Source organism: Mycobacterium sp. UM_Kg1 (assembly GCF_000972925.1).
Lineage (GTDB): Bacteria > Actinomycetota > Actinomycetes > Mycobacteriales > Mycobacteriaceae > Mycobacterium > Mycobacterium hiberniae.
Genome location: NZ_JRMK01000026.1, coordinates 1 through 42,191, shown reverse-complemented (window position 1 = coordinate 42,191; position 42,191 = coordinate 1). Strand labels below are relative to the sequence as shown.

45 protein-coding genes and 1 riboswitch are annotated in these 42,191 nt (G+C 67.7%); of the genes, 21 read left to right on the top strand and 24 right to left on the bottom strand.

The window, feature by feature from the left end:
• The 4 genes from LI92_RS06470 to metE all read left to right on the top strand — a co-directional run.
• Positions 1-622 (top strand): TetR/AcrR family transcriptional regulator (locus LI92_RS06470; RefSeq protein ID WP_046317245.1); only part of this gene is annotated, 622 nt, incomplete at its 5' end.
• A gap of 77 nt (positions 623-699) precedes the next feature.
• Positions 700-1,578: a mycofactocin-coupled SDR family oxidoreductase gene (locus LI92_RS06465; protein WP_046317234.1), complete on the top strand. Its 879-nt coding sequence runs from the start codon at positions 700-702 to the stop codon at positions 1,576-1,578.
• A 29-nt stretch (positions 1,579-1,607) separates the two neighbouring features.
• Positions 1,608-2,270 carry an SDR family oxidoreductase gene (locus tag LI92_RS06460; protein WP_046317232.1) on the top strand — a complete coding sequence of 221 codons (663 nt, stop codon included), beginning with the start codon at positions 1,608-1,610 and terminating at the stop codon, positions 2,268-2,270.
• A gap of 44 nt (positions 2,271-2,314) precedes the next feature.
• Positions 2,315-2,520, top strand: a riboswitch (cobalamin riboswitch).
• Positions 2,521-2,630: 110 nt separating this feature from the next.
• The gene (gene metE / locus LI92_RS06455) at positions 2,631-4,928 is read left to right on the top strand and encodes a 5-methyltetrahydropteroyltriglutamate--homocysteine S-methyltransferase (protein WP_502691403.1); all 2,298 of its coding nucleotides are present in this window, start codon (positions 2,631-2,633) and stop codon (positions 4,926-4,928) included.
• Positions 4,929-5,041: 113 nt separating this feature from the next.
• Here the strand turns inward: metE and LI92_RS06450 are convergent, their stop codons facing one another.
• From LI92_RS06450 to LI92_RS06440, 3 genes are read right to left on the bottom strand one after another with little or no spacing between them, the layout of a single operon-like run.
• On the bottom strand, positions 5,042-5,521 hold the full coding sequence (locus LI92_RS06450; RefSeq protein WP_046317228.1) for a hypothetical protein: 480 nt from the start codon (positions 5,519-5,521) through the stop codon (positions 5,042-5,044).
• A gap of 1 nt (position 5,522) precedes the next feature.
• Positions 5,523-5,873 carry a VOC family protein gene (locus tag LI92_RS06445; protein ID WP_046317226.1) on the bottom strand — a complete coding sequence of 117 codons (351 nt, stop codon included), beginning with the start codon at positions 5,871-5,873 and terminating at the stop codon, positions 5,523-5,525.
• 29 nt (positions 5,874-5,902) lie between these two features.
• Positions 5,903-6,709 (bottom strand): MerR family transcriptional regulator, encoded by an 807-nt coding sequence (locus tag LI92_RS06440; RefSeq protein WP_046317223.1) that lies wholly within the window; start codon positions 6,707-6,709, stop codon positions 5,903-5,905.
• Between the two features lie 64 nt (positions 6,710-6,773).
• Between LI92_RS06440 and LI92_RS06435 the strand changes: the two genes are divergently transcribed.
• Positions 6,774-7,655 carry a crotonase/enoyl-CoA hydratase family protein gene (locus tag LI92_RS06435; RefSeq protein ID WP_046317221.1) on the top strand — a complete coding sequence of 294 codons (882 nt, stop codon included), beginning with the start codon at positions 6,774-6,776 and terminating at the stop codon, positions 7,653-7,655.
• On the opposite strand, the gene LI92_RS06430 is transcribed toward LI92_RS06435, so the two are convergent.
• The 6 genes from LI92_RS06430 to prpD all read right to left on the bottom strand — a co-directional run bounded on the left by LI92_RS06430 (position 7,652) and on the right by prpD (position 14,615).
• Positions 7,652-8,479 (bottom strand): sterol desaturase family protein, encoded by an 828-nt coding sequence (locus LI92_RS06430; protein WP_046317220.1) that lies wholly within the window; start codon positions 8,477-8,479, stop codon positions 7,652-7,654. The two genes, LI92_RS06435 and LI92_RS06430, sit on opposite strands and share 4 nt — an antisense overlap.
• 4 nt (positions 8,480-8,483) lie before the next feature.
• Complete coding sequence (locus LI92_RS06425) at positions 8,484-9,200, bottom strand: FadR/GntR family transcriptional regulator (RefSeq protein ID WP_046317217.1); 717 nt, start codon at positions 9,198-9,200, stop codon at positions 8,484-8,486.
• A 59-nt stretch (positions 9,201-9,259) separates the two neighbouring features.
• A complete protein-coding gene (locus LI92_RS06420) occupies positions 9,260-10,993 on the bottom strand; it encodes a DUF3556 domain-containing protein (protein ID WP_046317215.1) in 1,734 nt (577 codons plus the stop codon).
• A gap of 78 nt (positions 10,994-11,071) precedes the next feature.
• Positions 11,072-12,202 carry a bifunctional 2-methylcitrate synthase/citrate synthase gene (locus LI92_RS06415; RefSeq protein ID WP_046317213.1) on the bottom strand — a complete coding sequence of 377 codons (1,131 nt, stop codon included), beginning with the start codon at positions 12,200-12,202 and terminating at the stop codon, positions 11,072-11,074.
• Positions 12,199-13,113 carry a methylisocitrate lyase gene (gene prpB / locus LI92_RS06410; RefSeq protein WP_046317211.1) on the bottom strand — a complete coding sequence of 305 codons (915 nt, stop codon included), beginning with the start codon at positions 13,111-13,113 and terminating at the stop codon, positions 12,199-12,201. The genes LI92_RS06415 and prpB overlap by 4 nt, the downstream gene beginning before the upstream one ends.
• The gene (gene prpD, locus LI92_RS06405; protein ID WP_046317209.1) at positions 13,110-14,615 is read right to left on the bottom strand and encodes a 2-methylcitrate dehydratase PrpD; all 1,506 of its coding nucleotides are present in this window, start codon (positions 14,613-14,615) and stop codon (positions 13,110-13,112) included. The genes prpB and prpD overlap by 4 nt, the downstream gene beginning before the upstream one ends.
• A 120-nt stretch (positions 14,616-14,735) precedes the next feature.
• Between prpD and LI92_RS06400 the strand changes: the two genes are divergently transcribed.
• Positions 14,736-16,172: a short-chain fatty acyl-CoA regulator family protein gene (locus LI92_RS06400; RefSeq protein ID WP_046317206.1), complete on the top strand. Its 1,437-nt coding sequence runs from the start codon at positions 14,736-14,738 to the stop codon at positions 16,170-16,172.
• On the opposite strand, the gene LI92_RS06395 is transcribed toward LI92_RS06400, so the two are convergent.
• From LI92_RS06395 to LI92_RS06385, 3 genes are read right to left on the bottom strand one after another with little or no spacing between them, the layout of a single operon-like run.
• Entirely contained in the window at positions 16,148-16,669 is a 522-nt protein-coding gene (locus LI92_RS06395) for a DoxX family protein (protein WP_046317204.1), read from the bottom strand. The two genes, LI92_RS06400 and LI92_RS06395, sit on opposite strands and share 25 nt — an antisense overlap.
• A 9-nt stretch (positions 16,670-16,678) precedes the next feature.
• Positions 16,679-17,902: a WS/DGAT/MGAT family O-acyltransferase gene (locus tag LI92_RS06390; RefSeq protein WP_046317243.1), complete on the bottom strand. Its 1,224-nt coding sequence runs from the start codon at positions 17,900-17,902 to the stop codon at positions 16,679-16,681.
• Between the two features lie 33 nt (positions 17,903-17,935).
• Entirely contained in the window at positions 17,936-18,829 is an 894-nt protein-coding gene (locus LI92_RS06385; RefSeq protein WP_046317201.1) for an alpha/beta fold hydrolase, read from the bottom strand.
• Between the two features lie 68 nt (positions 18,830-18,897).
• On the opposite strand from LI92_RS06385, the gene LI92_RS06380 reads away from it, so the two are divergent.
• Positions 18,898-19,752, top strand: coding sequence for an alpha/beta fold hydrolase (locus LI92_RS06380; RefSeq protein ID WP_046317199.1), 855 nt, complete (start codon positions 18,898-18,900; stop codon positions 19,750-19,752).
• Positions 19,749-20,570 (top strand): adenylate/guanylate cyclase domain-containing protein, encoded by an 822-nt coding sequence (locus tag LI92_RS06375; protein WP_046317197.1) that lies wholly within the window; start codon positions 19,749-19,751, stop codon positions 20,568-20,570. The genes LI92_RS06380 and LI92_RS06375 overlap by 4 nt, the downstream gene beginning before the upstream one ends.
• Before the next feature lie 16 nt (positions 20,571-20,586).
• Here the strand turns inward: LI92_RS06375 and LI92_RS22945 are convergent, their stop codons facing one another.
• Complete coding sequence (locus tag LI92_RS22945) at positions 20,587-20,748, bottom strand: hypothetical protein (protein WP_152665358.1); 162 nt, start codon at positions 20,746-20,748, stop codon at positions 20,587-20,589.
• 23 nt (positions 20,749-20,771) lie between these two features.
• Here LI92_RS22945 and LI92_RS06370 point away from each other — a divergent pair, with 23 nt between their 5' ends.
• On the top strand, positions 20,772-21,464 hold the full coding sequence (locus tag LI92_RS06370; RefSeq protein ID WP_046317241.1) for a hypothetical protein: 693 nt from the start codon (positions 20,772-20,774) through the stop codon (positions 21,462-21,464).
• A gap of 33 nt (positions 21,465-21,497) precedes the next feature.
• Here the strand turns inward: LI92_RS06370 and LI92_RS06365 are convergent, their stop codons facing one another.
• Together LI92_RS06365 and LI92_RS06360 are read right to left on the bottom strand one after the other, a co-directional pair.
• The gene (locus tag LI92_RS06365) at positions 21,498-21,821 is read right to left on the bottom strand and encodes a putative quinol monooxygenase (RefSeq protein WP_046317195.1); all 324 of its coding nucleotides are present in this window, start codon (positions 21,819-21,821) and stop codon (positions 21,498-21,500) included.
• Between the two features lie 5 nt (positions 21,822-21,826).
• The gene (locus tag LI92_RS06360; RefSeq protein WP_046317193.1) at positions 21,827-22,339 is read right to left on the bottom strand and encodes an OsmC family protein; all 513 of its coding nucleotides are present in this window, start codon (positions 22,337-22,339) and stop codon (positions 21,827-21,829) included.
• A gap of 102 nt (positions 22,340-22,441) precedes the next feature.
• On the opposite strand from LI92_RS06360, the gene LI92_RS06355 reads away from it, so the two are divergent.
• The 3 genes from LI92_RS06355 (at position 22,442) to arr (ending at position 23,816) form a co-directional block, all read left to right on the top strand.
• Positions 22,442-22,795 carry a hypothetical protein gene (locus LI92_RS06355; RefSeq protein ID WP_046317191.1) on the top strand — a complete coding sequence of 118 codons (354 nt, stop codon included), beginning with the start codon at positions 22,442-22,444 and terminating at the stop codon, positions 22,793-22,795.
• Between the two features lie 91 nt (positions 22,796-22,886).
• Entirely contained in the window at positions 22,887-23,267 is a 381-nt protein-coding gene (locus LI92_RS06350; protein WP_046317189.1) for a nuclear transport factor 2 family protein, read from the top strand.
• 138 nt (positions 23,268-23,405) lie between these two features.
• On the top strand, positions 23,406-23,816 hold the full coding sequence (arr, locus tag LI92_RS06345; protein WP_046317187.1) for an NAD(+)--rifampin ADP-ribosyltransferase: 411 nt from the start codon (positions 23,406-23,408) through the stop codon (positions 23,814-23,816).
• Between the two features lie 73 nt (positions 23,817-23,889).
• Here the strand turns inward: arr and LI92_RS06340 are convergent, their stop codons facing one another.
• From LI92_RS06340 to ychF, 3 genes are all read right to left on the bottom strand, one after another.
• Positions 23,890-24,297, bottom strand: a complete 408-nt coding sequence (locus LI92_RS06340; RefSeq protein ID WP_046317184.1) for a styrene oxide isomerase — start codon at positions 24,295-24,297, stop codon at positions 23,890-23,892.
• A gap of 59 nt (positions 24,298-24,356) precedes the next feature.
• Positions 24,357-25,364, bottom strand: coding sequence for an alpha/beta fold hydrolase (locus tag LI92_RS06335; RefSeq protein ID WP_046317181.1), 1,008 nt, complete (start codon positions 25,362-25,364; stop codon positions 24,357-24,359).
• Positions 25,365-25,625: 261 nt separating this feature from the next.
• Positions 25,626-26,699, bottom strand: a complete 1,074-nt coding sequence (gene ychF, locus LI92_RS06330) for a redox-regulated ATPase YchF (protein WP_046317178.1) — start codon at positions 26,697-26,699, stop codon at positions 25,626-25,628.
• Between the two features lie 71 nt (positions 26,700-26,770).
• Here ychF and LI92_RS22940 point away from each other — a divergent pair, with 71 nt between their 5' ends.
• Together LI92_RS22940 and LI92_RS06320 are read left to right on the top strand one after the other, a co-directional pair.
• Positions 26,771-27,925, top strand: a complete 1,155-nt coding sequence (locus tag LI92_RS22940) for a DUF6542 domain-containing protein (RefSeq protein WP_046317176.1) — start codon at positions 26,771-26,773, stop codon at positions 27,923-27,925.
• Between the two features lie 510 nt (positions 27,926-28,435).
• A complete protein-coding gene (locus LI92_RS06320; RefSeq protein ID WP_046317174.1) occupies positions 28,436-30,166 on the top strand; it encodes a SulP family inorganic anion transporter in 1,731 nt (576 codons plus the stop codon).
• Positions 30,167-30,200: 34 nt separating this feature from the next.
• On the opposite strand, the gene LI92_RS06315 is transcribed toward LI92_RS06320, so the two are convergent.
• Complete coding sequence (locus LI92_RS06315) at positions 30,201-31,217, bottom strand: 4-hydroxy-3-methylbut-2-enyl diphosphate reductase (protein ID WP_082109586.1); 1,017 nt, start codon at positions 31,215-31,217, stop codon at positions 30,201-30,203.
• A 96-nt stretch (positions 31,218-31,313) separates the two neighbouring features.
• Between LI92_RS06315 and LI92_RS06310 the strand changes: the two genes are divergently transcribed.
• The 5 genes from LI92_RS06310 to LI92_RS06290 all read left to right on the top strand — a co-directional run bounded on the left by LI92_RS06310 (position 31,314) and on the right by LI92_RS06290 (position 36,197).
• Positions 31,314-31,904 carry a lipid droplet-associated protein gene (locus LI92_RS06310; protein ID WP_046317172.1) on the top strand — a complete coding sequence of 197 codons (591 nt, stop codon included), beginning with the start codon at positions 31,314-31,316 and terminating at the stop codon, positions 31,902-31,904.
• The gene (gene xseA, locus LI92_RS06305) at positions 31,901-33,142 is read left to right on the top strand and encodes an exodeoxyribonuclease VII large subunit (protein WP_046317170.1); all 1,242 of its coding nucleotides are present in this window, start codon (positions 31,901-31,903) and stop codon (positions 33,140-33,142) included. Before LI92_RS06310 ends, xseA begins: the two co-directional genes overlap by 4 nt.
• Positions 33,132-33,371: an exodeoxyribonuclease VII small subunit gene (locus LI92_RS06300; protein ID WP_046317168.1), complete on the top strand. Its 240-nt coding sequence runs from the start codon at positions 33,132-33,134 to the stop codon at positions 33,369-33,371. The genes xseA and LI92_RS06300 overlap by 11 nt, the downstream gene beginning before the upstream one ends.
• A gap of 43 nt (positions 33,372-33,414) precedes the next feature.
• Positions 33,415-34,524: a 3-beta-hydroxysteroid dehydrogenase gene (locus tag LI92_RS06295; protein ID WP_046317166.1), complete on the top strand. Its 1,110-nt coding sequence runs from the start codon at positions 33,415-33,417 to the stop codon at positions 34,522-34,524.
• Between the two features lie 131 nt (positions 34,525-34,655).
• Entirely contained in the window at positions 34,656-36,197 is a 1,542-nt protein-coding gene (locus tag LI92_RS06290) for an adenylate/guanylate cyclase domain-containing protein (protein WP_046317165.1), read from the top strand.
• A gap of 56 nt (positions 36,198-36,253) precedes the next feature.
• Here the strand turns inward: LI92_RS06290 and LI92_RS23680 are convergent, their stop codons facing one another.
• Entirely contained in the window at positions 36,254-36,430 is a 177-nt protein-coding gene (locus LI92_RS23680; RefSeq protein ID WP_192829992.1) for a hypothetical protein, read from the bottom strand.
• Positions 36,431-36,693: 263 nt separating this feature from the next.
• Here LI92_RS23680 and LI92_RS06285 point away from each other — a divergent pair, with 263 nt between their 5' ends.
• The gene (locus LI92_RS06285; protein WP_152665357.1) at positions 36,694-37,164 is read left to right on the top strand and encodes a hypothetical protein; all 471 of its coding nucleotides are present in this window, start codon (positions 36,694-36,696) and stop codon (positions 37,162-37,164) included.
• Positions 37,151-37,642: a pyridoxamine 5'-phosphate oxidase family protein gene (locus tag LI92_RS21815; protein ID WP_052740722.1), complete on the top strand. Its 492-nt coding sequence runs from the start codon at positions 37,151-37,153 to the stop codon at positions 37,640-37,642. Before LI92_RS06285 ends, LI92_RS21815 begins: the two co-directional genes overlap by 14 nt.
• 32 nt (positions 37,643-37,674) lie before the next feature.
• On the opposite strand, the gene LI92_RS06275 is transcribed toward LI92_RS21815, so the two are convergent.
• The 4 genes from LI92_RS06275 to LI92_RS06260 form a co-directional block, all read right to left on the bottom strand.
• Positions 37,675-38,511, bottom strand: coding sequence for a phthiotriol/phenolphthiotriol dimycocerosates methyltransferase (locus tag LI92_RS06275; protein ID WP_046317162.1), 837 nt, complete (start codon positions 38,509-38,511; stop codon positions 37,675-37,677).
• Positions 38,512-38,525: 14 nt separating this feature from the next.
• A complete protein-coding gene (locus LI92_RS06270; RefSeq protein WP_192829991.1) occupies positions 38,526-40,001 on the bottom strand; it encodes a cytochrome P450 in 1,476 nt (491 codons plus the stop codon).
• Between the two features lie 5 nt (positions 40,002-40,006).
• A complete protein-coding gene (locus LI92_RS06265) occupies positions 40,007-40,945 on the bottom strand; it encodes an SDR family NAD(P)-dependent oxidoreductase (protein WP_046317157.1) in 939 nt (312 codons plus the stop codon).
• On the bottom strand, positions 40,927-42,191 hold a 1,265-nt coding region (locus tag LI92_RS06260), incomplete at its 5' end, for an MMPL family transporter (RefSeq protein WP_204368889.1). The genes LI92_RS06265 and LI92_RS06260, both read right to left, overlap by 19 nt.

The window sequence follows — 42,191 nt, the reverse complement described above, 5'->3', positions numbered from 1 at the left end:
GTCACCACCGACGCCACCGTTACCGCCCGACGACGATCCGGCGGACGGCAACGACAAGGCCGCGCATATCCGAGCGGTGGCGCGCGCTGAGTTCGGCAGCAAGGGCTACGAAGTCACCACGGTCCGCGACATCGCTTCGGCGGCGGGAATGGGCACCGGCACGGTCTACCGATTGATCGGCTCCAAGGACGAACTGCTGGCATCCATCATGGCGTCGTTCGGCGCCAAAGCCGGTGGTGGCTTTGCGGCCGTGCTGCGCGCCGACGCAACGCCCATCGAGAAGCTCGATGCCCTGAGCTGGATCAATATCAATGCCCTGGATCGGTTTCCGGACGAATGGAAGATCCAGCTCGCGTGGATGCGCTACTGTCCGCCGGACACCCCCAACCCCGGCCTGGCCTTCACCACGCGGCTGCGCCAGCTCAAATCCCTACTGTCCGAAGGGACCCGGTCGGGCGACATCCGCATCGAGACGCCGTCGATGGAGTTGTTGTCGCGGTGTGTGATGGATCTGCTGTGGATGCCGGAGAACATCGTGCGCGGCCAAGGGACCCGAGCCGCTCTGGAGCTGGCCCGCGACACCCTGATCCGGGGTGCCGCGCAGCGCGGTTCGGCCGCGTAACAACACCGCACGGCAGCTACCAAAGTTTTGTTCCGAAACCTATTGCTTAAGGTCAGGCCTTCGCATAGGTTCGGTCCATGTCTGGAAAGCTCAGCGGCAAAGTCGCATTCATCACTGGCGCTGCCCGGGGGCAGGGTCGTGCCCATGCCCTCGCCATGGCCAAAGAAGGCGCCGACATCATCGCCGTCGATATCTGCCGGCAGATCGAGTCGAATCCCTACCCGCTGGCCACCCCCGATGACCTGGCCGAGACCGAGCGGGCGGTCAAGGAGCTGGGTCGCCGGGTGGTCGCCCGGATCGCCGACGTTCGCGAGCGCCATGAGTTACGCGACGCGGTCGAGGCCGGGCTGGCCGATCTGGGCAGGCTCGACATCGTGGTCGCAAACGCAGGAATTCTGCCGATGGCGATGGGCAAGCCGGACCCCATGCAGTTCGTCGACGCCTCCGACGTGGACCTGCTCGGCGTGATGAACACCGTCGCGGTCGCGATCCCGCACCTGCCCGACGGTGCATCCGTCATCGTCACGGGTTCGACCGCGGGCATGATCCGCGGCACCACCGACAATCCGAACATGGGGCCCGGCGGCGCAGGTTACGGCTGGAGCAAGCGCATCGTGATGGAGTACGTCGACGAGATGTCTTTGCACTTGGCGCCCAGGATGATCCGGGTCAACGCCATTCACCCCACCAACTGCAACACCCACCTGTTGCAGAACGACGGCATGTACTCCATGTTCCGCCCGGATCTGACCGCCGCCGGCAAGAAGGCCACCCGCGAGGACGCCGAGCCGCTGTTCACGCTCTTCCAGGCGATGCCGATCCCCTACGTGGAGCCCGAGGACATGGCCAACCTCGGGGTGTTCCTGGCCAGCGATGACGCACGCTACATCACCGGCCAGCACATCCGCGTCGACGCCGGCTCCCTGCTCAAGTGGCCCAACGGTCCGGGCGGATAGACGCCGCCCTGCCGGGTAGCGTCGCTCCCATGGCTCGCATCGTGATCATCGGTGGCCACGGCAAGGTCGCCCTGCTGCTCGCCCGCATCCTGGCGCACGAGCCCGGCAACCAGGTCACTTCGGTGTTCCGCAACCCCGACCATGCCGACGAGGTCGCGGCGACCGGGGCGCACCCGGTGGTGGCCGACATCGAGCACCTCGACACCAACGCGCTGGCCGAGCTGCTGGCCGGTCACGACGCCGTGGTGTTCTCCGCGGGTGCGGGCGGGGGCAATCCGGCGCGGACTTACGCCGTGGACCGCGACGCCGCCATCCGCACCGTCGACGCCGCCGCCAAGGCCGGGGTGCGGCGGTTCATCATGGTGTCCTACTTCGGCGCCGGCCCCAACCACGGTGTTGCCGAACGCGACTCGTTCTTTCCCTATGCGCAGGCCAAAGCCGCCGCGGATGCTCACCTGCGCGCCAGCGACCTGGACTGGACGGTGCTGGGGCCGAGCCGGCTGACGCTCGAGGAGCCGACCGGCCGCATCGACGTGGGCCCCGGCACGGGCAAGGGTCAGGTGTCGCGCGGCAACGTCGCGTCAGCGATCGCGGCCTGTCTGGCCGACCCGTCGACCACCGGCCGCACCATCGAGTTCAACGACGGCCACACGCCGATCCCGCAGGCGCTCGCGGCCGGTCGAGCCGAGTAATCTCGGTCCTGCAACTGGTTTGCCGGCGGCGCCTCACGGCGGTGTCGGCATCGAGCGCACGGCGGTTTTCCGTCGGGCGCGAGAGGGAACCCGGTGAGAATCCGGGACTGTCCCGCAGCGGTATGCAGGAACGACCGCCGTCAACAGCACTGGTCAACGGGCTCGCCCACCGACTGGGAAGCGACGGCCATTAGGAGCACCTCGGTGCGTGCCTGCGAGTCCGAATACCTGCCTGTTGTGCTGGGCGCGCCGCGCCCAGCGGATCATCGCCCCGCGGAATGGGCGTCTGGTTTTGAGGGTTTTATTGCGTTAAATTGCATGGGACCGGATTGGCTGGACGACTGCCGGCGGTGATCCACCCTGCAATCGAAGGATCAACTCGTGAACGCTCAACCCTTTACCGCCACCGTTCTCGGCTCACCGCGCATCGGACCTCGACGCGAGCTCAAACGCGCCACCGAAAGCTACTGGGCCGGCCGGATCAACCAGGACGAGCTGCGCACCGTGGCCGCCGAACTGCGCCGCGACACCTGGGCTCAGCTGGCCGCCGCCGGTCTCGACTCGGTACCGGTGAACACGTTCTCCTACTACGACCAGATGCTCGACACCGCAGTACTTCTGGGCGCACTGCCGGCCCGGGTGGCCGGCGTGGCAGACGAGCTGGACCGCTATTTCGCCGCGGCCCGGGGCAACGCGGAGATCGCCCCGCTGGAGATGACGAAGTGGTTCGACACCAACTACCACTACCTCGTTCCCGAGATCGGTCCCGACACCACGTTCACACTCAACCCGGCCAAGGTCCTCGCCGAGCTCGCCGAGGCCCACGAGCAGGGCATCGGCGCAAACGCGGCCCGGCCGGTGATCATCGGTCCGGTCACCTTCCTGCTGCTGTCCAAGGCTGTCGACGGTGCGCCGGCGCCGATCTCCCGGCTGGACGAGCTGACCGAGGTCTACGCCGAGCTGCTGGGCGCGCTGGCCGACGCCGGGGCGCACTGGGTGCAGATCGACGAGCCGGTGCTGGTGACCGACATCTGCGCCGATGCGCCCTCGCTGGCCGAGCAGGTCTACAACCGGCTCGGTGGGCTGAGCAGGCGACCGGCGATCTTCGTGGCCACCTACTTCGGTGACCCCGGCGCCGGATTGCCTGCGCTGGCCCGCACCCCGGTGGAGGCCATCGGGGTGGACCTGGTCTACGGCCCGAGCACCGTGGCGCCGGTGCCAGAGCTGGCAGCCAAGACCCTGGTGGCCGGCATCGTCGACGGCCGCAACATCTGGCGCACCGACCTGCGTGCCGCGCTGGCCACCCTGGCGGCGCTGCAGGAAAGCGCGGCGGCCGTTGCGGTATCGACGTCGTGCTCGACGCTGCACGTGCCTTACTCGCTGGAGCCCGAGACCGGTTTGGACGACGCGCTGCGCAGCTGGCTGGCGTTCGGCGCGGAGAAGGTGACCGAGGTGGCCACCTTGGCGCGGGCGCTGCGCGACGGCCCGGAGGCCGTGGCCGGGGAGATCGCGGCGTCCGACGCCGCCGCCGCCTCCCGCACGTCCGACCCGCGCCTGAACAACGCGGCGCTGCGCGCGCAGATCGCCAAGTTCCGCGCAGCCGGCACCCGGCGCGGTTCGGCGCAGGCACGCCGCGCCGCCCAGGATGCGCGGCTGCACCTGCCGCCGCTGCCGACCACCACCATCGGCTCATTCCCGCAGACCGTCGAGATCCGCAAGGCCCGTGCGGCGTTGGCGGCCGGCGAGATCGACGACACCGAGTACATCGACCGGATGAAGGCCGAAGTCGCTGCCGTCATCGCATTGCAGGAGAAGCTCGGCCTCGATGTGCTGGTGCACGGCGAGCCGGAGCGCAACGACATGGTGCAGTACTTCGCCGAGCAGCTGGACGGGTTCTTCGCCACCAGCAACGGCTGGGTGCAGTCCTACGGCAGTCGCTGCGTGCGCCCGCCGGTGTTGTTCGGCGACGTCACCCGGCCCGAGCCGATGACGGTGCAGTGGGCGACCTACGCCCAGTCGCTGACCGACAAGCCGGTCAAGGGCATGCTCACCGGCCCGGTCACCATTCTGGCCTGGTCGTTCGTCCGCGATGACCAGCCGCTGGCCGACACCGCCTACCAGGTGGCCCTGGCGATCCGGGAGGAGACGGTCGATCTGGAGGCCGCCGGCATCGCGGTGATCCAGGTCGACGAGCCCGCCCTGCGCGAGCTGCTGCCGCTGCGCGACGCCGACAAAGCGGCCTACCTGGACTGGGCGGTCGGCGCGTTCCGGCTGGCGACCTCAGGGGTGTCGGATGCCACCCAGATCCACACCCACCTGTGCTACTCGGAGTTCGGTGAGGTGATCGGCGCGATCGCCGACCTGGACGCCGACGTCACCTCCATCGAGGCGGCGCGCTCGCACATGGAGGTACTCGACGACCTCAACGCGATCGGGTTCGCCAACGAGGTAGGCCCCGGGGTCTACGACATCCACTCGCCCCGGGTGCCCAGCGCCGATGAGATGGCGGTGTCGCTGCGTGAGGCACTGGGCGCCGTTCCGGCGCAGCGTCTGTGGGTGAACCCCGACTGCGGGTTGAAGACCCGCAAGCCCGACGAGGTGACCGCTTCCCTGGCCAACATGGTCGCCGCGGCCCAGCAGGTCCGGGCCGGGGTGTAGCGACAACTCACCGAGTGTGCGTCCAGGGCGGAATTCTCGCCTGTTTTTCGCCCTGGACGCACGCTCGGCGCACGGCTAACCCGCCAGGGGGTCGGTGTCGCCTGACGCCGGGTTCACCCGCGGCGGGCGCGGTACTCCTGCTTCAGCGCCCAGGTGCGCCCGTCATCGCTGCGTTCGTCGCGCCAGCGAAACGAGTCCGGGCCGATATCGCGGAAACTCCATCGGATGGCGGAACCGTCGGGCAGCGTGCCGTCCTGCACGATGCCGTCCGGGTCGGCCCTGCCCAGTTGGTGCAGCCGAAGTCCCAGTTGCGGTTCGGTCCACTGGATGTGCCAGGCGTTGATCGCCGGGTCGTAGACGCGCAGCGTCGTCCCGTGAAACAGGTCTTCGGCGTGCCAGACGTCCTGGACGGCCCGTCCGTCGAGCACCCAGTCCGCGACCATCCAACCCGGGACGTGGCGGGTGCCGTCGTCGCCGAACCAGGTGATGTCAAGATCCCAGCGGCCGCCCACCAGCCATCCGTACAGCGCCATCGCGCCGCGATGCTCGGTGACGGGCCCGGTGGCGACCAATGCGTCTGCCAGCATTGACATCTCAGGCCGCCACGATGTCGAACTCGTTGCCCTCGGGGTCCGCCAGAGTGCTCCACCGGTAGCCGTCGTCGGCGTGGTCGGCCAACCGGGCCGCGCCGAGTCCCAGGGCCCGCTCGACCGCAGCGGCCAGATCCGCCGCGACGAGGTCGACGTGCACCCGGTTCTTGACCTGCTTGGTTTCTGGCACCTGCACGAACGCCAGGTGCGGGGGCGTCTGCGCTGTGATGCCGATCGACGCGAACTCGGCGCTGGCGCCGTCGTCGAGCGGTCGGTCCAGCAGTTGCGACCAGAACCGCGCCAGCTTGTCGGCGTCGGCGCAGTCGAAGGTGACGGTGTGCAGCGTGATCTCCATGGGTGAACTCCTTGTCGTGTTGTGGCGGATCAGGATTTGGTGCGAAAGATCGGCCAGCACACCTCGGTGCGATGCGCGGCCTCGTCGTCGGTGTCGTAGCCGGACACCCGGTAGTACTCGCGGATCGGTCCGTCGACACCCAGTTCGCGTTCGGCGACGTGAGTGCCCAGCGCGGCATAGGTGCGGTCCAGCTCGCCGAACGCTCCCCGGTGCAAGGCGACCGCCAGTTCCGCCGCGGGAATCTTCAGTGTTCGCACCCGGCCCCGGGTCGTCGCGGCCCTCACCGGCCGAAACGCGATCACCTCTCCCCCGCCGGCTTCGAAGAACTCCGCGGAGTACAGCGCGGCGCGAACCCCGGGGGCGTCGTCGCCGACCGCGGCGTCGAGCTCGGTGAACGCCTGCGTCCACCAGTCATCGATGTCTGCCATCGCCACCTGATCGACGATTGCGGCGGCCGGCGTCGCCGGCACCGAGCGGTAGGCGACGTCGCAGGCGCTGCCGGGGTCTTCGAGCAGGGCCCGCAGCGACTCCACGCTGGCCTGTGTTTGCGCGAGGCGGTCTTGCAACCGTTGGAGGTGCGCCACGATGGCCCGGTTGCGGTCGGTGACCTGCTCGGCGCGGACCACTTCGGTCAACTCGTCGAGTGGCATGCCCAGGTCGCGCAGCCGGCGGATGACTTGGGCGATCGGTACCTGGTCCGGGCTGTAGTAGCGGTAGCCCGACGACGGATCCACCTGCACGGGCGCCAGCAGGCCGCGCTCGTGGTAGAGCCGCAACGCCTTGACGGTCAGATAGGTCATCCGGGAGAAGTCCCCGATGGGCAACAGGGTCGGCATGCTGTCAAGTGTCGAATCTCCCCCAGGGGCAGAGTCAACAGATCGGTGCAACTAGCCTCGGCTGATGGACTTCACCACGATCCGCCACGAGGTCGAAGACGGCATTCTCACCGTGTATCTGCACCGGCCGGACAACCTCAACGCGTTCACCGTCGAGATGGCCGACGAGTTGGAACGCACCTTCATCGACGTCAACGACAACGACGACGTCCGCGCGGTGATCGTCACCGGCTCCGGACGCGCGTTCTGCGCCGGCATGGACCTGTCCAGCTCGGGCAACGTGTTCGGTCTCGACGAGTCGAAGTCGCCGTCATTAGCCGACATGGCCGACCTCGACGATCCCGAATTGGTGCGGGTCCGCGACACCGGCGGCCGGGTGACGCTGGCGATCTATGGCTGCCGCAAACCGGTCATCGCCGCGGTCAACGGCGCGGCGGTCGGGATCGGCGCCACCATGATGCTGGCCATGGACGCCCGACTGTTCTCGACCAAGGCACGGTTCGGGCTGGTGTTCGGGAAACTGGGCATCACGCCCGAGGCCTGCTCAACCTGGTTCCTGCCGCGGATCGTCGGCGTGCCCACAGCTCTGGACCTGCTCTACCGCGCCGACATCCTCGACGCCGAGGCGGCGCGCGGCTGTGGGATCGCCCAGGCGATTCACCAACCGGAGACACTTCTGGCCGAGGCGCGAGCGCTGGCCGACACCTGGACCAAGGGCCGCTCGCCGGTCTCCTTCGCGCTGATCCGCCAGATGCTCTACCGCAACTCCGCCCAGCCCGATCCGGTGGAGGCGCACCGGGTGGACTCACTGGCGATGTTCTACACCAGCATCGGCGACGGCGCCGACGGCGTACGCGCCTTCCTGCAGAAGCGCGACCCGCACTTCAGTGCCCGGGCTTCGCAGATGCCGCCGTTCTACGACGAATGGGTCAAGCCCGGCAGTTAAGCAGCGTGCTGCCATCCCGGGCCGCGGAACAGGTGGCCCCACACCGCCCGCCAGCTGCGCGCCGCGCGGATGTCGCGCCAGATCGCGACGTACTCGTGGGTGGCCACTCGCACCGGGTTGAAGGTGTCGATGTTTTTGGTCAGCCCGTAGACCGCCGGCTCGTTCTCGGGTTCGAAGGTGCCGAACAGCCGGTCCCACACGATGAGGATTCCGCCGTAGTTCTTGTCGAGGTAGCTGGGGTTGGCGCCGTGGTGCACCCGGTGATGCGACGGGGTGTTGAAGACGAATTCGATGGGACGCCAGAGCTTGCCGACGCGCTCGGTGTGAATGAAGAACTGGTAGAGCAGGCTCACGGACTGCTGCAGCAGGATCATCCACGGGGCAAATCCGGCGAACGCCAACAAGATCCAGAACGGCACCGAGGTGAAGGGCGTCCAGGTCTGGCGCAGGGCCGTGGACAGGTTGTAGTACCGGCTGGAGTGGTGCACCACGTGACTGGCCCAGAACACCCGGATGGTGTGGTGGGTGCGGTGATACCAGTAGTAGGCGAAGTCGTCGGCGACGAACAGCGCGATCCAGGTCAGTGGGTTGGCCGCGGGCAGATGCACCGGTGCCAGCAGGTAGGCCGCGCTGAAGACGGCCAGCACCGCCAGCTTCCAGCCGATGTTGATGATGACGTTGCCGATGCCCATTGCCAGGCTGGTGCGTGTGTCGCGCAGCTCGTAACCGAGCTCGGCGTCGTCGGGCCGCACGGCGAACGACACGGCTTCCAGGGTCAGGCAGAGCACGAAGACCGGAATGGCGTGTGCGATGAGGTCGAACATGCGGCTACTCCCCTTCCTGGGCGCCGGCCTGGCAGGCCGTGACGAACCGGGTCAGCAACGCGTCGGCGAGCCGGTAGGCCGCGTCCTCGTCGGCGGCCGCGATGGCGGCGGCCAGCTCGATGTGGGCGTTGCGGTCGGCGAACTCGGCGACGCCCAGCGCGTAGATGCCGTCGCGGCCCATCTCCTCGTACGCCGCGACCAAGGTGTTGAGGGCGAGCCGGTACGCAATATTTTCTGAACCGTCAATTACAGCGATCCAGAACGCCAGATCGGCCTCGCCCAGGGCGTGCAGGTCGTCGGCGGGCGGGTAGGCGGCTGCGGCTGCGGTGATCGCGGCCCGCTGCTGCGGGGAGGCGTTGCGCGCGCACAGGCGGGCGGCGTCCGCGGCGATGGAGCGCCGCATCACCGCGACGTCGCCGATGATCTGGCGGGTGGGGATCGCCCCGGCGACGGCCAGGCCGGTCAACGCGTCCAGGCCGGCGCTCTGGCGCCAGTCGAGCACCCGGGTCTTGCCGCCGTGACTGATCCGGACCAAGCCCGCCTGCTGCAGCCGCTTGAGCGCTTCGCGCACCGCGTGGCGGTTGACCTGCAGGGTCAGCGCCAGTTCGCGCTCCGAGGGCAGTGCCTCACCGGCCGGCAGGCGTCCGGTCAGGATCTCCTCCACGAGGCGCACGAAGATCGTGTCGGAGATCGCGGCGCGGGAGATGGGCGCAAGGTCCATGGGCTCCATGGTGGGACCACCCCACCACACTGGTCAACTGGTTGGACCAGTTATCTGGGTCACACCCCGGCGGCGCCGTCGACGTAGACAGGCAGGTCGTCCTGCCACGGCTGGCACTCCACCATGTCCGCCACCTTGACGTGGCCGCGCTCGAACTCGCCGGTGGCCGCGTCCACCAGCCGGTAGGTCTGGGTCTGGCGGTGGATCGGCTGGGCGTCCAGGATCACCACCCGCACCTCGCCGGACTCGAATCCGCAGCGCTGCTGCAACGCCTCGATCAGCTGCTCGTTGGTCATGTGGCCGTCGCCGAAGTTCCAGCCCACCGCCGTCGAACAGATCCGCTCCCCGTCGGTCAGCGAGTAGTCGCTCTCGTCGCCGTCGGCCATCGCCCGGTGCGCCAGGCTGAACAGCGCCCGGCCGTGGGTGTTGAACCCGCGGAAGGCGTAGCCCATGTAGATCGGGATCTGGGCGGCCTCGGGGCTGCCGTAGAAACGTTCCAGCTGTGCTGCGGGCATGCTGGCGATCGCGACGATTCCCCGCGCGATCTTCTCTTCGGCTGAGGGCTTCAGGCACCACAGCGTGGTGTCCCAGTTACCGGCGTAGTAGCGCATCCCGGGCAGGAACGAGATCTTCTGCGGGAACAGGTTTCCCAGCACCACGGTGCCGGCGCTGACGGCGAACAGCAGCGCCACCGGCAGCGCATTGGTGACGTCGGACAGGCCCAGGTCGGCGTGCGCGACGAACAGCGACAACACCCCGAAGATCATGAAGACGTTCCATTCCAGCGGCACGCCCATCGGAATCGCGGCGAGGATGCCCAAGTGGAAGGCCACCATCACGGTGGCCGCGATGGCGGTGGGCAGGCCACCGTGGCAGAAGAACAGCGGCAGCGGCACCAGCATCTCGATCGCGGTGCTCAGGTGCGCCAGCGCCTTCGACGGCCCGCCGGGGCGCAGGTCGTCGGGGAAGTTCTTGAAGAAGGCGCGTTTGAGGGCCTTCGGCCGGATCAGCGGGTTGTTGCTCATCATCGTCGAGATCACGAACGGGAAGTGCCGGTTGAGCTTGGAGGTGGCCGCACCCATCCAGATCACCATGAAGATCGCCTTGGCCGCGATGATCATGTCCGCTCCGGTGAACAGGAACGCCGCGGCCAGCGGCGCGTAGACCTCACCGCGGGCGGCCAGGAAGATCACCTTGTCGCGCAGGCCGAGCACCGCCAGCACGGCCAGAATGGCCAGAATCTGCCAGTGCGGCAGCACCCCGATCTCGGTGCGCAGCGCGGCGATGGGGCCGGTGCCGTCGGAGACCAGCCCCACCAGCAGCAGCACCAGCAGCGCCGCATAGAGGGCTGCGTCCAGGGGGGTGCGGGCGGTGCCCGAGGTCAGCGGAATGCGCCCCGGCCACGGTGGCAGCCGAATGGTGCCGGGCCGCAACCAGTACAGGATCGATCCCATCGGCGGGAAGAAGCGGTTGTTGAGCGGGCCGAAGCCGCAGCCCAGGCCGATCACCTCGAACAGCATCGTGTAGAGCACGACCTTCTCGAACACGATCGGTTCGCTCCACCACTGCCGCACCTGCGTGAATCCGTCGATGCCGGTGGTGGTCAGCGCGAACAGCCAGGCGCCCAGGATGTACAGGCCGATCTTGAACACGTAGAACAGGTGCAGCACCACCGGGGTGCCGAAGCCCACCTCCGCCCAGTGCCGGGCCATCGGCCGGATCTTCTCGCTGCGCGTGCCCTTGCTCCACTCCGGGAAGTCGACTACGGGCAGTTGAGGTTTGAGAAATCCCATGCAGCCAAGACTAGAACGTGTTCTAGATCCGCGCGGCGAAACCCCGCCCCGCGAACACCGCGGGCAGCTGCCGCGCCGTCACACCGCCTTGAGGACGCGCTGCGGGCGGCCCGAGTAGGCGCTCAGCGGGCGGATCAGCGCGTTGGAAGCCGTCTGCTCCACGATGTGGGCGGTCCATCCGGTGATGCGGCTCATCACGAACAGCGGGGTGAACATCGGGATGTCGAAGCCCATCAGGTGGTAGGCCGGGCCGGTCGGGAAGTCGAGGTTGGGCTTGATCCCGGTCGCGGCGAACATCTCGGTCTCCAGGATGCGGTAGATGTCCAGCCAGCGTTGGCCGCCTCGGGCGGCGGCCACCAGCTCCAGCGCCGCCTTCATGGTCGGCACCCGGGAGTCGCCGTGCTTGTACACGCGGTGACCGAAGCCCATCACCTTGTCCTTACGTGACAGCTTGGCGTGCAGCCACGCCGCGGCCCGGCCCGGTTCACCGATCTCGATCATGTCGTGCATGACCGCTTCGTTGGCGCCGCCGTGCAGCGAGCCCTTGAGCGCGCCGATGGCCGCGGTGACCGCGCTGTAGATGTCGGATCGGGTGGAGGTGACCACCCGCGCGGCGAAGGTGGACGCGTTGAAGCTGTGTTCGGCATACAGGGTCATGGACTGCTCGAAGGCCGACACGATCACCGGATCGGGCACCTCGCCGAAGCACATCCGCAGGAAGTTCTCGGCGTAGCCGAGGTGGCTGTGCGGCGCGATCGGGTCAAGGCCGCGCCGGCGGCGCATGTCGGCGGCCACGATGGTGGGCAGCACAGCGAACATCCGCAGCGCCTTGGTGAAGTTCGCCGACTCGCTGGCGTCGTCTTCTTCGGCGTCCTCGGCGCCCAGGTAGCTGATCGCGGTGCGCACCACGTCCATCGGATGGCAGGTCTCCGGGAGCTTGTCCACCAGCGACAGCAGCGAGCGGTCCGCGCGCCGCGCCGCCCGCTCCCGCTGGCAGAACAGCGCCAGCTCGGCGTCGCTCGGCAGCTCACCGTGCCACAACAGGTAGGCGACCTGCTCGAAGGTGCAGTGCGCGGCCAGATCCTGCACGGGGTAACCGCGGTAGGTCAGGGAGTTGGTCTCCGGCACCACCTTGGAGATGGCGGTGGTGTCGACGACGACGCCGGCCAGTCCCTTACGGATTTCCGGCACGTCCGGGGAGATCGTCACTGGGCCGCTCCTAACGTGAAGGTGAAGATGTCGTCATCGAACTGGCTGTACTCGGCGTAGCGCAGCAGCTCGTAGAGCCGGCTGCGCTGCTGCATCTGATCCAGGAGCCCGGATTGGGTTCCCGCCGAGTTGATTTCCCGCAATCCGGCTTCGACGGCGAACATCGCCAGCCGCAGGGTGGTGACCGGGTAGATGACGGCGTTGTAGCCGAGGTCGCCCAGTTGGGCGGCGGTGAGCAGCTCCGTTTTGCCGAACTCGGTCATGTTGGCCAGCAGCGGCGTGGTCACCGCGGCGCGAAATGCCTCGAATTCAGCCGGCCCGCGCAGGGCTTCGGTGAAGATCAGGTCGGCCCCGGCGTCGGCGTAGGCCTTCGCCCGGTCGATCGCGGAGGCGAGTCCTTCGATGCCGGCGGCATCGGTGCGGGCGCAGATCACGAAGTTCGGGTCCCGGCGGGCGGTGACCGCGGCCCGCAGCCGCTGGACCATCTCGCCCACCGGCACCACGGCTTTGCCGTCGAGGTGCCCGCACCTCTTGGGGTTGACCTGGTCTTCGATGTGGCACCCGGCCAGCCCGGCGTCTTCGAGCACCGTGATGGTGCGCGCGGCGCTCATCGGTTCGCCGAAGCCGGTGTCGGCGTCGATGAAGGTGGGCAGGCTGGTGGCCGCCGCGATCGCTGCGCCGCGCCCGGCCACCTCGGTCAGTGTGGTCAGCCCGATGTCCGGCAGCCCCAAATCAGCCGAGAGCGCCGCACCGGAGACGTAGACGCCCTCGAATCCGATCTCGGCCACCAGCTTGGCGACCAGCGGCGAGAAGGCCCCCGGGAACCGTTGCAGCCGGCCCGACTGCAGGCCGGACCGCAGAGCCGCACGCTTGTCCGACGGGGCGGCGGCCGACCCGAGCAGCCCGCTCACCGGAAGATCCCGTCGGGTGTCGCCGGTGCCTGGTCGAGCACCGCCGGGTCGACGACGATGTTGAGCTCGTGCAGCCGACCGCCAGACAGGCTCGCCAAACCCTCAGCGGCGGCAAGGAATCGCTGCTGCTCGGCCGTGGTCACCACGCCCTCGGCGAGCTCGGTGAACTTGCCGATGTACTGCTTGCGTTCGAACGGCCGGGCCCCCAGCGGGTGGGCGTCGGCGATAGCGATCTCGTCGGTGATGACTTCGCCGCTGGCCAAGGTGACCTCGGCGCGCGCCCCGAACGCCTTCTCGTTCGGGTCGGTCGCGTGGTAGCGCCGGGTCCACTGCGGGTCCTCGACGGTGGAGATCTTGCGCCACAACGCGATCGTCTCGGGCCGGTGTGCCCGTTCCGGGGTGTAGGACCGCACGTGGTGCCAGCTGCCGTCCTCCAGGGCGACGGCGAAGATGTACATCACCGAGTGGTCCAGGGTCTCCCGCGAGGCGTCCGGGTCGAACTTCTGCGGATCCCCCGAACCGGTGCCGATCACGTAGTGGGTGTGGTGGCTGGTGTGCAGCACGATCGTGGCCACCTGGCTCAGGTCGGCGATCCGCCGGCGGAGCCGCTTGGCCAAGTCGATCAGGGCCTGGCTCTGGTATTCGGCGGAGTACTCCTTGGTGTAGGTGTCCAAGATGCCGCGCTTGGCCTCGCCGGGGCCGGGCAGCGGCACCCGGTAGGTGTGGTCGCGCCCGGAGAGCAGCCAGGCGATCACGCCGTCTTCGCCCTCCCAGATCGGGGCCGGCGCGCCTTCACCGCGCATCGCCCGGTCCACGGCCTCGATGCCGACTTTGCCGGCCCAGGCCGGCGCGAAGGCCTTCCAGCTGGAGATCAGCCCCTTGCGGGACTGACGGGTGGCGGTGGTCAGGTGCAGTGCCTGGCCGACGGCGGAGTAGATCACCTCGGGGTCCAGCCGCAGCATGGTGCCGATTCCGGCGGCCACCGACGGGCCGAGGTGAGCGACGTGGTCGATCTTGTGCTCGTGCAGGCAGATGCCCTTGACCAGGTCGACCTGGATCTCATACGCGGTGGCCAGGCCGCGGATCAGGTCGGCGCCGCTGACCCCGAGCTGCTGGGCGACCGCCACCAGCGGGGGGATGTTGTCGCCGGGGTGCGAGTACTCCGCGGCCAGGAAGGTGTCGTGGAAGTCCAGTTCGCGTACCGCGGTGCCGTTGGCCCAGGCCGCCCATTCGGCCGAGTAGCTGCCCTCGACGCCGAAGACCGCGGCACCCGTGGCCGACGGGTGTGCCAGGGCTTGGCGGCGGGCCACGGTCACCGGCCGGCGCAGCACCGAGGCAGCGCTGACGGCGGCGTTGTCGATGATCCGGTTGATGATCATCGCGGCGGTGTCGTCGGGGACCGCAATCGGGTCGGCGGCCACCTGCGCGATCTTCCAAGCCAGATGCTCGGAGCGGGGAAAGTCCTCGGCACTGCGGCGGGTCCGCACGTCGTGTAGCTGCATGTTCCACACCCTACGCAGCGCCGCGACGTGCCGAAATAGACGGGAAAAGTGGATTTTTGCGTCCTAGATTCCCTCGTTTTGCAAACCTTGCGAACCTACCGTGGGGTTACTCTGCATCCCATGGCACCACCTCCGACCTCCCGGACCTTCGCCGGAGCCAGGCTGCGCCGTCTGCGCGAGGAGCGCGGCCTGACGCAGGTGGCGCTGGCCCGTGCGTTGAACCTTTCGACCAGCTACGTCAATCAGCTCGAGAATGACCAGCGGCCGCTCACCGTTGCGGTGTTGCTGACACTCACCGAACGCTTCGGCCTGCCCGCGCAGTACTTCTCCGGCGACGCCGACGCCCGCCTGGTCGCCGAACTGCGCGACATGTTCACCGCGACCGCCGGCGAACACGCCGCCGGCGAAGGACAGATCGAACAGCTGGTGGCGCGCATGCCCGAGATCGGCAACAGCCTGCTGACCATGCACCGCCAACTGCGCTCGGCCACTGAAGAATTGGAGTCCTATCGGTCGCGAGTCTCCGGTGATGCGGCGCAGGCCGTGGCTGGGCCCATGCCCTTCGAGGAGGTCCGGGACTTCTTCTACGACCGCAACAACTACATCGGCGACCTCGACAATGCCGCCGAGCGGCTGTTCATCGACTCCGGGATGCGTTTCGGCGGCCTGGATCTTCAGCTGGCCGCACTGATGGGCGAGCGATTCGGCATCACCGTGGCGATCGTCGACGACCTGCCCGCGGGCACCAAGCGGGTCTTCGACCCGGCGACACGGGTGCTACGCGTCGCGCACTGGTTGTTGGCCGGCCAGCGCGCGTTTCAGATCGCCACCCAGTTGGCGTTGCTGACCCAGCAGGAGCTGCTGGCCGACCTCGTGGCCCAAGACCCGTCACTGAGCCCGGAGGCACGCGGGGTGGCCAAGATCGGGCTGGCCAATTACTTTGCCGGCGCATTTCTGTTGCCCTACCGGCAGTTTCAGCGATCCGCGGCCGACCTACGCTACGACATCGACCTGTTGGGCCGCCGATTCGAGGTCGGTTTCGAGACGGTGTGTCACCGGCTGTCCACCCTGCAACAGCCCGGGCGGCGCGGGGTGCCGTTCATCTTCGTCCGTACCGACAAAGCCGGCAACATCTCGAAGCGGCAGTCGGCCACGGCGTTTCATTTCAGCCGGGTCGGTGGCAGCTGCCCGCTGTGGGTGGTCCACGATGCGTTCAGCCAGCCGGGCCGCATTGTCACCCAGGTGGCCCAGATGCCCGACGGACGCAAGTACTTCTGGATCGCGACCACCACGCCGCCCGAGGGGCGCGGCTATCTGGGGCAGCACAAGAGTTTCGCGGTGGGCCTGGGGTGCGACCTGGCCCATGCCGACAAGCTGGTGTACTCCACCGGGGTCGCCCTCGATGACGCGGCCACGGTGGTGCCGATCGGAGCGGGCTGCAAGATCTGCGACCGCCCGGCCTGCCCGCAGCGGGCCTTCCCCTATCTGGGTCGGCGGGGGGTCGTCGACGAGAACGCCGGCAGCGGGCTGCCCTACTCGCCGGTCGCGGCGGACTGAGCCGGCCGCCGGTAGAACAGCACCAGTTGACCGATGGCCCCCGCCAATCCGAGGCCGAGCGAGATCCACAGGCCCGACCACCCCTTCTGCCAGCAGTGGCCGAAGATCTGGTGATCGGCGCTGAGGTAACCCGGCCCCAGCATGGCCACGGCGACGGCGCCGGCAGCCAGCACCAGGTTGTACTCCCAGCCGTTGGTCAGCACGAAGAAGCCGTTCGAGCGGTGCACGGTCCACACCGCCACCGCCATCAACGCCACGAATCCGGCGGCCGCGATCGGGGTGAACAGCCCGACGGCCAGCGCCAGCCCGGCAGCGATCTCGGCGATCGCCGCGGTCAGCGCCGCGAACTTGCCGTACTTCATGCCGATGCTTTCGAACCACCGCGCGGTGCCGGGGATGCGGCCCCCGCCGAAGAATTTGTTGAACCCGTGGGCTGCCATGGTCAGACCCAGAACAAGACGCAGGAGCAGCAGTGCAACATCAGCAGAGGTGGCCATCTGCTCAAACTACAACGCGGCGTCCAACAGTCGCAGATATACCTCGATATCGGCGATCGCCGACTGCGCCGCATGCACGCTGATCACGATGGTGTCGCCGATGCCGTGCACGCCGTGGGTCAGTCCCATCGCCGGGGACAGCGCCGGGAACCCGGCGGTCAGCAGCACCGGCGCGGTGCCCAGTCGCAGGTCTGCGGCGCCGCGGTGCACGCTGGAGACCACGGTGTTGCCGGCGACCCGCTGCGGGCGCACATCGGGGTCGAAACGGTCTAGGCCCCAGCGCAGCAACACCGCAGGCGTCGCGGCGAAGGCGCGGTCGGCGGCGGCGGTGGCCGGATGTCGGCTCCGGAGCCGGCCGGTGGCGATGTCGGCGGCGATGCGCTGACAGCGGGCGTCGTGGTCCAGGTGCGGATACAGCCCCACCGTCACATTGCCGAAGTGGTTGTTCGCTTGGCGTGCGCCGGTTTTGGCCATGGGAAGTTCGGCACCCAGCTCGTCGCAGTGCCCGCCGAGGTACTCCGACAAAGCCGCGGACACCGCGGCGAGCACCGCCACGGTGACGGTCGGCCCGCCCACCTCGGCACGCCGTCGCACCAGGGTGCGCACGACTCGGTCGCCGGCCGGCCGGTTGTTGGTGGCCAGCGGTGGGCGGTCGCCGACTGGCGTCGGCAGCAGTCCCGCGCGGGTGTCCTCGACGCGGCGGCGGTGGGCGCGCGCGGCGAGCACGGCGCGCCAGGGCAAGAACCCGGCCCGCGGTGCGGGCACCGCGGGCACCGGGGCGGGGCGGCCGAACAGCCAGGCGGCCAACGCCGAAGACCGTTGGCCGTCGGCAAGGGCGTGCGCTATCTGCAACACCGCCACCGTGCCGGCGCCGCGATGCCCGGGAAGGTCGTGCACGGGTGCGAACAGATGCAGGCGCCACGGGTTGGCCTGCACGTCGAGCTGGTCCTCGGTGAGCCGCACGACGGCGTCCAGGCAGCCGGCCCAGCTGTCGCCGGGTGCCCGGTGGCGGATCGCCGTGGCCGGCTCGGTCCGCGGCACCCAGCGCGGATAGCGCAGCCGGCCGGCGTCGGCGACCCGGATGTTGAGGTCCGGGGCCGCCCGGGCCCGGTCGAGCACGTCGGCGATCGCGCCGTCGAGGTCGGCGGGTACCCCGGCGAAGGCGTAGAGCAGGAACTGGTCGCTGGGGATCTTCGCCGACATCCAGGCGAACTGCGCGTCGATGGCGGCCATCCGCCGTGCGGCGGCCACCGGGTCAGGCACCGCTCATCGGCTCAGAAACGCCAGCACCTGTTCGGCGACCTGGTCGGGCTGCTCGAGTTGCAGGAAGTGGCCCGCGTTTTCGACGATGGCCACCGCACTGCCCGCTGGCAATGCGGGCTCCATCAGCTGCGCGAACTCCACGGTCATGCAGCCGTCGGTGCGCCCGTGCAGGTACAGGGTCTGCAGTTGCGGCAGCTGCAACCAATACCGGTGCAGATCGGTGTAGGGCTCCGGGGCCCGCAGGCTGCGTAACGCCCGGTAGGGCCCCAGGGCGGCGCGCCAGCCCTCCGGCGTTCCGATGGCCGCGTCGACGTGGCGCAGATCCTCCTCGGCGGGATATCCCGGCGACCAGCGCCGCCACAGCAGCGGCAGCACCCAGGAGGCGGAGCGTTCCGGCAGCCACGGCAGTTGGAAGTAGCTGATGTACCAGCTGCGCAGCACCTGTCCGGGAACCCGGCGGGCCAGCGAGAGCCGGTCTGTTCCGCCGACGGCCCGTAGCGCGGCCGGCGGCGGCACCGACATGATCACCGCCTTGGTGAACGGGCTGTCGGGCATCGCGGCCAGCCCGGTGGCCGCGATCGCGCCCCAGTCGTGACCGATCACCACGTCACGGCCCGTCCCGCCGACAGCGGCGTACGCCCGCAGCGCGTCGTGGATCAGGGCGCCCACGTGATAACTGCCGTCGGCGGGGATCGCCGAGGGCGCATAACCCCGCATGAACGGCGCCACCACATGCCACCCGGCCTCCACCAGCCGCGGCGCCAATCGGCGCCATCCGTAGGCGGTGTCGGGAAAACCGTGCAGGCACAACGCCACCGGGTCACCGGGGGTCCCCCAACTCAATGCCTTGAGCTCGACCCCGGGTGCCGGCACGTCGATCCACCGCGGTTCACTCATCACTTACCCCTCACGGCCGAGCAGGCGTTTGCGTCCACCCTGTCGTCCAACCTATCTACCATCTGGGAATGCGCACAGCCCAGACCGTCGAATACGACGGCGTCGACGGAGTAACGCTGGTCGCCGACGAATGGAACCGGGGCGCAGCTGATGCGGCCGGGCACCCGACCATCGTGTTGCTGCACGGCGGCGGCCAGAATCGGCACTCCTGGCACCGGACCGGCCAGATCCTGGCCGACCGCGGCTGTCACGTGGTGGCGCTCGACACCCGCGGCCACGGCGATAGCGATCGCGCGCCGCACGCCGACTACGCGATCGAGAAGCTCACCGCTGACGCGCTGGCGGTGATCGACGCGATCGGCCGGCCGGTGGCGCTGATCGGGGCCAGCATGGGCGGGCTCACCGGCATCCTGGTAGCCGCGCAGGCCGGGCCGCAGCGGGTGACCAAGCTGGTGTTGGTGGACGTGGTACCGCGGTATGAGAAGGACGGCAGCGCCCGCATCCGCGACTTCATGTCCAGCCACCTCGACGGTTTCGACTCCTTGGAGCAGGCCGCCGACGCGGTGGCCGCCTACCTGCCGCACCGCCGCAAACCCCGCAGCCCCGAAGGGCTGAAGAAGAATCTGCGGTGGCGCGACGGGCGGTGGTACTGGCACTGGGATCCGGCGCTGATGACCAAGCCCGACGACGACCCGGCGCTGCGCATCGAGAAGATCGAGGCGGCGGCCATCGGACTGCAGATCCCGATCCTGCTGATCCGCGGCAAGCTGTCCGACGTGGTCAGCCCCGATGGTGTCGCGGATTTCCTGTCCAAGGTCCCCGGCGCGCGGCTCGTCGAGCTGTCCGGCGCCGGGCACACCGCCGCCGGCGACGACAACGACGCCTTCAGCGCGGCTGTCGTCGAGTTCGTGTCCGGCCCTTGACGGGGTGGGTCGCGCCGCACTGGATCGCGGCCTATGCCCTGGCGGCGGTGGTGGTCAGCCAGGGCATCGCACTGGTGATCGTGACCGCCCGGCTGCGGCGGGCCCGCGCCGAGGCCGACTCGCTGCGCGGCCGGGCCGATGCCCGCACCATGCTTTTGACCAGCGGCCGGGAGGCCGTCAAGACGGTGTGGCAGACCGCGAACCTGGTGCGCGAGCAGGGTTTCGGTGCGGCGGTGCGCAGTTCGATCGAAGACCTCGCCGACTGGGCTGCGGTGGAACGCCCCGACCTGGCCCGGCTGGCCCCGGACGGGCATGTGGTGGTGCTGTTCACCGACATCGAGGGGTCCACCGAACTCAACGAACGGATCGGTGACCGCGCCTGGGTGAAGCTGATCGCCCGCCACGACGAGGCGGTGCACCGGCTGGTTGCGGCGCACCGCGGGCAGGTGGTGAAAAGCCAGGGCGACGGCTACATGATCGCCTTCGCCGATCCCGAACAGGCGGTGCGCTGCGCCCTGGCCATTCAGCAGGCGCTGCAGGCCCGGCGCGGGCGCAAACCCCAGCAGCCCATCCGGGTGCGCATCGGGGTGCACATGGGCCGCTCCGTGCGGCGCGGCGACGACTTGTTCGGGCGCAACGTGGCGATGGCCGCCCGGGTGGCCGCCGCCGCGGAGGGCGGCCAGATCCTGATCAGCGGGCCGGTGCGCGACGCGGTCAAGGAATGCGCGGGCATCACCGTCGGCGCCGGTCGGGATGCGGAGCTGAAGGGCTTCGCCGGCACCCACCGCCTCTACAGCGTCGACGCCGCCACGGACTGACGGGCGCTGGGCTGCGTCAATCCAACCCGCCGGCCTCGGCCAGCCGCTCGTGTAGGCGAGCACGGATCTGTTCGGGCGTGTAGGCCCGCCGTCGGCGCTGGTCTCGCGCCACCAGCACTCCCCCGGCGGCAACGCCCACCACACCCGCCAGGCCGATCCATTTCCAGATGCTGCGCACGATCACACCCTAGGGTGCTGGGCGTGGACGAACACACCGTGACATTGGAACGGGCGCTGGCCGAAACGCGCACCGGCGACATCTGGTTGTTCCGGGGCCGCTCCGGACCGGACCGCGCGATCCAGACCCTGTCCAACGCCCCGGTGAACCACGTCGGGATGACAGTGGCCCTCGATGACCTGCCGCCCTTGATCTGGCATGCCGAGCTCGGCGACAAGTTGCATGACTTCTGGACCGGCACCAACCACCGCGGGGTGCAGCTCAATGACGCCCGGGCAGCCGTCGAGCAGTGGATGGGCCGCTATGAGCAGCGCTGCTGGCTGCGCCAGCTCAGCGGGACCATCACCCGCGAACAGGAGAACCACCTGCTGCAGGCGATCGCGCGGATGGACGGCACCGCGTTTCCCACCACCGCGCGGCTCACCGGCCGGTGGCTGCGGGGGCGGCTGCCCACCGCGCGGGACTGGACGCGCGGTATTCCGTTCCTGGACCGCAAGGTCGAGGAGATCACCCGGCGGCGCAAGGCCCGCACCGGCAAAGTCGCGCTGCAGACCGCCTACTGCGCCGAGACGGTGGCCATCACCTACGAGGAGATGGGCCTGCTGTCGACCGACAAGAACTCGAACTGGTTCGACCCCGGCTGCTTCTGGAGCGGCGACATCTTGCCGTTGGCCCCCGGTTATCAGCTGGGCCGGGAGATCTCCGTCGTGCGCTAGACGCTCGCAACCAGGCGGGTCGCCGTGATGACCTCAGTCGACGGTCAGCTCACCCATCTCCGACCAGTCCGTGGCGTCGATCTGCTGGCTGATGATCTTCGGTGTCGACACCAGGGCCTGCGGCATATCGGCCATGGCCTGTGTGAAATGGTCGCTGTTGACGTGTGCGGCGCCGGCGTCGCCGTCGCGGAAAGCCTCGACGAGCACGTACTCGTTGGGGTCGTCGAGACTGCGCGACCACTCGAACCACAGGTTGCCCGGCTCGGCCCGGGTGGCTTCGGTGAAGCCGGCCACCAACTGCGGCCAACGATCAACCCAGTCCGGTTTGACCGCGAACTTGACGACGATGAAGATCACCGGCGCTACTTTACCTCCAGGGTGCTGTGCACCGGGGTGACGTTGGTGGTCAGATCCAGTACCGGGCAGTGCTTTTCCACCGTCTGGTGCAGCTCCCGGTAGCGCTCCTCGGTCTCAGGGCCGGTCACGGTGATGACGACGCGGACCTGGCTGAAGCCGGCGCGGACGTCGTCGTCCAGACCGAAGAACCCGCGCACGTCCAGGTCGCCTTCGGCACGCCCGGTGATCTCATCGACGGTGATGCCCAGCTTCTCCGCCCAGTACCGCCACGTGACGATCTGGCAGGACAGCAGCGATGCCAGGTAGTACTCGACCGGGTTGGGGGCGGTGTTCTCGCCGCCGAGCGTCGGCGGTTCGTCGACCTCGACGCTGTACTGGCCCAGCGTGACGGTGCTGGCCACGGCGTCGTGGCCGACGGCGGAGGCACTGAAGACCACTTGCGAGCCAGCGGGGTCGGCGGCGGCCGGGTCGCGGGTGGCCGCGACGACGGCGGCCAGGCCGGTGAGGGAGGTAGTCATGCGGGCAAGGCTAGAGACTCGGCGCCTCATGGGCGAGCGACGCGGAGGCGCGCTTGCCCGATGGAATACCATTTGCCGCCCCCAGGGGTTAGCCTGAGCGGCGTGGAGGTACTACGGCACGTAATAGTTCTGCTGCACATCGTCGGGTTCGCGGTGACGTTCGGCGCGCTGGTCTCCGAAGCCGCCGCACGGCGCTTCCAGCTCACCCCGGTGATGGACTACGGCGTGGCGCTGTCCTTGCTGACCGGACTGGCGCTGGCCGCCCCCTGGCCTGCCGACGTGGTGCTCAACTACCCCAAGATCGGGACCAAACTGGTGCTCCTGGTCGCTCTCGGTGCCGTGCTGGGCATCGGCCGGGCACGGCAGCGCAGGGCAGGCGGCGAAGCCCCTCGCCCGCTGTTCTACGCCGCGGGCGCCTTGGTGCTGACCGCCGCCGGACTCGCCGTCATCTGGTAGACCGGCTCGGTTCACTTCCGCCGGCGCCGGGCGGATCGGCCATCAAATCTGGCTGATCCCAATCGGACGTAAAGCCGATACCGTCGTTGTCATGGCTGATGACGACATACGCGCGGCGCTCGAGGCGCATTGGGCGGCGTCGGACGCGAACGACTTCGACACCGAACACCAGATCTACCGGGCCGATTCGGTCCTCGAATACCCCCAGTCCGGTGAGCGGATTCGTGGCCGCGACCATATTCGGGCGTCGCGGCAAGCCCAGCCGAACGCCAAACGCTTCACCGTCCGGCGCATCCTCGGAGGTGGCGATCTGTGGGTCAGTGAACTCGTCCTCACCTACGACGGTCGGCCGTCCTACGTGGTGAGCGTGATGGAGTTCCTGCACGGGGAGGTCGTGCGCGAGACGCAGTATTTCGGCGATCCGTTCAGCCCCGGACCGTCGCGCGTTCAATGGGTCGAGCCGATCGAATGAATCAACCCGGTACGAGCAGTGCCTTCATGCGCAGCACCGGGTAGGGACGATCCGCATCATCACGCTCGGTGCGGCCGGTGACGGCCGGCGAGCGGCGCTTCCGCCGTGCGAACCACGCAGGCCGATACCCTTTGACCAATGGATGCGATCGACGACCAAGGCCCGTTCTTCCATGGCACCAAAGCCGAACTGGCGGTTGGGGACCTACTCCTCGCCGGCTTTCGCTCCAACTACCGGCCCGAGATCGTGATGAACCACATCTATTTCACCGCGCTGCTCGACGGTGCCGGGCTGGCCGCCGAACTGGCCGCCGGCGACGGTACACCGCGGGTGTATCGCGTCGAGCCGACCGGGGAGTTCGAGAACGACCCGAATGTCACCGACAAGAAGTTCCCCGGCAATCCGACCCGGTCCTACCGCAGCAGCGAACCGCTGCGGGTTGTCGAAGAGATCCACAATTGGCCTCGGTTGGCACCCGAGGCGCTGCAGGCGTGGCACGACCGGTTGGCGGCGCTGCGGGCCGACGGGCGCGACGAGATCATCAACTGACGCCGGGGCGAGTCCGACACTGAACCGGCAATCCCCCACGCCCCCGTCGCTGGAACACCAAAGGCACTGCGGCTCAGCGCAATACGCCAATAAGCACAATGCTGGTCGCTGCGATCATGGCAGGTGCCAGCGACACCAGCAGAGCGTTGACGATGTTTTCCTTGGCGGGGGCTGCGACGTGGTCGCCGGCTGCCGCCGGCGCAAACTTTGAACCCGCACCCCAGATCGCTGCGAGCTGTGTCGCCAGCCAGTTGGCATAGGTGCCGTACACCAACAGTGCCACTGCGACGATTTGCCACATGCGCGGCAGGTGAAGATATGGCCAAAGCAGGCCGACAACGATGAGAAACGGGCCGTTGGTCATGCCTTGCAGGTGGCTGGCTAAACCCATCCTCGGGTTCTTCGACGCGGGGATCGCCAGGCCCGTCACAAGGCCGAGGAGAAAGAGGACCAGCCCCAGGCCAAAGAGGAGCGTCTGCATGGTCGGATACTAAGCGAGCACACCCCATCGCGGTGCGGTCACCGGCGAGAACCCCCTGCTCAGGTGGCGCTGCGGCCGTCTGTCAAAGCCCGCAGCAACTCCTCATCGGGATCCGCCACCGCTGAATCGGGCGCTCCGTCGGTGAGCAGCCGACGCCACCGGTCCAGGTCGAAATCCAGCGGCACCGTGTTGGTTATGAAGTCGTCGACGAGGTCGGCGAACCGTAGCGGGTCGTCACGGAACGGGAAATGACCGGAGTCGACGAAGGTTTCCAGCCGCGAATGCGGCATAGCGGCGTGGGCGAGCTTGGCATGCGAATACGGCAGAACCTGATCGTGGGTCCCCCAGACGATCATGATCGGGAGCCGTTCGGTGAGATAACTGCGGTCGAGCATGGTGACCATCTGCCCGCGCCAATCCACCACGGCGCGCAGCGTCCGCACGAACGCCGCCCGCTTGTTCGGCGACCGCAGATCACCGAACACCCGCAAGATCTCGGGAAGATCGATCAGAGGCGGCGGCAGGCTCACCTTGTCGATCCGCCCCCGAACCATCCGAAGCACGGTCTCAAATCCTGGCACCGACAGTGCGGCCAGCACCTGGGGTGCGGCCGGCAGCGACGCCAGCCGCAGCGCGGGGTTGACCCCGCGCGTCACACCGCCGGCGGCCACCAACACCAGCCGCTCAACCATCTGCGGGTACTGGTAGCAGAACTGCATCGCCACCCCGCCACCCAAGGAGTGCCCGATGATCGTGACGTGATCAACACCTAACACCGACAGTAGATCTCGCATGCCGTTGGCGAACGCGGCGACGGAATAGTCCGCGCGCGGCTGATCCGAAAGCCCGTGACCGAGCAGATCCGGGGCGATCACCGTGTGCTTCTGCGCCAGCAGCGGGATCAGCGGCTCCCAGGTCGACGAATTGTCTCCGATCCCGTGGATCAACAACAGCGGCGGCCCGTCCCCAGCCACCCGATACGCCCGGCGATATCCGTGCACTGTTCGGTATTCGACTCGGACCGGATCATCCGAGACCGGCCGTAATCGCGGCTTGTGCGCAGCCATCCGGCGCTCCCTCTACCCGCAGTTACCCACCAGCTAACCGCCAACCAGCCCGTTGCGCACGCGATGTTTCGACATGTTTCGACGATTTAACGCGCGACCCGATTCCCACCACCCGGCCCGCTCGCCGCGACACCGCTGAAAGCGACGTCACGGGCACCATCGCGCCTGCGGCCCCGCCACGACAGACTCGCCGCCCGCTGCGCCGGCACCACCGAAATCACCAGCATCAACCGCTGGTCAAAACGACTCTCGCAACAGGTACTACACGTTGAACCGGAACTCCACCACGTCCCCGTCGGCCATGACGTAGTCCTTGCCCTCCATGCGGACCTTGCCGGCGGCCTTGGCCGCGGCCATCGACCCGGCCTCGACCAGATCGTCGAAGGAGACCACCTCGGCCTTGATGAAGCCCTTCTCGAAGTCGGTGTGGATCACCCCGGCCGCCTTGGGCGCGGTGTCACCCTGGTGGATGGTCCAGGCCCGCGCCTCCTTGGGGCCGGCGGTCAGGTAGGTCTGCAACTTCAGGGTGTGGAAACCGGCGCGGGCCAACGCATCCAGGCCGCGTTCGGTCTGCCCGATGGACTCCAGCAGTTCCATCGCCGATTCGTCGTCGAGTTCGGCGAGCTCGGCCTCGATCTTGGCGTCAAGGAACACCGCGTCGGCCGGGGCCACCAGCTCGCGCAGCGCGGCCACCCGCGCCTCGTCGGTGAGCACCGTCTCGTCGGCGTTGAACACATACAGGAACGGTTTGGTGGTCAGCAGGTTCAGCTCGCGCAGCGGGGCGGGGTCCACCCCGGCCGCGAACAGGGTTTTGCCGGTGTCGAGAATCGCCGCGGCGGCCACGGCGGCCTCGTGCACGGGCTTGCGGTCCTTGTTGTTGCGGGCCTCTTTCTCCAGCCGCGGGATCGCCTTCTCCAGGGTCTGCATGTCGGCCAGGATCAGCTCGGTGGCGATCACCTCGATGTCGGCTTCGGGGTCGACCTTGCCGTCCACGTGCACCACGTCGTCGTCGGAGAACACCCGCACCACCTGACAGATGGCGTCGCATTCGCGGATGTTGGCCAGGAACTTGTTGCCCAGCCCGGCCCCCTCCGAGGCGCCCTTGACGATGCCGGCGATGTCGACGAACGTCACCGGCGCCGGCAGGATCCGCTCGGAGCCGAAGATCTCCGCCAGCTTGGCCAGGCGGGGGTCGGGCAGCGGTACGACGCCCTCGTTGGGCTCGATCGTCGCGAACGGATAGTTGGCGGCCAACACATCGTTGTGCGTCAACGCGTTGAACAGGGTCGACTTACCGACGTTGGGCAACCCCACAATTCCCAGGCTCAGGCTCACGGGAAGCCAAGTCTAGAGCGCCGCGCGTGCCGCCGTGCGCCCCCGCCGCCGCCAGCCGGTACCGTCTTCGTGTGGCAGTAGCGCGGGAGAAGTCGGCAGTGGCCGCGGACGACCGTTCCATCTTGCCGACCATCACCGGGCTGCCCTGGTGGAGTGCGGTGGCGGTGGCGGTGGTCGCGACCGCGGTCGGCGTGGCTTTCGACGCCGGTGCCGGCGACAAAGAGCTGACCCTCGTCTTCTCGACCCTGTATGCGATGGGCTGCCTGGCTGCGGTGCTCATGGTGCAGCAGTCGGCGGTGTTCACCGCCGTGGTCCAGCCGCCGCTGATCCTGTTCGTCGTGGTGCCCGCCGCGTACTGGCTGTTCCGCGGCGGCGGCTTCCCCGGCCTGAAAGCGATCGTCATCAACTGCGGATATCCGCTGATCGAGCGCTTCCCGCTGATGCTGTTCACCGCCGCGGCGGTGCTGCTGATCGGGATGGTGCGCTGGTATCTGGGCATGCTGGACGCCTCCGCCCGGCCCGCAGCTCAGAACCCGGACACCCCGCAGCGGGCCACCCTCAGCGGCCGCCTGTCCGCGCTGCTCGGCTCGGCCCTCAATCGCGACCCCGCGCATGCCATCGAGCAGCCCGCCACCCGGGACAAGCGCCCCGGTGAGCGTCCCCGCCGGGCCACCGCGGAGGCCCGCCGGGCCGCACGGGAGACCTCGGCAGCGCGATCCCGCCCCCGCGCGGGTGAGCGTCGTGGCGCGGCCGGCGGCGCAGCGCCGACCCGTTCGCGGCACGTGCGCCCAGGCATGGACGACGGGACCGGCCAGCGCCCGCGCCGTCGCCCGGTCGCCGAAGGCCGCGAGGAATCCCCGCAGCAGCGCCGGCGCCGTCCGGCGCCGGAGGCCCGCGACGAGCGCCAGCCTCGCCGGCGGCCCGCCCCGGACTGGTCCGCCGAGCCGCGGCCAGTCGGACGCCCGCCGCACGACTCGGCACGCGGCGGTGAGCGCTCCCGTGCGTCGCGGGATGTGTCGGCACGCGGCTCCCGGCCCGGTGAGGCGCCAGAATCGGTTCTCCGCCGCCGCCAGCCCCCGCCGGCCGAGGGCCGCGGCGCCGGCACCCGCCACCCGGTGTCCCAGGTGCGTTACCGCAGTTCCGGCGGCGACGACGCCGAGGCGCAGCCCCGTACCCGTCCCCGTCAGCAGCGCGGACAAGCCGATTCCTGGGAATTCGACATCTAGACAGGGCGCTCGGCCGAGCAAGCGCGGGGTTGACAGTCCCTGTTTGAACCGGCATCAGCAACCGCTGCGAGCCGGATCTGGCCGATGCAGCTAAACCGGTGTCGCAAGCCCCTTTTTTCCGCCCCCAAATAATCGAGTCTGGACCTCTCCGTATATAACGCTGCCAACTTGCTGTGGATACAACAATGGCGGCTCCAGGCTTGGAATTTCCAACCCGCGTCGGCCTATGATCCCGATGTTGGCGCAGCGCCAACAAGCGGTACTTGCTGATACCGGCGCCGGCCGGTTCGGGGGCCAATCGTCGTACCAGCACGACAGATTGGCGTACCCCGGCAGCGTGGATTACGGAGAATGCGGGTTCAAGTGGCTCATTCGACTTTAACGGCGACCACGTTATTTTTCTGCCCCGACGAATTTGCGCCCTCCCATTATGAATGCGGATTGACGCTGCACCAATTCCGGCAGCGCTTTACCGAAACTGCTTTTAGCCGCTGCCGAGAAAGCTGATTCATGCAACAGATCCTGACCGTGCCGACCGAAAAGCCGCGCAATGGCCTGGCCGGCCTGAAGCACTGGCGCTACGATCTGCGGTCGGGTTTCACGGTGGCCCTGATCTCGCTGCCGTTCTCGATGGGAATTGCGATCACCTCGGGCGCCCCGCCGATCTGCGGGATCGTGTCGGCGATCATCGCCGGATTTGTCCTGCCGTTCCTGGGCGGCTCGTATGTGACCATCAGCGGCCCGGCGGCGGGGCTGGCGCCCGTCCTGTTCGCCAGCATGATCACGCTGGGACAGATCCGCCTCGGCCAGGGCGCCCCGGAATCCGAGTTGCTCGCGGCCGGATACCCCCTGGTTCTGGTCGCCATCGCCCTGGCGGGCGTGGTTCAGGTGATCCTTGCCAAGTTGAAGGTGGCCCGCCTTAGCGCCATCTTCCCGGCCGCGGCGATTCAGGGCATGCTGGCGGCGATCGGCCTGATGATCATCGCCAAGCAGATCCCGCTGTTTATGGGCGAGAAGTTCGAGAGCCGCGAATTCTGGAAGATCCTGGCCGAAGTTCCCCGCCACGTCGGGTCGATGAATCGTCCGGTCTTCATCCTGGGGGTCGGTTGCCTGGCGGGGCTTTTCGTCCTGACTGCGCTGCCCGGGCGGCTGCTGAAGGTGCTGCCGCCTCCGGTCTGGGTGTTCTTCGCAGGCACGCTCGCCAGCGTGTTCATTCTCAAACTGGACAAGCGCTACCTGATCGAAGTCCCCAGTTCGATCATGGACGGGATCGTCCTGCCCCAGTTCGGAACGGTGTTCGCCCATCCCGAACTCTGGCTGGCTCTGGGCTACGTGGTGCTCACCCTGGTCTTGATCGACGGTGTCGAGTCCCTGGCGACCATCGCTGCCGTCGACAGAATCGATCCCTTTCGGCGCCGCTCCGATCCGGATCGGACGCTGCAGGCCATGGGAGCCTCGAACGTCGCCTCCAGCGTGCTCGGTGGGCTGACGATCATCCCCGGCATGGTCAAGAGCACTGCCAACATTCTGGGCGGGGGCCGGACTCAGTGGGCCAACTTCTACAACGCCTGCTTCCTGTTGATGTTCGTGCTGCTGTTCAGCCACCTGATCAACAAGGTCCCGCTGACGGTGCTGGCCGCCGTCCTGGTCTTCATCGGCTACAAACTGTGTCGTCCCGCGGTGTGGCTCAATGTCGCACGGGTTGGGACGGAGCAGGCCGTCATCTTCGTGATCACCCTGCTCGTGACGTTGACGACGGACCTGCTCATCGGTCTGCTCGCCGGCACCGCCGTGAAATTGGTACTGAATCTGTGGCTGGAGAGCCTGTGGCACACGTCGCGCACCGGCCCAGATTCCGCCGAGCCGAGCCTGACCGGTCGATTCGTCAGTCTGTTCCGCAACCCGGTGTCACACCGGGAATTCACTGAGGGCGCCTACCACCTGCACCTGGATGGTTCCCTGGTCTGTTTCAACCTGTTCCACGTCATCCGGGAATTGGGGCAGCTTCCACCGGATGCCCGGACGGTGCAGCTGCACCTGAGCTCGCGTGTACCTCTCGTCGATCACACGACGAGTGAGACCCTGCGATATTTCCTGGAGGAGTTCAACGGCCAGGACACGAGGCCGAAGCTGATGATCGAGGGATGGCACCACCTGCGGCCCCTGTCCAAGCACGAGACGAGCACGAGGATCGCCCTGGCCGACGTCACAGCGTCGGGGGTCCCGCCCAGGGCGGGCTGACCGCAGCAGCGCCCAGGGGACGCCGCACGTGCAGCTAGCGGCGATTGGGCCGAATCTCGCGGGGCAGGGCAAACACCAGCGTCTCGTTGGCCGTGGCCACCGGGAACACCGTGGCGTAGCCGTACTCGGCCAGCCGCTCCAGCACCCCGCGGACCAGGATCTCCGGTACCGAGGCACCCGAGGTGACGCCGATGGTCTGCACCTGTCCGGTCTCGGGTGTCAGCCAGGCCGGGTCGATGTCGTCGGCGTAGTCGACCAGGTGGGCGGCACCGGCACCGGCACCCAGGGCCACCTCCACCAGCCGGTTGGAGTTCGAGGAATTGCGCGATCCCACCACGATCACCAGCTCGCACTCCGGGGCCATCGCCTTGACCGCGGTCTGGCGATTCTGGGTGGCGTAGCAGATGTCGTCGCTGGGCGGGTCCTGCAGGTTGGGGAACCGTTCCCGCAGCTTGACCACGGTCTGCATCGTCTCGTCCACGCTCAGCGTGGTCTGCGACAGCCACACCACCTTGTTCTCGTCGCGCACCCGCACCGAGTCCACCGCGTCCAGGCCGTCGACCAGCTGCACGTCCTCGGGCGCCTCACCGATGATGCCGACCACTTCCTCGTGGCCGGCGTGGCCGATCAGCAGGATGTCGTAGCCGTCCCGGGCGAACCGCTTGGCCTCGTTGTGCACTTTGGTCACCAGCGGGCAGGTCGCGTCGATCACCCGCAGGCTGCGCTCGGCGGCCGATTCGTGCACGGTGGGGGCCACCCCGTGCGCGGAGAACACCACCATCGCACCCTCGGGCACCTCGTCGGTCTCGTGCACGAAGACCGCGCCCTTGTTCGTCAGGGTGTCCACCACATGCTTGTTGTGCACGATCTCATGGCGCACGTAGACCGGTGCGCCGTGCTTCTCCAAGGCCCGCTCGACGGTCTCCACCGCCCGGTCCACCCCCGCGCAGTAGCCGCGCGGCTCGGCCAGTAACACCCGCTTACCGGTATGGGTGGCGGGCACGGGCGCTCCCGGGTCGGCAGAGCTCTCCACATCGAGGGTCGGTGGCATGGCAACCAGCGTACGGTCTGCCGACTCGGGACCGCCAGCTCGCGGCACGCCACCCGATGCTTGGAGATGAACGGCAGGTAAGGCAGTCTGGAGGCCATGGCAACTGCACCCTTTGGAGTCCGGCTTCTGGTCGGCGCGGCCACCGTCGCGGTCGAGGAGACCATGAAGCTGCCGCAAACCATCCTGACCTACCCGATGACGCTGGCCAGCCAGGCCGCGCACGCGGTGATGCGTTGGCAGCAGGGCGTCGCCGAACTGGTCAACAAGGGCGACTCCACCCTTGATTCGCTGTTCCCGCCCAAGGACGAGCAGCCGGAGTGGGCCACCTTCGACGACGACCTCGACGACGGGCCCAGCGCCGCGGCCTTCGACGACGCCGACAGCGGCCAGCGCACCGACGGGCGGTTTGCGCTCTATTCGTTCAGTGAGGACGTGGAGGCCCCGCCGAGCGAGCCCGCCGCGGCCGACGCCACGGGCGGCTCGGACTCCGGCGCGGATGTGCCGGTTCCCGACCTGGTCGATGAGCTGGACTACGGCTCGCTGACCCTGGCCCAGTTGCGGGCCCGGCTGGCCTCGCTCAGCCTCGACGAGCTGGAGACGCTGCTCGCCTACGAGGAGGCCACCAAGGCCCGGGCACCGTTCCAGACGCTGCTGGCCAACAGGATCACCCGCACCACCGTCAAGTGACCGCCCCCGCCCCGGGCGAATCCGCCGAGAACCCCTTCCCGGTCCGCGCGGTGGCCGTCCGGGTCAAGGGCTGGATCGACCGGCTGGGGTCGGTGTGGGTGGAGGGCCAACTGACCCAGATCAATCTGCGCCCCGGTGTGCGCACGGTGTTCATGGTGCTGCGCGATCCGGCCGCCGACATGTCCCTGACCGTGACGTGCAGCCCCGAGCTGGTGGCCGGTTCGCCGGTCAAGCTGACCGAAGGCACCCAGGTGGTGGTCTGCGGCAAACCCAACTTCTACACCGCCCGGGGCACCTTCTCGCTGCGCCTGAGCGCCATCCGCCCGGTGGGCATCGGCGAGCTGCTGGCCCGCATCGAGCGGCTGCGCCGGCTGCTGGACGCCGAGGGGTTGTTCGATCCGCGGCTCAAGCGGCCCCTGCCGTTCCTGCCCGGCACCATCGGCCTGATCACCGGACGCGCCAGCGCCGCCGAGCATGACGTCATGACGGTGGCCGGCACCCGCTGGCCGGCGGTGCGCTTCGCCGTGCGCAACACCGCGGTGCAGGGGCCGACGGCCGTCGCGCAGATGGTGGCGGCACTGCGCGAGCTGGACGCCGACACCGAAGTGGAGGTGATCGTGCTGGCCCGCGGCGGCGGCAGTGTCGAGGACCTGCTGCCGTTCTCCGACGAAACCCTGTGCCGGGCGATCGCCGCCTGCCGCACCCCGGTGGTCAGCGCGATCGGCCACGAGCCCGACAGTCCGCTGTGCGACCTGGTGGCCGACCTGCGCGCGGCCACCCCCACCGACGCGGCCAAGAAGATCGTCCCGGACGCCGCCGCCGAACAGGCGCTGGTCGACGACCTGCGCCGCCGCAGCGCGCAAGCCGTGCGGAACTGGGTGGTGCGCGAGGACCGCGTGCTCACCCAGCTGCGCAGCAGGCCGGTGCTGGCCGACCCACTGCGCGCACTGGCCGAGCGCGGCGAGCAGGTGCAGCGCGCCCTGAGCGCGGTGCGCCGCGATGTGATCCGGCTGATCGACGTCCAGGCCGAACGCGTAACGCACCTGTCGGCGCGGCTGGCTACGCTGGGCCCGGCCGCCACCTTGGCGCGCGGCTACGCCGTGGTCCAAGCCGTCGGCGCCGGCGGGCCGCAGGTACTGCGATCGGTCGAGGACGCCGCCGCGGGCACCCGGTTGCGGATTCGGGTCGCCGACGGTGCGATCGCAGCGACAAGTGAAGGACGTATCGATGGCAGCTGAGCGCGATCCGCTGACACCCGTTAGTGAGCTCGGCTACGAGCAGTGCCGCGACGAGCTCATCGACGTGGTGCAGCGCCTGGAGCAGGGCGGGCTGGACCTCGACGCCTCCCTGAGCCTCTGGGAGAGGGGCGAGCAGCTGGCCAAACGGTGCGAAGAGCACTTGGCGGGCGCCCGCCGCCGAGTCCAGGACGCCCTCGACGCTGACTCCGGCGACGCTCCCCAGGCATAACTTCAGCCACTAAAACTGGAACACGTTCAGTTATGCTCGCCCGATGGGTGATCCATCACTGACTACCGAGCTGGGCCGGGTGCTGGTCACGGGGGGCTCCGGCTTCGTCGGCACCAATTTCGTCAGGACGCTGCTGGAACGCGGCTACCAGGTGCGGTCCTTCGACCGCGCACCGTCGATCCTGCCCGACCACCCCAACCTGGAGAAGGTCGAAGGCGACATCTGCGACCCACAGACGGTGGCCGCTGCGGTCGCCGGCATCGACACCGTGTTTCACACCGCCGCGATCATCGATCTGCAGGGCGGCGCGAAGGTCACCGACGAGATCCGCCGGCGCAGCTTCGCGGTCAACGTCGACGGCACCAAGAACCTGGTCCTGGCCGGGCAGCGTGCCGGGGTGAAGCGTTTCGTCTACACCGCCTCCAACAGCGTGGTGATGGGCGGCAGGGCCATCTCGGGCGGCGACGAGAACATGGCCTACACCACTAAGTTCAACGACCTCTACACCGAGACCAAGGTGGTCGCCGAGAAGTTCGTGCTCGGCGAGAACGGCGTGGAGGGCATGCTGACCTGTTCGATTCGCCCGTCGGGAATCTGGGGCGACGGCGACCAGACCATGTTCCGCAAGCTGTTCGAAAGCGTGGTCGCCGGTCACGTCAAAGTGCTGATCGGCAGCAAACACGCCAAGCTCGACAACTCCTACGTGCATAACCTGATCCACGGCTTCATCCTGGCCGCGCAGCACTTGGTGCCGGGCGGATCGGCGCCCGGCCAGGCCTACTTCATCAACGACGGCGAACCGATCAACATGTTCGAGTTCGCCCGTCCGGTCGTGGAGGCCTGCGGCGAACCGTGGCCCAAATTCCGGGTTTCCGGGCGCGTGGTGCGCGATGTCATGTTCGCCTGGCAGTGGCTGCACTTCCGGTTCGGGCTTCCCGAACCGCTGCTGGAACCCGGTGCGGTGGAGCGCCTGTACCTCAACAACTACTTCTCGATCGACAAGGCCCGTCGCCAGCTCGGCTATCAGCCGCTGTTCACCACCGAACAGGCGATGGCCGACTGCCTGCCGTACTACAAGCGGCTCTTCGAGCAGGTCAAAGCCGAGGCGCACCCGCAGCTGGCGACGGTGGTCGCCGAACCGCATCCGGAGTAGGGCCGCCTCTTCGTGGAAGCCAGCGCCCGTCAGAGTTCTAGGAGGGCGGAAAGGGCGGCATTGTCGCACGCCGGGTCGCGATGCAGTGTGGATGGGGTACAGCCGGTGTCCGGCCGCAGTAGGCTCGTGCGGTGCCGGAAACATCGTACGCATCCTGCGGCGATCTGAGCCTGGCGTATCAGGAGTTCGGCGACGGGCCGATCGAGCTTGTCGTCGTCGGCTCGTTCGCCAGCCACATCGAGCTGTACTGGACCATGCCCGAATTTGTGGCCTTCTTCGAGCGGCTCTCCACGTTCTGTCGCGTGCTTCTGTTCGACAAGGCCGGAGTAGGTCTGTCGGACCCGGTCCCGAGAGTTCCCACGCTGGATGATCGGGCGGCCGAAATCGAGGCAGTCATGGACACCGTCGGCTTCGACAGAGCGGTGCTTTTCGGGGCGAGCGAGGGCGGCCCGGCCTCCATCTTCTTCGCGGCAACACGACCGGAGCGGACGCGGGCGCTGATTCTTACCGGCACCTTCGCATACGCCTTCATCGACGGCTGGGATGACGTGGACCGCGATCCGGCCGAGCTGCGGGCGCACCTTCTACCCGAGCTGGGTGAGGTCTACACGCCCTCGGTGCAGCAGCTCGCCCGCGTGCAGGCTTTTTGGCGCGGCGTCCTCTCGGCGTGGGGCAGCGGCGAGGCGGCTAAGGCTCTGCTGCCGTCGGTGCGGGCGACCCGCCTGCTGGCAATGGTGGAGCGCATGAGCGCCAGCCCGGGGATGGCGCGCGCGGCATTCGAAGCAATGTTCCGGCTTGACGTGCGGCCGATCCTGCCAACGATCAGCGCGCCCACCCTGGTCATCCATGCCCGCGACGAAGTCACTCCGGTGCAGTGCGGCCGATACCTCGCCGATCACATCCCCGCTGCCCGTTTTCTCGAAGTCGCCGGCAGCGACCACGCGCCCTGGCTTGCGGATCCCGACAAGATCTTGACCGAGGTCGAGGAGTTTCTCACCGGCAGCCATGCCGCGCCATCGCTGTCCCGTCGCGCCCTGCGCAGCGTGTTGTTCACCGACATGGTCGCCTCCACGCGACACGCGGCGGCGACCGGCGATGAGCGGTGGCGTGCGGTGTTGCACCGGTTCGATGAGATCACCGCGGAGATCACGCAACGATTCGGCGGCACCGTGGTGGAGAGCACCGGCGACGGCCACCTCATCACGTTCGACGGCCCAACGCAGGCCATCCGCTGCGCCGAGGCCCTGCGCACCGACGCCGAGACATTGGGTATCGACATCCGCGCCGGCATTCACACCGGCGAGTGCGAACTGCGGGACAACCACATCGGCGGGATTGCAGTCCACATCGCGGCCCGGATCATGGGTCAGGCCGGCCCCGGGGAAATCCTCGTCTCCAGCACCGTGCGTGATCTGGTAGTCGGCTCGGGCACCGGCTTTGAGGATCGCGGCAGCGTCGAGTTGCGCGGGGTACCCGGCACCTGGCAACTGCTGGAGGTCGATCGCCACGGCCCGCGGGCGGGATCGCCTGAGGCGGAACTGGCGTCAATGCCCACTCCCGGCCGTCGGACCGCGATGCGCCGCTCGGACCGCGCCGTGGAGGCGATCGCGAGGCGTGCACCGTGGATCGTGCGCGGGATGGCCCGCCTCACCCCGGCAACCGGCCGCAGATGAGCAGGGATGCGTTGAGCCTGGTGTCGCCGAACCGCATCTGGAGTAGGGGTCGCCGCTCACAGCCGATGCATTTCCCGCGCCATGGCGGCATCTCCGAAAATGTCGTTGGGCTGCGGTGGATAGTGCTGTGATGGCCGGCCGGTACCCTCGGTCGGCCTCGGGAACAGCGCGCGTGCCGCGCCGATCACCAGAGTGGAAATCGCGTGCGTCAACGGGATGACTGATGCGGACATGATCTGCCCTCCTCCGCGAGGGTGTGACCGACAAATCGTCACTCCCGTTCGAGGCGGCGCGCCCAGTGGCGAAGCACTGCAATCTCACCCGCTCCCGACGGCGGATTACTGAGCCGTTCACGGGGGCGGGACGTCGAGACTGGACACCTGCGACGACCGCGAGGCTCACGGATGACAGACCCGCGCCGCTGCCGCCCGCCCTAGCCCTGGGGCCGGAATTCAGTGGCCTACTACTGAGTCCACCGATCCGCCCCGGAGTGACGATGGCAATGGATTCGCCGGTACCTGGTGGAAGGAGCGCTGATGGGGCACCTGAGCGCATCGGACGCATCGGGATGACTACTCAAGACGCTCGGGTCAAGCGCGTTACGCTCAACGTCGATGTGACCGAGGTGCGCGATCTGCGTGAGCAAGTCCCACGGGCCTGTGTGACCTTCGCCAGCGACGAGGGCCCACAAGCTGAGCCAGTCACGGTGACGTTCAGGGACGATCGCTACTTGTTCGGAATGCCCGCAAACGCCGCGCGTCACTGCACCGTTGGCCAGGAAGTGGTGTTGGTCATCGATGATGGTGTCCAGTTCTTCGACCTTCGGGCGATTTACGTGCGCGGACATGTCCAGCCACTCGGCAGGGTGAAAGATCTGGCGGACGACTTCTGCTGGTTCGCAATCCAGCCAACACGAGTCGTCAGCTGGGACTACGCGCGGATGAGGGAGGCGCATGATGAACCCTGACGATCCGGCGGTAGTCAAGTTTCTCCGGCGCGCGATGGTGGCGCGCATTGCGACTGTCTCTCGCAACGGACGACCCCACGTCAACCCGCTCTACTTTGTGCGCGGCCGCGGGAAAATCTACCTCGGCACCACGGACCGCACTCTGGCAGCGCTCAATGTCAGGGCCGACCCGCGGGTGACGCTGCTGTTCGACATCGAGCGCGAGCCGAACGACCGCAGAGTCCTGAGGATTCGCGGTCGAGCCGAAGTCCGTACCGATTCCCGACTCTGTCGATGGTACCTACGCCACGACTTGCGCAAGTACATCCTCAACCGACGAGGGCTCGCTAACTCGCTGACGCATGCTCGGCTTCTCCCGCTGGTACGTCGCTTTGTCTCGTCGGGGGAAAAGGGAACGGAGTGCGTGCTCGAGGTCCGCCCGGAGGAAGCGGAATTCCTGATCGCGCCCACACAGACTGGGCGTACGAAAACATCCTGATAGTGCCGGCGGCCAGGGCACGCAGTCCGGCCTCATAAGCCGGACACCGCGTCCCTGGAGGCGACCTCCCCGGGAATGGACGCCGCATCATCGTTGGTAAAGCAGTACATCCGGTACAGATACTTCTCGCGTTGCAGTGCGCGGTAGAACCCGGTCCCCTCGATACCGGAGTATTCGCGGCCAAGGCTGCGTAAGCCGGCGGGCATGCGGCTGAGCAGCTCTTGTGTCCGTTGTGCATTCGCGTCGAGAGCGTGCAGCACTTGCGCATTGATGAGCTTGTGCGAAACCATCCGCAGCGGGGCCTCGGCCAGCGCAGTCTCCCACTCCGCGATGCCGCTGCGGGGGCGAAGATCGGCGTACAGGAAATGACCTCCCGGACGAAGCACCCGCGCAACTTCGGCAAGGAAGCGGGAGAAATGAGGGTAGGCAGCCGAGGATTCGAGGTTGATCACGGCGTCGAAAGACTGGGCGGCGAAGGGCAGCTTCTCGGCGTTGCCGTGCACGAAGTCCAGGCCCCGCAGGTTGTGCCTCTTCCGGCAGAAGGCTATGCCGGACCGGTTCAAGTCGAGCGCCGTGTAGGAAGCCGGGGCCAAGGTCCGCATCAAGTACGACGCTCCGCCACCGTGACCACAACCGACCTCCAGCACCCGTTTGCCGCTCAGGTCGGCCTGGGTCGCCAGGCGGTGATAGAGCTGAATGTAGAACCGGTCGGCCTCGTCACATGCCGCGAGACGCAGCGCCATCGGCGGATCTTCCTCGTAACCGATGTTGAGGAACACCACGTCATCGGTTGCGAACAAGCGGGTTTGTATGCGGTAGAAGTACTTTGACACCAAACGGTTGAATGCCAAGAAGTAGGTGATTTCCATGGAAGAGCCCCAATTCACGTAGCCGCAGTCACGTTCACATACGGGTTGACCCCGCGGATGAGCACCGGAAAGTCGTCGATCGGAGTGGGCAATGCCGTCGTATCCCATTCCAGGGTGTAACCGGAGCGCACCACCAACCGCCGGCCACTGAGCAAGTGGTAGATCAACACCTTGATAACCATTGTGGCGAAATGCATGCCGATGCACTTGTGCACACCTGAGCCGAACGGCACGAACGCAAGACGGTGCGATCCGTCGTCGCGACCAGCGCCGCTGAACCGCTCGGGATCGAATGCGTGCGGATTGCTCCAGAGGTTCGGGTAGTAATGGTTGAGCAATGGAGCGACCACGACCATCCTGTCTGCTGGCACGAAGAATCCCTGGATATCACTGTCCACCAGAGTTTTTCGGAACACCACAGGCACCGGGGACAGCAAGCGTATCGATTCGCTTATCACCATCCCCAGGGACCGCATTTGATCCAGTGCGTCCAGGTCAAGTGACCCATCGCCCGTCTGAGCCGGCATCTCCGCGCGGATTCGGTCCTGCCACTCGGGGTGGAGCGCCAACTGATACACCACCATCGTTGCGGCGGCCGCGCTGGTATGGGATGCAGCCGACATCAAATAGATGATGTGGTTGACGACATCGTCGTCGCCGAGTTGGTTGCCGTCCTCGTCGCGAGCTCGGCAAAGCATCGAGAAGAGGTCATCGCCTCCAGAGGTTCGCCGTGCGTCGATCTTGGCATAGAAATAGCGCTCGAGTGCACGTCGACTACGCACACCGGTGTACCAGCGCAGACCTGGAACTGGAAACCGGACCACAGCCATAACGGCATGCAGACAGTCAGTGATGGCCTTGGCCATCAGGTCGCTCTGCGGCCCGGGGTCCTCACCTAGGAACACCTTGGTTTCGACATCGAAAAGGGTGCGTGTGAGGTACGGGTAAACCAACAATTCATCCTCGGGCACCGTGGCCGCTGCGGCACGACAGACCGTATCCATCGAACTGACATAGCCACTCAGACGTTCTCGGGTGAAGGCCTCTTGCATGATCCGACGGTGGACGCGATGCTCCTCGAAATCCAGCAGATTCAGTCCCCGGGGGAAGAAGCGGCCGGAGTAGCGCTCCTGCCCCTGCTGAGAGAAGGCGTGGTCCTTGTTGGCAAACACTTCCTGAGTGACTTCGGGCCCGAGCGCGAGCACGAACGGCATCGTGAAGCCGCGCATCCACGAGACCGCACCATAAGTTTGCAGCCGACTTTCCAAAAACGCGATGGGCAGTGTCGCCGCTTCGACGACATGACCAAGAACCGGCAGACCCTTGTCTCCTGGAATCGGTCGAAGCCCACTCCCTTCCGGAGCTGGGGCAAGATCACACCGGATAGGCTTTCGGTTCAACAGGATGCGTGCGACCGTCGCTCCACCCCTGAGGCCACGCCGTTTTACCCACCGCCGGACAGCTTCGGTATACCGCCTGGCGGTCGCCATCCCAATCATCGCTGACCTGATTTCACGAGGGCGTCATATCCGGGAGACCTGACGGCCCTTGCACACACCTTCAGCGAGACGTCGATCAAGGCATCCATCATCCGACCCGGAACCATAAAGCGGGCAACAGCGCTGCCCCACGCATCGACACCGACCCGATATCGAATCCTCGGGTGCCTGGCCGCCAACGCCGCGGCGACGGCATCGGCGTAGTCCGCAGGCGTAGTTCTGCTCGCCCGCGCCAAACCCTCGGTCGTGTTCAGAGCCGCGATGAACCTCTCGTGGTACGCATCAACGACCTCTGCAGGCGCCGCAGCAAGAATCTCGTCAGCCGACCTGCGCATCTTTCCCCAAATCGGGGTGAAAACCGCACCGGGCTGGATGACCGAGACGCTCACCCCCAGCGGGCGCAGTTCGCGTCGTAGCGCATCGCTCAGCCCCTCCCTGGCGTACTGGGCTGCCGCATACGCTCCCAGGTACGGCGGCACGACGTTGGTGATACCGGAACTGACGTTGACGACCCTCCCCCGCGACACGCGCAGTAACGGCAGTAGGCGCTGCGTTACTGCAACTGCGCCGACGACATTCGTCTCCAGTTGCGTTCGCAGCACGTCCGGTTGAACGCATTCCAGCGGGGCGCTGACGGAGATGCCCGCGTTGTTCACGACGGCCCACAGTCCGGTATCGCTGCATCCGTGCTCGACGAGCTCACCGACTTGCGCGATCGACCCCGCGTCGGTGACATCGAGCAGTACCGGGATGAGCTCGCCTCTCACGACGGGCAACCCGGCGAGTTCCGCGGCGCTCGAGGCTGTACGCACACCCGCGAACACCCGGTAGCCGAGTCCGCTCAGGCGGATGGCAGCGGCTTTGCCCAGCCCGCTCGACGCCCCCGTGACAACCACGGACCTCGACCGCGCCGGTGTCACGATGCGGGGACCCATTGCGCACCTTCGTCATCGGCCGGGATCGCCACACGACCGCGGCCGCGCCGGTGCCTGCCGCGGTAGGGAGTCATGCTGCGGGGCAGCCACCAGTTCCAACGGCCCATCAGATGCATGGCGGCCGGCACCATGACGAGCCTGACGATCGTCGCGTCGATTGCAATGGCGACGGCGGTCGAGAACCCCAACTGCTGGACCGTCACCAGCGGTGCGATCAGGAACGCCGCCATGATGGTGGCCATCAGCAAGGCAGCGCCCGAGATCAGCGGCGCCGTCTCCACAAGTCCGTAGACGACGCTCTCGGAATTGTCGCCGGTCTGCTCGTAGCGTTCGCGAACCCGGCTCAGCAGGAACACCTCGTAGTCGGTGCTGAGGCTGAACAGCACAGCAATGAGCAAGATGGGGACGAAGTTCTGTATCGGACCAACCGACGCAATCCCCAGCACGTCCGCGAGAAAGCCCCGTTGGAAGACGACGACGACCGCGCCCAGCGCCGCGCCCACCGAGAGCAGATTCAGGAGGATCGCTTTGCACGGCAACAACAGTGAGCGAAAGGTCACGACCAGCAGCAGGTAGATAACAGCAAGCATCACCGCGATGACGTGAGGACTGGCGGCCGACAGCTGTTGGGTGGCAGCCGATAGCACGGCGGCCAAGCCACCCACCGATACCCGCCAATCCGGTGCGCTGTCACTGGCCGCGACGGCTCGGATTTGGCCAAGGAGTGTCTTGATGTCGGAGTCGCCGGCACGCCCGTTCGCAAAGACGTCGATGGCAATGGTAGTGCGATCACCGGACACGAACCGGTTGATGAACATCTGGGAATCTCCCGTGAGGCGACGGAAATTCATCGGTTCGATCGCCGCCAACGGATCGGCAGGCATCACGGCCTGCAGGGCCGGTATCGGGGAGGCGACCCGCACCACATGATCGAGTCGACTGAACCCGTTCGTCATTGCCGCCAGGCGCGAGAAGTCGCCCCGGCCAGAGAACGGATGATCCGCTTCGAGCGTGACCAATATCGGTTCGATGGCTCCCTGCCCGTACTGCTGCTCGATCAGATCGTAGCCCTGACGAACCGACGAACTCTTCGGCAGTACCGAAGCGTCGCCGCTGTCTGTCCGCATCCCGAGCGTCGGCACCGCGACGACGAGCAGAGCAGCAGACGTGGCCACCAGGGCGGCAATTGGTCTGGACATGATGGCCCGGGCAAGTCTGTCCCAGCGCCGGCGGGACCGATCCCGGG

Coding starts and splice junctions, on each gene's coding strand:
- LI92_RS06465 (WP_046317234.1), top strand. CDS start 700: ATGTCTGGAAAGCTCAGCGGCAAAGTCGCATTCATCACTGGCGCTGCC.
- LI92_RS06460 (WP_046317232.1), top strand. CDS start 1,608: ATGGCTCGCATCGTGATCATCGGTGGCCACGGCAAGGTCGCCCTGCTG.
- LI92_RS06450 (WP_046317228.1), bottom strand. CDS start 5,521: ATGTCAATGCTGGCAGACGCATTGGTCGCCACCGGGCCCGTCACCGAG.
- LI92_RS06445 (WP_046317226.1), bottom strand. CDS start 5,873: ATGGAGATCACGCTGCACACCGTCACCTTCGACTGCGCCGACGCCGAC.
- LI92_RS06440 (WP_046317223.1), bottom strand. CDS start 6,709: ATGCCGACCCTGTTGCCCATCGGGGACTTCTCCCGGATGACCTATCTG.
- LI92_RS06435 (WP_046317221.1), top strand. CDS start 6,774: ATGGACTTCACCACGATCCGCCACGAGGTCGAAGACGGCATTCTCACC.
- LI92_RS06430 (WP_046317220.1), bottom strand. CDS start 8,479: ATGTTCGACCTCATCGCACACGCCATTCCGGTCTTCGTGCTCTGCCTG.
- LI92_RS06425 (WP_046317217.1), bottom strand. CDS start 9,200: ATGGACCTTGCGCCCATCTCCCGCGCCGCGATCTCCGACACGATCTTC.
- LI92_RS06420 (WP_046317215.1), bottom strand. CDS start 10,993: ATGGGATTTCTCAAACCTCAACTGCCCGTAGTCGACTTCCCGGAGTGG.
- prpD (WP_046317209.1), bottom strand. CDS start 14,615: ATGCAGCTACACGACGTGCGGACCCGCCGCAGTGCCGAGGACTTTCCC.
- LI92_RS06400 (WP_046317206.1), top strand. CDS start 14,736: ATGGCACCACCTCCGACCTCCCGGACCTTCGCCGGAGCCAGGCTGCGC.
- LI92_RS06395 (WP_046317204.1), bottom strand. CDS start 16,669: ATGGCCACCTCTGCTGATGTTGCACTGCTGCTCCTGCGTCTTGTTCTG.
- LI92_RS06390 (WP_046317243.1), bottom strand. CDS start 17,902: ATGGCCGCCATCGACGCGCAGTTCGCCTGGATGTCGGCGAAGATCCCC.
- LI92_RS06385 (WP_046317201.1), bottom strand. CDS start 18,829: ATGAGTGAACCGCGGTGGATCGACGTGCCGGCACCCGGGGTCGAGCTC.
- LI92_RS06380 (WP_046317199.1), top strand. CDS start 18,898: ATGCGCACAGCCCAGACCGTCGAATACGACGGCGTCGACGGAGTAACG.
- LI92_RS06360 (WP_046317193.1), bottom strand. CDS start 22,339: ATGACTACCTCCCTCACCGGCCTGGCCGCCGTCGTCGCGGCCACCCGC.
- LI92_RS06350 (WP_046317189.1), top strand. CDS start 22,887: ATGGCTGATGACGACATACGCGCGGCGCTCGAGGCGCATTGGGCGGCG.
- arr (WP_046317187.1), top strand. CDS start 23,406: ATGGATGCGATCGACGACCAAGGCCCGTTCTTCCATGGCACCAAAGCC.
- LI92_RS06340 (WP_046317184.1), bottom strand. CDS start 24,297: ATGCAGACGCTCCTCTTTGGCCTGGGGCTGGTCCTCTTTCTCCTCGGC.
- LI92_RS06335 (WP_046317181.1), bottom strand. CDS start 25,364: ATGGCTGCGCACAAGCCGCGATTACGGCCGGTCTCGGATGATCCGGTC.
- LI92_RS06320 (WP_046317174.1), top strand. CDS start 28,436: ATGCAACAGATCCTGACCGTGCCGACCGAAAAGCCGCGCAATGGCCTG.
- LI92_RS06315 (WP_082109586.1), bottom strand. CDS start 31,217: ATGCCACCGACCCTCGATGTGGAGAGCTCTGCCGACCCGGGAGCGCCC.
- LI92_RS06310 (WP_046317172.1), top strand. CDS start 31,314: ATGGCAACTGCACCCTTTGGAGTCCGGCTTCTGGTCGGCGCGGCCACC.
- LI92_RS06300 (WP_046317168.1), top strand. CDS start 33,132: ATGGCAGCTGAGCGCGATCCGCTGACACCCGTTAGTGAGCTCGGCTAC.
- LI92_RS06295 (WP_046317166.1), top strand. CDS start 33,415: ATGGGTGATCCATCACTGACTACCGAGCTGGGCCGGGTGCTGGTCACG.
- LI92_RS23680 (WP_192829992.1), bottom strand. CDS start 36,430: ATGTCCGCATCAGTCATCCCGTTGACGCACGCGATTTCCACTCTGGTG.
- LI92_RS06285 (WP_152665357.1), top strand. CDS start 36,694: ATGGCAATGGATTCGCCGGTACCTGGTGGAAGGAGCGCTGATGGGGCA.
- LI92_RS21815 (WP_052740722.1), top strand. CDS start 37,151: ATGATGAACCCTGACGATCCGGCGGTAGTCAAGTTTCTCCGGCGCGCG.
- LI92_RS06275 (WP_046317162.1), bottom strand. CDS start 38,511: ATGGAAATCACCTACTTCTTGGCATTCAACCGTTTGGTGTCAAAGTAC.
- LI92_RS06270 (WP_192829991.1), bottom strand. CDS start 40,001: ATGGCGACCGCCAGGCGGTATACCGAAGCTGTCCGGCGGTGGGTAAAA.
- LI92_RS06265 (WP_046317157.1), bottom strand. CDS start 40,945: ATGGGTCCCCGCATCGTGACACCGGCGCGGTCGAGGTCCGTGGTTGTC.